Here is a 57671-nt window from a genome sequence, read left to right as displayed (position 1 = left end):
CCTGACGCCTGACGCCTGACCTGACGTCCGACGTGGGACTCCTGATGCCTGACGCCGGACGGATCAGGAGCCGGCGGCGGCCGGCCGGCCACAGCGGCGGGCCTTGGATGTCCCGAAGCGGCAGCGGCAGCCGGCGCCAGGCCCGCATCCCCCGGGACGCACATGCGCGGCCGGGCCGAGCGTTCCGGCAGGCGTGTCCCGTCGCTCCGTCGCTCCGCCGCTGCGGGGCCGCGCCCCCGACGGCGGCCGTCATCAGCGGCCCGCGACCTTCCCGCAGTCCGCCCGCGACGATCCCGCTCCACGCCTTCCCGCCCCCTGCCGGAGCGGGCGACCGCCCACCGCGCAGGACAGGTCCCCGTCCGCCCGGCCTGCACCGCGCGGGCCGGGCGTGCCGCAGGCACCGCGGGGGCCGTCCTCGAAACGGCTCGCCGCCGGCCGGCGCGTGGAGCAGCCGCGGTGAAGGACGCCGGGGCCGACCCGGCCGGCCCGCCGCGCGGAGGCGCGCATTCCGAGCATTCTCCACAAACGGAATTCGCTTGAACGGTGACCGGAAAGAGTCCCCTGTGATAAGCCGGACGCGCTTCGCTCCAGCCGCAGTTCACCCATTCTTGAGCCGCTCCAGCAGCCGTTCATCCCTTCTCGAGTGGATCGATTTACGGGCCACGGTATCCAGTTGAAACACCCTCAAACTCCGGTCGAGGAAAGCCGGGCGTGGCGTGATTCCCGCTAGTGTGCTTATGGCGATGAAATTCAGCCACGAGAGGAACTCGACGAGGTACGGAGGAACGCAGTGAAGATTCAGGTTCTGGGTCCGTTGAGTGCCGAGGTCAACGGGGGGTCGATTGTCCCGACGGCCGGTAAGCCGCGGCAGATTCTTTCTCTGCTCGCCCTCTATCCCGGACGGGTGATGCCGGTCCCCATGCTCATGGAGGAGATCTGGGGCACCGAGCCGCCGCAGAGCGCTCTCACCACTTTGCAGACCTACATCCTCCAGCTGCGCCGGCGCCTGGGCACCGCGATGGGGCCCGACGCCCCCGGCGCAGCCAAGGAAGTGCTCGCCACCCGGCACGGCGGCTATCTGCTGCAGATACCGCCCGAGAGCGTCGACGTGCACGAGTACGAAAGCATGGTCACGGAAGGGCGGGCTGCTTTCGAGGCCGGGGACGACGAGAGATCGGCCGACCGTTTCCGCCAGGCCCTGGACCTGTGGCGCGGCCCCGCGCTGGTCGACGTACGGGTCGGGCCGATCCTCGGGATCGAGGTCATGCGGCTGGAGGAGAGCCGGCTCGGCACCGTCGAGCGGCGCATCGACGCCGATCTGCGGCTCGGCCGGCACTCCGAACTCATCGCCGAGCTCGCCGAGCTGACGGCGCGCTACCCGCAGCACGAAGGGCTGCACTCGCAGGCCATGGTGGCGCTGTACCGGTCGGGGCGGCAGGCGTCGGCCCTGTCCATCTTCCGCAAGCTGCGCATCCGTCTGATCGAGGAACTGGGCGTCGAGCCCTCACCGCAGGTGCAGCGGTTGCACCAGGCCATGCTGGCCGTCGACCCGCAGCTGGATGTCGCCGCAGGACTGCGGCGCACCTCGACCTTCGACCTCTATGCCGCCTGAGACCGGCCGGAGCGGGGGCTCGAGTCGTCCTCAGAAGCGGTGCGCGGACCTTCGCTCGCGAAGCGCTTCAGCACTGTGACCGGACATGCCGGCCGGTGAGCCGGCCGGCGCGGCCCCCCGCGTGCGCACAGGGGCCTGCCCGGCCCCGCCGCACACGGGGGGCCGGGCAGCACACGGGTAGCACCGGCCCGCGGCCCGCGGCGCGGGGCGCGGGGCGCGGGGCGCGGGGGCAAGGTGACGACAGGCGAGGAAGCCTGCCTCCTTCCCCTGCCTTGCCTGCCTCCGGGCCGTCTTCCCGCCTCCGGGCCGCCGGCCGCGCCGAACGGGCGCTCGCGCTGTCCGGGACGAAGGCTCCCGGCGCCACCCCTGCCCGCGAAGCCGGCGCCGGGCGGGCCGGCGCGGCGGACGCCGGCCCGCAGGCCGCGGGGCATGCCGCCGCGATGCGGGCCGCGGTGCGGGCCGCGGTGCCGATTCGGCGAGCGCCGCGGCCCGCACCCCGCCACCAGTCCGGCGCTGTCCTTCGTCACGGACCGGCGCGGCGCACGGTCTCCCGGCCCGCCGGATCGGCGTCCGGCCCGCCGCCCTTTTTCCGGTCCGCCGGACCGACTGCCGGCCGGACGGCTGACGTTTGCGTCACTGCCGCTTCTTTGAATGACGGTATTCGTGGAGCAGGGGACGGAAAGCAGGCGGAAATACCCAATACCCAATGGCCAGTGCCCAATGGCCACTGGCCATTGGGCACTGGCCATTGGCTTCTGGTCATTTCCGCTGGCCTCTGGCCTCTTCGGATGTCTTACCGGGTGGGGCGGGCGATGGGGCCGGCCGTCGGTATTCGCATTCTTTTCTGCGAACCCCGTTCTGCGGGAACGGAAAGAATCTTCGCGTGACGTGCGGGAAGACCTCGCATGCCGTCCGGTGTCTCCGGGTGTCCCGGTCCTTTCGGCGTGATGGTCATCGGCGGCGGCTTTGCCGGTGCGACCACCGCGGGGCTTCTCGCGCGGTGCGGACGCCGTGTTCTCGTGCCCGGTGTCGAGTGATTCCCCCGGCGCCGTGCCGGGGAATCACCTGCCCCGGGTTCGTGACCGCCGTAGGAGAAGAACGGGCCCGGCGTGGGCTGCGTCAGCCGCCCTGCCGGTTGCCGGCGCTTCCTGCCAGGGCGGGGCCATGACGTGAGTGGGTCGACCGTGTCGACGGGGCTGGGACGAGGTGCTGGGCGTCGTGGACAGGGCCGATTGCGGTACGGCAATCAGGGCTGCACCGGGTGGCGGCCACGGTGTGCCGTGACGGGGCCGGGCGGATCCTGGTCCACCGCCGTCCCGATGACGTGTCGCGCTTCGGCGGGGCAGTGCAACCGGCCGCTGGGCGGGGCCGGGGGAGGCCGGCGAGCCGTACGGGGACGCCGCGGCGCGGGAGCTGTCGCCCGAGAACTCGGTGTCGGGGGGTGCGCCCGCGGTTCGGGCTCGGGTTCCGGTGCGCGGGCGTGATCAGCCCTTGCCGGCTCGCTCTGCACGAGTGTGCGGTGCGCCGTCCCGTGCATCCCGACCCCGCGGGGAGTCGCCTGGCACGCCTGGCTGACGCGGGACGAGCCGGCCGGCCCGATGCCTCACGAGGCGTTCGCCGCGGACGCTCGTGAGGCGTTCAGCCGCTACCGTGCCCTGTCCTGGCCGGCGGCGGGCCGGTGAGCGGCGCTGCCGCGTGCGCCGTTGCCCGCCGCAGCGGACGGCGGCGCGCTGAGGGCGCGCTGCCTGACGCGCTGGGGCGGGCAACCTGACGCGCTGTCCGGCGCGCTGGGGCGGGCTAGTTGACGGGCTCGGGCTCGGCCGTTTCCCGGCTCCCGGGCAAACCCGCCGGACCGGCCGGGGTCTTGACGGATTCGAGCAGGAGCTGGGAGACGTCGACGACCTGGACGGTGTCCTTGGCCTTGCCTTCGTTCTTCTTGCCGTTGACGGAGTCGGTGAGCATGACGAGGCAGAAGGGGCAGGCGGTGGAGACGATGTCGGGGTCGAGGGAGAGGGCTTCGTCGACGCGTTCGTTGTTGATGCGTTTGCCGATGCGCTCTTCCATCCACATGCGGGCGCCGCCGGCGCCGCAGCAGAAGCCGCGTTCCTTGTGGCGGTGCATCTCTTCGTTGCGCAGGCCGGGGACGCTGGCGATGATCTCGCGCGGGGGTGTGTAGATCTTGTTGTGGCGGCCGAGGTAGCAGGGGTCGTGGTAGGTGATGAGGCCCTCGACGGGGGTGACGGGGATGAGTCTGGCCTCGTCGATGAGGTGCTGGAGCAGCTGGGTGTGGTGGATGACTTCGTAGTCGCCGCCGAGCTGCGGGTATTCGTTGCCGAGGGTGTTGAGGCAGTGCGGGCAGGTCGCGACGATCTTCTTCGCGGACTGCGGCTTCTTCGATTCCTGGGTGGCCTTGCCGTCGTCGTCGAGTTCCTCGCCGAAGGCGGTGTTCAGGGCCATGACGTTGTCGGTGCCGAGTTCCTGGAAGAGGGGTTCGTTGCCCAGGCGGCGGGCGGAGTCGCCGGTGCACTTCTCGTCGCCGCCCATGATCGCGAACTTGACGCCGGCGATGTGCAGGAGTTCGGCGAAGGCCTTGGTGGTCTTCTTCGCGCGGTCCTCCAGGGCGCCGGCGCAGCCGACCCAGTACAGGTACTCGACGTCGGTGAGGTCGTCGATGTCGCGGCCGACGACGGGGATGTCGAAGTCGACTTCCTTCGTCCATTCCAGGCGCTGTTTCTTCGCCAGGCCCCAGGGGTTGCCCTTCTTCTCCAGGTTCTTGAGCATCGTGCCCGCCTCGGAGGGGAACGCGGACTCGATCATGACCTGGTAGCGGCGCATGTCGACGATGTGGTCGACGTGCTCGATGTCGACGGGGCACTGCTCGACGCAGGCGCCGCAGGTGGTGCACGACCACAGCACGTCCGGGTCGATGACGCCGCCTTCCTCGGCGGTGCCGACCAGCGGGCGTGCGGCCTCGGCGAGGGCGGGCGCGGGCACGTTCTCGAGCTGCTGCGCCGTCGCCTTCTCCTCGCCCTCGGCGGTCTTGCCGCCGCCGGCCAGGAGGTAGGGGGCCTTGGCGTGGGCGTGGTCGCGCAGCGACATGATCAGCAGCTTGGGGGAGAGCGGCTTGCCGGTGTTCCAGGCGGGGCACTGCGACTGGCAGCGGCCGCACTCGGTGCAGGTGGAGAAGTCCAGCAGGCCCTTCCAGGAGAACTGCTCGACCTGGGAGACGCCGAAGACGTCGTCGTCGCCGGGATCGGTGAAGTCGATCGGTCTGCCGCCCGACGTCATCGGCAGCAGGGCGCCCAGCGCGGTGGCGCCGTCGGCGTTGCGCTTGAACCAGATGTTGGGGAACGCCAGGAAGCGGTGCCAGGCCACACCCATGTTGGTGTTCAGCGAGACCACGATCATCCAGATGAACGAGACGCTGATCTTGATCATCGCGACCAGGTAGACCAGGTTCTCCAGCGTGGCGGCATCCAGCCCCCTGAACGCGGGGACCAGCGCATAGGAGACCAGGTACGCCGGTTCCCAGTGCCCGACGCCCGCCAGGGCGCCCTCCAGACCGCGCAGCGTCATGATCGCGAGGCCGATGGTGAGGATGACGGACTCGATGAAGTACGCCTGGCCGGACTTGGAGCCGGTGAAGCGGGACTTGCGGCCGGGGCGCGCGGGCAGGTTCAGCTGCCGGATCACGATGAGCACGGCGATGCCGGCCACCGTCAGGGTGCCGATCACCTCGACGAAGAGCTCGTAGGGCAGCCAGTGGCCGAGGAACGGAAGCGCCCAGTCCGCCTCGAAGAGCTGGCCGGTGGCGTTCACCAGCGTCACGATCAGGGTGTAGAAGCCGACCGCCACGAACCAGTGCGCCACACCGATGACGCCCCACCGGTTCATCCGCGTGTGGCCGAGGAACTCCTTCACCACCGTCACACTGCGCCGGTAGGGGTGGGCGGTCCGGCTGCCGGCGGGCACCGGCTGGCCCAGCCTGATGTGGCGGAACAACTCGCCGATGGCGCGGACGAACAGTGCGCTGCCGACGATGATGAGTGCCAGCGAAACGATGATCGCGGCGAGTTGCATGGGCGGGCTCCTCGAACCTGCGAGAGCGAATCTACTAAGCGGTAACTTATGGGTCCGGGTCTGAGACTACCCACTCGGGGCCCCGCAATGAAGCCGGGATCACCGTGAGCTGTGTCGCCGCGCCCGCCGTGCCCGCGGCCGCCCCGGCCCGCTACCGCCCGCCCCAACACCGCGCCGGGCAGGCCCGGTTGCCGCCGGCGCCGCCCGGCGGGCCGCCGCCCGGCACCAGGGCGCTCCAGCCGGAATCGAGCGCCGCTCGAGGAACCCCCGGCCGGGGGGCGACGCACCCCGCTCCTGTCACCCCGCCCGCACGCGGGCCGCTCTCAGCCCGCTCTCGAGCGGCACTTGAGGAGGTGCGGCCACTCTTGGATCCCACCCCGTGCGACCAGGGGCACAGGTACAGGAGGGCGCCATGTCGGACCAACAGCCAGTGCGGCTCTACTGTTTCGCGCACTCCACCGGGGGCGAGTCGCTCTTCGAGCGCTGGCCGGCGAGCGCCGGACCCGGCGTGGAGGTGGTCCCGGTCTCCCTGCCGGGCGGCGACCGGCGCCGGTCCGAACCCCGGGTGAGCACCCATGAGGCGCTGCTCGCCGATGTGCTGCCCCTCTTCACCGACCCCCACCCCGGCCCGTACGTCCTGTACGGGCACGGCCTGGGCGCGATGGTCGCCCTGAGCGTCACGCGCGCCCTGCACGAGGCCGGCCTGCCCGGCCCCGCGCTCCTCGCCGTCGGCGCCCACTCGCCGCCGCAGGCGTACGCCGGGCTGCCGGACGTGCGCGGGGCGACGGACGCCGAACTGCTGCGGGTGCTCGGCGGCAACGGCGCCGTGCCGCCCAGCAGCGACGAGGGGATCCTCCTGCGCGCCATGCTGCCGGTGCTGCGCGCCGAACTCGAACTCGCCCGGGCCCTGGACGAGGCGGCCCGCAGGCCCTCCTGCGCCGGTCCGCTCACCACCGCGCTCCTCGTCGTCGCCTCACAGGACAACCCGCTGGCACCGCCCACGGTCGCCGACGGCTGGCGCCAGTGGACCGTGGGACCCGCCTGGACCCGCACCGTCCCCGGCCGCCACTTCTTCGTACGCGGCGGCCGCGAACTGCCCCGGCTCCTGGGCCGCGCCTGCCGCGTCACCCGCCGCCTGGCCCAGCAGCCCGCGCCCGTCGGCTGATCCGCGTGACCCGCACGCCCGGGGCGGCCCACCGCGCCCGCACGCCACCGGACCCCCGGCCGGCCCGCGGCCCGCAGCCAGCGGTCCGCGGTCCGCTCATGATCCAGCGGTTCTCGTGCGGCCGTCTGAAACCTGTAGGTGTTCCGTCCCCGTCCCCGCCGGCGCAATGTGAAGAGAGGTGTTCGGATGTCTGGTGAGCGTGTCGACAGAGCGACGCACACGGTGCACGTGGCCGCGCCCGCCGGCGTGGTCTACGCCGTGCTGGCCGATGCGGCGAAACTGCCGCTCTGCTTCTCCCCGAGCGTCCATGTGGAGCGCCTGGAGAGCGACGGCGACCGAGAGCGCCTGCGGATGTGGTCCCTCCTGGACGGGCAGCTGAAGTCGTGGACCTCCTGGCGGCACCTGGACCCCGTGCAGCGCCGCATCGAGTTCCGCCAGGAACTGCCCGCCGCCCCGCTGAACTCGATGGGCGGCACCTTCCACGCCCGCTCCCAGGGCCCGCACCGCACCGAGCTCGAGCTGCTGTACGACTTCAGCGTCAGCAGCGACCTGCCCGAGACCGGGGCGTGGGCATGGCGCGTCGCCGACGCCAGCAGCCGCACCCAGCTCGCCGAGCTCAAGAGCTTCGCCGAACGGTGGACGCGCCTGGACGACCTGGTCCTGACCTTCGAGGACTCGGTGCGCGTCAACGGCCCGGCCGAACTGGTCTACGACTTCCTCTACCGGGCCGGGGACTGGCCCGACCTGGTCCCGCACGTCACCCGGGCCGACCTCACCGAGGACGCGCCCGGCGTGCAGCGCCTGACCACGCAGACACTGACCGAATACGGCTCGCACACCACCGGCTCGGTGCGGATCTGCTTCCCGCACGCCGGACGCATCGTCCACAAGCAGACCGCGCCCCACACCCTGCTGGAGGCCCACACCGGCGAATGGTCCGTCGTCCCGGACGAGTCCGGGGTGACCGTCATCGCCCAGCACAGCGTCGTGCTGCGCGAGGAGAACATCACCGCCGTGCTCGGCGAGCACGCGGGCCTGGCACAGGCGCGCCGGCACGTGCGCGAGGAACTCGGCCGGGACAGCCGGGCCCTGCTCGCCCACGCCAAGCGGCACGCGGAAAGCGCCGTGCGCATGCTGTGACACCGCCGCACGCACCCGCACGGCACCCTCCCGGCCCGCCGCGCGGACGCGCGGGGGCACGCGGGGGCACCGGCTGCCGAGCGAAGGTTTGCGCGGGCGCGCGCAGCGGACACCCGCTGCCGCGCCCTGCGCCGTGCCCGCGCCCGCACGGGCAGCCCGCGGGCTCGGGCACCGCTCGGGCACCGCTGCACACCCGCTCGGGAAAACGGACTTCGGGCGCTACCGCCACTAGCGTGGCCAACCCGACCGTTGTGGACTCCCGCGGACCAGGAGGCGCCCTGCAGGACCACCCGAACACCACGGCCCCGGCACACCCCGCACCGCGCCCGCCCCGCACCGCGCCCGCATCCCGCCGGACACGCACCGTCCGTCACGCTCCAGGACCGGACCCGGCAGGCCCAACCACCGGCACGGCGCCCGGCCCCGTCCTCACCGGGGCCGGGCGAGCGCCACCTCGCAGCCCGTACAGCGCCCAGAGAAAGGAGAGAGGGGAACGCGCCGGCCCCAGCGGGCCGCACCCCCCCGGACACGCATGACTGTTTCCCGCTCCTCGCGCGAGGCGATCTCCGTGGTCGTCGCCCCCGGGCCCGCCCCGTACGCGGCCCCGTGGGACCTCGAGCTGCGCGGGCCCCTCGACCCCGCCGCCCTGGAACACGTCCTGGGCGAACTCACCGCCCGCGAACCGGCCGGGACCGTGCCCAGGCACCGGCTGCTGCGCCACGGCCCCGACCATCACACGCTCCGGTTCACAGCGACGCGGGAGACTGCCGCCGCCACCGTGGTGGGCCGCATCGCCGACCTGCTCACCGAACCGCGCGCGGCCGACCACCCGCTCACCCCCGCCCAGTACGCACTCCTCACACCCGCCGCCGGACACGGCTACGAGGCGGTGTCCATCGAAACGGCCGCTCCGCTGGACGCGGCCGCGGTACGCGAGGCGCTGCACACGGTCCTGGCCGCCCACCCCCAGCTGCGCTCCCGCCTCGACCCTGCGGGCGACCGACTGACCGGGCAGCCCATGACCGCCGGCACGGCCGCCGACAGCCCCGCCGACGGGACTGTCGCCAGGGCCGGGGCCGAAACCCGGTCCGCACCTGCGGACGGGGTGGGAGCCGGGACTGCGGACGGGTACGGCGCCGAGGTCCGGGCCGAGGCTGCGGACGGGGCCAAGGCTGCGGCCGAGGCTGCGGACGGGGCCAAGGCTGTGGCTGGAGAGGGGGTCGAGGCCGGGGGCGTCCAGGATCCTTTGGCGGAGGGGGAGTTCAGCGACGAGGCCGGCTTCGCCGCAGCGGTCGCCTCGGTCGGCCGCACTCTCGACGCGTACCGGGGCGTCCAGCTGCGGGCCCTGCTCGCCAGGGACCACCGTCCGGCAGGGCCGCGTGCCGACCGGCTCGCCGTGGTCGTCCATGAACTCGCCGTGGACACCGCGTCCTGGCAGATCCTGCTCGACGACCTGACCGCCGCCCTCGGCGCGGCCGCGCCCGCGGTTCCGGCGCGGCCGAAGCGTGCCCCGGACGGCCTGGCCGACTGGGTCACCGGACTGCGGGAGCTGGCCCGCGACCCCGCCGAGGTCCGCCACTGGACCTCCGTCGCCGAGCGCAGGTCCCGGGCGCTCGGCTCCCGCCGATCCGCACGGGCATCCCGGCCCGGCGACAGGGCCGGCACCGTCTCCGCCGACACGCAGGACACCGCACCCGGCACGATCCTGCACACCGGCCCCGCCCATGACCCCGGCCAGGGCTTCACCCACGACCGCGTCCAGGGCCCCGGCGGCCAGGGCTTCGCCCAGGACCCCGGCCAGAACCCCGGCCAGGACCCCGGCCAGAACCCCGGCCAGAACCCCGGCCAGAACCCTGGCCAGGACCCCGGCCAGGGCTTCGCCCAGGGCCCCGGCCGGGACCGCGCCCAGAACCCCGGCCGGGACTGTGCTCTGCGTTTCGTTCTGGACGAGGACGGCACCGAGCGGATCACCCAGGGCCTGGCCCAGCGGCTCGCGCTGACTGCCGGGCAGCTCCTGACCGGGGTGTTCGCCCTGGCCCTCGCCCGCTGGCAGGGCGCCGACGACATCAGCCTCGACGTCCGCAGCGACCCCCGGCCCGGCCACCAGGGCCTGGAGCGGCACGTGGGCCGGCTCACCGACCTGCACCCGGTCCACCTCACCCTGGAACCCGGCCTCGACCCCCTCGGCCAACTGGCCGCACTGTCCGGCCCGCTGGCCGCCGCCGCGGGCCACGCCGCGGGCGGCGCGGGTTTCGGGGCCTGCCGTGAATGGAGCCCCGACCCGCTGCTGCGCAATGCCCTGCGCGAACTGACGCCCGCCCAGCTCTGCCTGCACCTGCACGCTCCGGGCGAGCTGCTGCCCGGCTCCGCGCACGGCAGCGCACCGCACCGGCCGGGCCGGCCCGCGCACCCCGTCGAGGCGCACGCCCGGATCGCCGGCGGCAGGCTGCACATCGGCCTCGAGCGGGTCCACGACCTCACCGAAGACATCACCGACACCTCTGTCGCCGCCCTCGCGGACCTGCTGCGCGACCTGCTGACGCAGCTGGCCGACGCCTGGGCCGCCCCCATCCCGTCCCTCTTCCCGGCCACCCCCCAGCAGGTGGCGCTGTTCGCCGGCGGCGACGCACAGCCCGGCACCGGCCGCCACGTCGAGCAGCTCGTCTGGGTCTGGCACGGCCCGCTCGACCCGGAACGCTTCACCACGGCCTGGCAGTCGGTCTTCGACTGCGAAGCGGTGCTGCGCACCGCGTTCACCGGCGGCCCCGAACCGCAGCTCATGGTGCACAGCAAGGTCACCGCCGACATCACCCACCGCATCCATCGCGGCGACGACTGGCAGCCTCTCCTGGAACGCGACCGGCTGCGCGGCTTCGACCTGCGCTGCCCCGGAGCGCTGCGCCTGACCCTGCTGGAGACGGAGCACACCGCGCCCGACGGCACCGCCCCGCCCACCCGGATCGTGCTCACCTACCACCGGGCGCTGCTCGACACCTGGAGCGCGCACATCCTGCTGCGCGAGTTCTACCGCGCCTATCTCGCCGGCGGCGTCCTGCCCGGTGGCGAGCGCCGCCCCGACCTGCGGGACTACACCGCCTGGATCGCGGCCCAGGACCTGGAGCCCGTACGGGTGTTCTGGGCGCGCTCCGCCCCGCCCGAGACCGCGGCCTCGCTCCCGGGCCGCTCCTCCGGCGGGGCCACGCGGCCGACCGGGGTCGGCCGCGCCCGGCTGCGCCTGGACCCCGCGGAAACCGTCCGCCTCGCGCGCTGGGCCGGCCTGTGGGGCATCGCGGAGAGCAGCGCACTGCAGGCCGTCTGGGCGATACTCATCCACCGCGCCTGCGACGCCGCCGGCCCGGCCCCGGTCTGCTTCGCGGTGAGCGTTCCGGGGCGCGGGATACCGTTCGACGGCGTGGCCCGGATGCCGGGGCCGCTGCGCAACGCGCTGCCCGTCACCGTCGAGGTGGACCCGGCGGGCACGCTGACGGACCTGATGCGGCGCCTGCGCGACCACGCCCTGGACATGGCCGCCTATGAATGGGTCCCCGCCGACCGGGTCCGTGCCCGGGCCCGGCACGGCGCGGGCACCGACCCCGCCGACACCGTCATCGTCTTCGAGGACCCGCCGCATCCGGTGGAAGGCCTGGAGGAGGAACTCGCCGCACAGGGGATACGGGCCGAGTTCTCGGGCACCGTGCCCGCCCGGTCGCTGCTGCCCATCGGGCTGCTCGCCCACCACGACGACGCCGGCGGCCTGGTCCTCACCGGGGTGCACGACCGTGACGTGCTCGACGAGGAGGGCGCTGCCGAGCTGCTGGTGCAAAGTGCCCTGCTGCTGCGTGAACTCCCCTTGTGGGCGGGCGAGTCCACCACCGTCGCGGAGGTCCTGAAGATTTTGCAGGGCAGGGCCGTCCCGCGCATGGCCGACGCTCTCGCCGCCGGCCCCGACACCGCGCTGGTCACCCTGCGCGCCGCGGGGCAGGAACAGGCGGGCACGATCTGCCTGATCCCGCCGCCGGGCGCGGACGCGACCTGCTACGACCTGCTGCCCCACACCTGGGCGGGCCCGCAGGAACTGCTGGTCCTCACCACCGGCGCCGAGGACGCCGGGCCCGCCCTGGCCGCCCGCGCAGCGGACCGTCCCCTGCTGCTCGCAGGGTTCTCCGGCGCGGGCGCCCTCGCCTGCGACATCGCCCGGCGTATCGCGGCCGACGGCGGCCGCCCGCCCCGCGTGGTGCTCACCGGCGCGTTCGCGGACGAGCGGGCGCGCGCCCTCGCACTCGCCCGTGCCCTCCGGGACGCCGCCGCACCGGACGACTGAGACGAACACGCCCTACAGGACGGGCTCCGCAACGCAACGGATCCGGAAGCAGGACGGACGCAGGACGGATCCGGTGCAGGACGGATCCGCAGCCAGGACGGATCCGGAGCCAGGACGGATCCGGTGCAGGACGGATCCGGAGCCAGGACGGATCCGGTGCAGGACGGATCCGCAGCCAGGACGGATCCGCAGCCAGGACGGATCCGGTGCAGGACGGATCCGGAAGCAGGACGGACGCAGGACGGATCCGGAACAGAACGGATCTCAGCCAGGCCCGATCCGGAACCGGACGGATCCGGAAGCAGGACGGACGCAGGACGGATCCGGAACAGAACGGATCTCAGCCAGGCCCGATCCGGAACCGGACGGATCGCAGGACCCGATCCGCAACAGGCCGGAGGCGCAGGCCGGATCCGCAACAGGCCGGAGGCGCAGGCCGGATCCGCAACGGGCCGGAAGAGAACGGATCGCAGGGCGGAACCGGGGCGCCGCGCCACCGGCGTGTCCGTGCCGCGCGGCAGCTTTGCCGCGCGGGCGCACGCGGCAGCTTTGCCGCGCGGCACGGCACAGCCGCTGGAGCGGTCCGCTCCGCTGCTGTTCCGTCGGCCTTCAAGTGCTCCTCGTTCGGGGTCGCACATCGTGGCAGTGACACGGGCGGCCCTCCGCCCGGCCTCGGACGCCCTTCGCTTGGGCCATCAACCATCTGGAGAGTCATGTCCCGTCGTCTTTTCACCTCGGAGTCCGTGACCGAAGGACATCCCGACAAGATCGCGGACCGGATCAGCGACACGATCCTGGACGCGCTGCTGGGTCAGGACCCCGCCTCGCGGGTCGCGGTGGAGACGCTGATCACCACCGGCCAGGTGCACATCGCCGGCGAGGTCACCACCTCGGCCTACGCCCCGATCGCCCAGCTGGTGCGCGACGCCATCCTCGACATCGGTTACGACTCGTCGGCCAAGGGCTTCGACGGGGCCTCGTGCGGGGTCTCGGTGTCCATCGGCGCGCAGTCGGCGGACATCGCCCAGGGCGTGGACACGGCGTACGAGTCACGGGTCGAGGGCGACGAGGACGAGCTGGACCGGCAGGGCGCCGGCGACCAGGGCCTGATGTTCGGCTACGCGACGGACGAGACGCCGAACCTGATGCCGCTGCCCATCGAGCTGGCGCACCGGCTGTCGCGCCGTCTGACCCAGGTCCGCAAGGACGGCACCGTCCCCTATCTGCGGCCCGACGGCAAGACGCAGGTCACCATCGAGTACGACGGCGACAAAGCGGTCCGCCTGGACACCGTGGTGGTCTCCTCGCAGCATGCCTGCGACATCGACCTGGAGTCCCTGCTCACCCCCGACATCCGCCAGGAGGTCGTCGAGCATGTGCTGGGCCAGCTCGCCGACGAGGGCATCAAGCTGGAGACGGACGGGTACCGCCTGCTCGTCAACCCGACGGGACGCTTCGAGATCGGCGGCCCGATGGGCGACGCCGGCCTGACCGGACGCAAGATCATCATCGACACGTACGGGGGCATGGCCCGCCACGGCGGCGGCGCCTTCTCCGGCAAGGACCCCTCCAAGGTGGACCGCAGCGCCGCCTACGCGATGCGCTGGGTCGCCAAGAACGTCGTCGCGGCCGGCCTGGCCTCACGGTGCGAGGTGCAGGTGGCGTACGCGATCGGCAAGGCCGAGCCGGTGGGGCTGTTCGTGGAGACCTTCGGCACCCACACCGTCGCGGTGGAGAAGATCCAGCAGGCCATCGGGGAGGTCTTCGACCTGCGCCCGGCCGCGATCATCCGCGACCTCGACCTGCTGCGCCCGATCTACGCCCAGACCGCCGCCTACGGCCACTTCGGCCGCGAACTGCCGGACTTCACCTGGGAACGCACCGACCGTGCCCAGCAGCTCAAGGCAGCCGCGGACAGCTGAGCTTGACCCCTTGGACGGCCGGGCCCGACGGTCGCGGCCGACGCCGCGCACCACCGGCGATCAGCGACCGAAGCGAGCGAAGGAGTACTTGTGCGCATCGCGGTGACAGGATCCATAGCCACCGACCATCTGATGGTTTTCCCCGGACGGTTCGCGGACCAGCTGCTGCCCGACCAGCTCGCCCATGTCTCGCTGTCCTTCCTCGTCGACCGCCTGGAGGTGCGCCGCGGCGGCGTCGCCGCCAACATCGCCTTCGGCCTCGGCGGCTTCGGACTGTCACCGCTCCTGGTCGGGGCGGTCGGCCCGGACTTCGCCGAGTACGAGGTGTGGCTGAAGGAACACGGCGTCGACACCGCGGCAGTGCGGGTCTGCCCCGACCGGCAGACCGCCCGCTTCCTGTGCATCACCGACGAGGACGCCAACCAGATCGCCGCGTTCTACGCCGGCGCGATGACCACGGCGCACGACATCGACCTGCACCCCCTGCTCACCGGCCCCGAACGGCCGGGCCTGGTCCTCGTCTCGCCCAACGATCCGGCGGCGATGCTGCGCCACACCGCCCAGTGCCGGGCCCTGGGCGTCCCCTTCGCCGCCGACCCCTCGCAGCAGCTGGCCCGCCTGGACGGCGACCAGGTCCGTGCCCTGGTGGACGGCGCCACCTGGCTGTTCACCAACGAGTACGAGGCCGCACTGCTCAAGGAGCGCACCGGCTTCACCCATGACGAGGTCCTCGCGGCCGCCGGCACCTGGGTGACCACCCTGGGCGAGAAGGGCGTACGGGTCGAACGCGCCGGACAGCCCCCGCTCGTCGTCCCCGCGGTCCCCGGCGCCCACACCAGCGACCCCACCGGCGTCGGCGACGCCTTCCGCGCCGGCTTCCTGGCCGCCGTCAGCCACGGCGCGCCGCTGGAGCCCGCGGCCCGGCTGGGAAACGCGCTGGCCGCCGTGGTCCTCGGCGCGGTCGGCTCACAGTCCTACGAGGTCGACCCGGCGCAGCTGTCCGCCCTCGTCGAGCGAACCTACGGCCCCCAGGCGAGCGGCCCGCTCGCATCCGTCCTCGGAGAACAGTCATGAGCGCTGAGCACAAGGCCCGCATCACCGCGCTCCGCGAGGCGCTCGCCACCCGTGTGGTGGTGGCCGACGGCGCGATGGGCACCATGCTCCAGGCCCAGGAGCCCACCCTGGAGGACTTCGAGCAGCTCGAGGGCTGCAACGAGATCCTCAACGTCACCCGCCCCGACATCGTGGCCTCGGTGCACCGCGCCTACTTCGACGCGGGCGTCGACTGCGTCGAGACGAACACCTTCGGCGCCAACCACGCCGCCCTCGGCGAGTACGACATCGCCGGACGCGTCCACGAACTGTCCCAGGCCGGCGCCCGCGTGGCCCGCGAGAGCGCCGACGCCTTCACCGCACGCGACGGCCGCACCCGCTGGGTGCTGGGCTCGATCGGCCCCGGCACCAAGCTGCCCACCCTGGGCCACGCCCCCTACACCGTCCTGCGCGACGCCTACCAGCAAAACGCCGAGGGCCTGGTCGCGGGCGGCGCCGACGCGCTGCTCGTGGAGACCACCCAGGACCTGCTGCAGACCAAGGCCTCCGTCCTCGGCGCCCGCCGCGCCCTGCAGGCGCTGGGCCTGGACGTGCCGCTCATCGTGTCCGTGACGGTGGAGACGACCGGCACCATGCTGCTCGGCTCCGAGATCGGCGCCGCGCTGACCGCGCTGGAACCCCTCGGCATCGACATGATCGGCCTGAACTGCGCGACCGGCCCCGCCGAGATGAGCGAGCACCTGCGCCACCTGGCCCGCCACTCCCGCATCCCGCTGTCCTGCATGCCCAACGCGGGCCTGCCGGTCCTGGGCACGAACGGCGCCCACTACCCGCTGAGCGCCTCCGAACTGGCCGACGCCCAGGAGAACTTCGTCCGCGAGTACGGCCTGTCGCTGGTCGGCGGCTGCTGCGGCACCACACCGGAGCATCTGCGCCAGGTCGCCGACCGGGTGCGCGCCATGACCCCGCCACCACGCGACCCGCGCCCCGAGCCCGGCGCCGCCTCGCTCTACCAGAGCGTCCCGTTCCGTCAGGACACCGCGTACCTGGCGATCGGTGAGCGGACGAACGCCAACGGTTCGAGGAAGTTCCGTGAGGCGATGCTGGAGGGCCGCTGGGACGACTGTGTGGAGATGGCCCGCGAGCAGATCCGTGAGGGCGCGCACATGCTCGACCTGTGCGTGGACTACGTGGGCCGTGACGGTGTCGCGGACATGGACGAGCTGGCGGGGCGTTTCGCGACCGCGTCGACGCTGCCGATCGTGCTGGACTCCACGGAGATCGACGTCCTGCGGGCGGGTCTGGAGCGGCTGGGCGGGCGGGCGGTCATCAACTCGGTGAACTACGAGGACGGTGACGGCCCCGAATCGCGCTTCGTGAAGGTGACGGAGCTGGCCCGCGAGCACGGGGCGGCGCTGATCGCGCTGACCATCGACGAGGAGGGCCAGGCCCGCACGGTCGAGACGAAGGTGGCCATCGCCGAGCGGCTCATCGAGGATCTGACCGGCAACTGGGGCATCCAGGAGTGCGACATCCTCATCGACACCCTGACCTTCACCATCTGCACCGGTCAGGAGGAGTCGCGGGGCGACGGTGTCGCCACGATCGAGGCGATCCGTGAACTCAAGCGCCGCCGCCCCGACGTGCAGACGACGCTGGGTCTGTCGAACATCTCCTTCGGTCTGAACCCGGCCGCGCGGGTGCTGCTGAACTCGGTCTTCCTCGACGAGTGCGTGAAGGCGGGTCTGGACTCGGCGATCGTGCACGCGTCGAAGATTCTGCCCATCGCCCGGTTCAGTGAGGAGGAGGTGGCCACCGCCCTCGATCTGATCTACGACCGCCGTGCCGAGGGCTACGACCCGCTGCAGAAGCTGATGGCGCTGTTCGAGGGGGCCACCACCAAGTCGCTGAAGGCGGGCAGGGCCGGGGAACTGGCCGCGCTGCCGCTGGACGAGCGCCTCAAGCGCCGGATCATCGACGGTGAGAAGAACGGCCTGGAGGCCGATCTCGACGAGGCCCTGCGGAGCCGGCCCGCTCTGGACATCGTCAACGAGACGCTCCTGGACGGCATGAAGGTGGTCGGTGAGCTGTTCGGTTCCGGGCAGATGCAGCTGCCGTTCGTGCTGCAGTCCGCCGAGGTGATGAAGACCGCGGTGGCTCATCTCGAGCCGCACATGGAGAAGACCGACGACGAGGGCAAGGGCACCATCGTGCTGGCGACCGTGCGCGGCGACGTCCACGACATCGGCAAGAACCTCGTCGACATCATCCTGTCCAACAACGGCTACACCGTCGTCAACCTCGGCATCAAACAGCCCGTCTCCGCGATCCTGGAAGCCGCGCAGGAGCACCGCGCCGACGTCATCGGCATGTCCGGCCTGCTGGTCAAATCCACGGTGATCATGAAGGAGAACCTGGAGGAGCTCAACCAGCGCAAGATGGCCGCCGACTACCCCGTCATCCTCGGCGGCGCCGCCCTCACCCGCGCCTACGTCGAGCAGGACCTGCACGAGATCTACCAGGGCGAGGTCCGCTACGCCCGCGACGCCTTCGAGGGCCTGCGCCTGATGGACGCCCTCATCGCCGTCAAACGGCAGGTACCCGGCGCGAAACTGCCCGAGCTGAAGCAGCGCCGGGTCAGGACCACCGCCAGTGCCCCCGTCATCCCCCAGGAGCGCCCCGAAGAAGGACGCTCCGACGTCGCCACCGACAACCCTGTGCCCACCCCGCCGTTCTGGGGCACCCGCGTCATCAAGGGCATCCCGCTCAGGGACTACGCCTCCTGGCTCGACGAGAACGCCCTGTTCAAGGGCCAGTGGGGCCTGAAGCAGACCCGCGCCGGCGGCGGCCCGACCTACGAGGAACTCCTCGAGACCGAGGGCCGGCCCCGCCTGCGCGGCTGGCTCGACCGGCTCCAGACCGACAACCTCCTCGAGGCGGCCGTCGTGCACGGCTACTTCCGTGCCGTCTCCAAGGGCGACGACCTGATCCTGCTGGACGACAACGGCTCCGAACTGACCCGCTTCTCCTTCCCCCGCCAGCGCCGCGGCCGCCGCCTGTGCCTGGCCGACTTCTTCCGCCCCCAGGAGTCGGGGGAGAGCGACGTCGTCGCCCTCCAGGTCGTCACCGTCGGCTCCCGCATCGGCGAGGAGACCGCGAAGCTCTTCGAGGCCGACGCCTACCGCGACTACCTCGAACTGCACGGCCTGTCCGTGCAATTGGCCGAGGCCCTCGCCGAGTACTGGCACGCACGCGTGCGCGCCGAACTCGGTATCGCCTCGGCCGACCCCACCTCACTGGACGCCATGTTCCGCACCGAGTACCAGGGCTGCCGCTACTCCCTGGGCTACCCGGCCTGCCCCGACCTGGAGGACCGCGCCAAGATCGCCGGCCTGCTGCGGCCCGAGCGCATCGGCGTCCACCTGTCCGAGGAGTTCCAGCTGCACCCCGAACAGTCCACGGACGCCATCGTCGTGCACCACCCCGAGGCCAGCTACTTCAACGCCGGAGGCCGCACATGACCACCCTGCGCGACACCCTCGGCCGGGCAGGCCCGTCGTTCTCCTTCGAGTTCTTCCCGCCCAAGACGGCCAAGGGCGAACGGACGCTGTGGGAGGCGATCCGCCGGATCGAACCCCTCGCGCCCACCTTCGTCTCGGTCACCTACGGCGCCGGCGGCTCCTCCCGGGACCGCACCGTCGAGGTGACCAAACGGATCGCCGCCCAGACGACCCTGCGCCCCGTCGCCCACCTGACCGCGGTCGGCCACTCGGTGGCGGAACTGCGCCACATCATCGGCCAGTACGCCGACGCCGGCGTGCGCGACGTCCTCGCCCTGCGCGGCGACCCGCCCGGCGACCCGAACGGCCCCTGGACAGCGCACCCCGACGGCTTCACCCACGCCCATGAACTGGTCGCCCTGGTCAAGGAGTCGGGGGACTTCAGCGTCGGCGTGGCGGCCTTCCCGGAGCGCCATCCGCGCTCATCGGACTGGGACAGCGAGATCCGCCACTTCGTCGCCAAGTGCAGGGCGGGCGCCGACTACGCCATCACCCAGATGTTCTTCCGCGTCGAGGACTATCTGCGGCTGCGCGACCGGGTGACCGCCGCGGGCTGCGACACCCCGATCATCCCGGAGATCATGCCGGCCACCGACGTACGCCAGATCGCCCGCTTCGCCGAACTCAGCGGCGCCGCCTTCCCCGAGGACCTGGCCCACCGCCTGGACGCCGTGCGCGACGACCCCGCCGACGGCCACCGCATCGGCGTCGAGCACGCCACCGCGATGGCCCAGCGGCTCCTCGCCGAAGGCGCCCCCGGACTGCACTACATCACCCTGAACCGCTCGACGGCGACGCTCGAAATCCACCGCAACGTAACGAACTCAAGGAGTACCCGGCATGTCCTCGCAGCCCAGCACTGACTTCACGGACTTCAAGGTCGCCGATCTCTCCCTGGCCGCGTTCGGCCGCAAGGAGATCACCCTGGCCGAGCACGAGATGCCCGGCCTGATGGCGATCCGCAAGGAGTACGCCGAGACGCAGCCGCTGGCCGGCGCCCGCATCACGGGCTCGCTGCACATGACGGTGCAGACCGCCGTCCTGATCGAGACCCTGGTCGCCCTCGGCGCCGAGGTCCGCTGGGTGTCCTGCAACATCTTCTCCACCCAGGACCACGCGGCCGCCGCCGTCGCCGTCGGCCCCCACGGCACCCCCGAGGACCCGCAGGGCGTCCCGGTCTTCGCCTGGAAGGGCGAGACCCTCCAGGAGTACTGGTGGTGCACCGAGCAGGCGCTGACCTGGCCCGGGCACGCCGGCCCGAACATGATCCTCGACGACGGCGGCGACGCCACCCTGCTGGTCCACAAGGGCGTCGAGTACGAGAAGGCCGGCAAGGTCCCCTCCGTCGACACCGCCGACAACGACGAGCACCGCGTCGTCCTCGAGCTCCTCAACCGCACCATCACCGAGGGCTCGCAGAAGTGGACGCAGCTCGCCTCGGAGATCCGCGGCGTGACCGAGGAGACCACGACCGGTGTCCACCGCCTGTACGAGATGCAGCGCGAGGGCGCCCTGCTGTTCCCGGCGATCAACGTCAACGACGCCGTCACCAAGTCCAAGTTCGACAACAAGTACGGCTGCCGCCACTCCCTGATCGACGGCATCAACCGCGCCACCGACGTCCTCATCGGCGGCAAGACCGCCGTCGTCTTCGGCTACGGCGATGTCGGCAAGGGGAGCGCGGAGTCGCTGCGCGGCCAGGGCGCCCGGGTGATCATCACCGAGATCGACCCGATCTGCGCGCTGCAGGCGGCGATGGACGGCTACCAGGTCACCACGCTCGACGAGGTCGTCGAGACGGCCGACATCTTCATCACCACCACCGGCAACAAGGACATCATCATGGCCGCCGACATGGCCCGGATGAAGCACCAGGCCATCGTCGGGAACATCGGCCACTTCGACAACGAGATCGACATGGCCGGCCTCGCCCGCATCCCCGGCATCGTCAAGGACGAGGTCAAGCCGCAGGTCCACACCTGGACCTTCGCGGACGGCAAGGTCCTCATCGTGCTGTCCGAGGGCCGCCTGCTCAACCTGGGCAACGCCACCGGCCACCCCTCCTTCGTGATGTCCAACTCCTTCGCCGACCAGACCCTGGCCCAGATCGAGCTGTTCACCAAGCCCGAGCAGTACCCGACCGGCGTCCACACCCTGCCCAAGCACCTCGACGAGAAGGTCGCCCGCCTCCACCTGGACGCACTCGGCGTCAAACTCACCACGCTGCGCCCCGACCAGGCCGCCTACATCGGCGTCGACGCCGCAGGCCCCTACAAGCCGGACCACTACCGCTACTGAGCCGACCGACCCAAGGAGGACCAGGTGCACGACCTTTCGAAGGAGGACCACAGGCAGCCCCAGGACGCCCCGGCCCCGCCGCTCCGGCTCGCCGGCATCGACGAGGACGACATGGGGGAGTCCCATCTCGTACGCGGTATCGACTGACCCCCGCCACCACACCGAGGCGCGCTGCACGCATCCGCTGCAGCGCGCCTCGTCGTCCTGCCCGCCCACCGCCGCGCCCGCCCACCGCCGCACCCGCGCCCTGCCGCGCCCGCGGTACGGCGCCGCCCGCACCGGAACAGGGCGCCCGGGGGCCGAAAAACAGCATCGCCGTGCGCCACGCCTCCTCGATCGGTCCACGAGTGAACCTTGCCAGTCTCTGTAGCAACGACGAGTGGAGGTGCGGAGGTGCAGACATGATTCTTCGGATACTGCGTGGCGCTCTGCGGCTGATCAACGGCCTGCTGCGGGCCGTGGGGCGGGCGCTGGCGTGCCTGGGAGCCCTCTATGTGGGGCCCGAGGCGGTGCAGGGCATGGACCCGTCCCGTTTCGCCGCACGCCCCAAGAGCCGCCTGGTGCGCTACGCCCGGGCACGGTTCATGGAACTGCCGCCGGGGGCCGGCGGGCCACCGCCCGCCCACCCCGAGCGGCTGCGGGAAGACATCCCGCTGTCCGAACAGGAGATGCTGCTCGCCCACGAACTGTGGCCGGCCTACGACCGCGTCCGTGACGGCAGCTGACCCCGCCCGGGGCCTGTCCGGCGGATCAGGGTGCGGACCCCGCGTCCGCGCCCCGCTCCGCCGGGCAGGCCCTCGGTGTTCGGCGCACGGCAGGCGCCGGCGGGCCTGCGCGCCGGCCCCCGCCGTCCGGGACACGGCCGGCCCGGCGGGGCCCGGCCAGCCGCGTCCGTAAGGGAGTTGGTGACCGCTGCGGGGCCCGCAGCCGCCGGCCGGACAGCCGCCGGCCGGACAGCCGCCGGCCGGACAGCCGCCGGCCGGACAGCCGCCGGCGCGCAGAGCACCGGCGTGCGGCCGCCTGACGGCGACCCGGGCGTGCCCCGCAGCGGTCACGACCCGGGCGTGCCCCCGCCGCCCCCGCAGCCCTGTGCCGGGACGACAGGTGCGCCTGCGCCCCGCACTGCGCAGCCCTGTGCCGGGATACGGGAGTGCGGGGTGCGGGGTGCGGGGTGTGGGGTGTGGTCACCAGCTGCCGGCGGGGCGGGGCTCGGACGGTGGTGACGACCTCGTCGATGTCCAGGCGGGGCAGCCGCGGGCGCCAGGCGCCGGGGCCGGGCCGGCCGATGGTGCCGGCCATCAGCGCGGTGAACCCCTCGGCCCGGGCCGGGGCTGAGGGGTTCGAGGGGGTCAGTGGTGCCGGGGCGGGCGGGCGCGGCACGGGGTGGTCCCGGCACGTTCGCGGGCGGTCCTCACCACTGGACCAGCGCGAAACTCGCGGCCATGCCGCCGCCGAATCCGGCCATCAGGATCAGCTCGCCCGGGCGGAAGGCGCCCTCGCGGACGGCCGCGTCCAAGGTGATCGGGATGGAGGCGGCCCCGGTGTTGCCGTAGTGCGTCACCGTCTTGTGCATGGTGGCGCGGGGCAGGGACAGGTCCGCGAAGACCTCGTCGAGCATGATGCCGTTGGCCTGGTGCGGGATGAAGTGGCTGATGTCCTCCGCTCCGACGCCGGCCTCGTGGAGGAATCCCTTGACCAGCTGCGGCAGTTCCTCCACCACGAAGCGGCGCACCTCGCGCCCGTCCATCGCGAAGTACTGCAGCCCGGCGTCGAGGGCGCCCTGGTCGGCGGGCAGCCGGCTGCCGCCCGCGGGCACCTGGATCAGGTCCGCGAGCGCGCCGAACGTGTGCAGGGCGACATGGCGCACCAGCGGGCCCCGGTCGGCCGGGCCCAGGACCATCGCGCCGGCGCCGTCGCCGAACAGGATGACCGTCTTGCGGTCGGCCGGGTTCAGGATGCGCGAGTACACGTCGGCGCCGATGACCAGCGCACAGCCGCCCCGCCGCAGGATGACGCTGCCGACCGCGGAGAGCGCGAACACGGTGCCCGAACACACCGCGTTGACGTCGAACGCCGCGGTGCCGGACGCGCCGAGATTGCGCTGGACGTAGGCGGCCGTCGGCGGCTGGGGCCGGTCCGGGGTGGACGTGGCGACCGCGATCACCGACAGCTGCTCGGCCGTGATGCCGGCCGATTCCATCGCGGCCCGCGCCGCGGCCGTGGCCAGGTCCGACGTGGCCTGCTCCGGGGCGGCCCAGCGCCGCTCGCGGATCGCGGTCTTGCGGGTGATCCATGCGTCGTCGACCCCGGCCGGCGCACCGACCTCGTCGTTGGAGACGATCCGGTCCGGCACACAGGCACCCGTACCGAGGATCCTGACGTCCTTCATGGGGCTGCCCGTACCGAGGATCGTCACGTCTTGCATGCGGCTGCCCTCCCCTCAGGTGGTGTTGGAAAACGGTGCGAACAGGGCGCCGGGCAGGCGGGGCGGCCCCGGTGAAGGCCGCCCCGTCTGCCTGTGCGCGCCCGGGCGGCGCGCTAGCGCCGCTGGTAGAGGCGCTTGTGGCCGCTGATCCCGGCCAGCCGGAACGGCCCCGTCGTCTGCTCGGGGGTGGCGTGGTCGCCGCCGTCGGCGGGGAACTTGAACTCGTGCAGTGCGCGGTAGCCGGCGTAGTCGACCGGTGTGCGCCGGCTGATCGCCTCCTGGTTCTCCTCGGTCCGCAGGTGCTCGCGGTAGCCGGCGACCACGGTCCCGGCGAAGAACTCCGCGACGCTGCCGGAGCCGTAGCTGAGGAAGGCGACGGGCCGGCCGCTCAGGTCGTCCGCCTGGTCCAGCAGCGCGGCCAGGCCCAGGTACACCGACGCGGTGTAGCTGTTGCCGATCACGGTGTTGTAGGCGGTGGTCTGCCCCAGATCGCGGGCGATGACGTCCTTGTCGGTGTCGTAGCCGCAGTAGTTCAGCAGGTGACGGTGGGCCTTGTAGGCCATCTTCGTGAACGGCTGGTGGTAGCAGAACGCGGCGAACTCCTCGAGCGAGCGGCCGCCCTGCTCCGTGTAGTCCTTCCAGGTGCCCTCCGCCGCCTGCAGGTAGGCGCCGATGGACTCCTGCCCGTCGACCAGGGCCGCATCGCGGTAGTTCGGCCGCCAGAAGTCCATGACGTCGGCGGTGAACAGGCCGGAGGGGTCCTCGATGCGCACCAGGGCGGGGTCGACCGAGACCAGCATGGCCACCGCGGCCGCGCCCTGGGTGGCCTCACCGGGGCTGTCCAGCTCGTATTTGGAGACGTCGCTGGCGATCACCAGGACCTGCTGGGCGGGGTCGCGCTGCACCAGGCCGATGGCGAACTGCAGGGCCGCCGTCGCCCCGTAGCAGGCCTGCTTCAGTTCGACGACGCGGGTCGCCGACTGCAGCCCGAGCAGCGAATGGACGTACACCCCGGCGGCCTTCGCCTGGTCGATCGAGGACTCGGTGGCGAAGACGACCGTGCGGATGCGGTCCTTGCCGTGCCGGGCGATGATCGGTGCGGCCGCCGCCGCACCCATCGTCACGATGTCCTCGTCAGCGGCGGGAACACTCATCGACTCCTGGCCGATGCCCACGTGGTACTTGCCGATGTCGGTGCCGTTGTAGGCGGCGAGCGCCGTGTGCGGCAGGACGAACTCGGCCGTCGCGATCGACAGATCGTGGATTCCGATGGATATGGACATACCTCATACACCAACCTTCGCGGTCGTGTTGTCGCGTTCCAACTGGACGTGCGCGCGCATGAGTTCACCCGGATTGGTCTGCGCCGCGAGCAGCGAGAGCTCACCGCACAGCACCGTGGCCGCCGCCAGGACGGCGAGCCGGCGGGCGTTGGCGCCGGGCTCGCGGTCGGCCTTGCAGCCCAGCCGGGTCAGGTTCGTCTCCACGAACCCCAGGCCCTTGCCGTTGCCCACGGTGCCCACGATCAGGTTCGGCAGGGTGCAGGAGAAGTAGAGGTCGCCGTCGCGGTCCTCGGCCATGACGACGCCCTGCGAGCCCTCGACGATGTTGGCCGCGTCCTGGCCGGTCGCCAGGTAGAACGCGAGCAGCATGTTCGCGTAGTGGGCGTTCGCCGAGCGGACACCGCCGGCGAGCAGGGTCCCGAGCAGGTTCTTGCGGATGTTCAGCTCGACGATCTTCGCGGCCGTCGTGTGCAGGACCCCGGCCACCACCTCACGCGGCACCAGCAGCTCGGTGACCACGTTCTTGCCGCGGCCCAGGATGCCGTTGATGGCGGTGGCCTTCTTGTCCGTGCAGTAGTTCGCCGAGATCGATCCGTAGGAGATGCCCTCGACGCTCTGCAGCAGGTGCCCCAGCAGCGCGTCGGAGGCCAGGGTGGCCATGTTGTGCCCGGAGGCGTCACCGGTGGAGAACTCGAACCGGATGAACAGCAGGTTGGCCGTGATCTCGTGCCGGACGCCGATCAGCTGGGCGAACCGGCTGCAGCCGCGCACCACTTCGCGCAGCTCGTCGATGCGGGCCTCGATGGTCCGCGCGGCCGTGAGCGCGGTCTGCGCGTCGGTCGCCTCGACGAGGACCGAGCGGGTCATCCGCTCGTCGACGAGGGTGGCGACGATCCCCTTCTCGGCCAGCCGGGAGACCTTCGCGCCGCGCCCCACGGAGGGCCACAGCGGCGACTCGTAGGTGGCGAGCGGTACCTGGATCTCGGTGTCGGCGACGTTCCCCGAGATGCGCAGGGGGCCCACCCACCTCATCGGGATGCCGGCGATCGCGTGGGCATCAGTCATCGTGTGCTTCCCGTCATCTCGTGGAGGGCGTCGATGGAGCTGGAACGCTGGGCGAGGCGCCGCGTGTCGACGCCCCGGTCGCTGCAGAAGGACCTCAGATCGCCGTGGATCAGCAGATCGCAGCGTGCGAGGTCGGCCGGTGTGCGGGCGCCGAGCATGGTCTGCAGGGCCGCCAGCTGCTCGAGCCACGCCGCGAGCCGCGCGATCAGCGCCGGCACGCCGCCGTCGAGCAGCACGCGCAGGAACCCGCCGGACGATCCGACGGCGCCGGCGCCCAGGGCGAGGGCGCGCGCGACGTCGAGCGGGTTGCGGACACCGCCCGAGGCCAGCAGGGGCAGGCCGCTGTCCTGCGCGTCCAGCAGGCAGGCGGCGGTGGACTGCCCCCAGTCGTGCAGGTAGGCGTAGTCGGCGAGTTCACGCCGGCCGTTCTCGATCCGGGCGAAGTCCGTGCCGCCCCGGCCGCTGACGTCGGCCGCCGCGACGCCCAGGTTCACCAGCGCCAGGATCGTCTGACGGCTCAGCCCGTTGCCGACCTCCTTGACGATGACGGGGACGTCGACGGCCGCCGCGATCCGCTCGATCTGCGCCGCCCAGGACCCGAAGGAGCGGTCCCCCTCCGGCATGGGCGTCTCCTGCGCCGTGTTGAGGTGGATCTGCAGGGCGTCGGCCCGGATCAGGTCGATGGCGCGCCGCGCGTTGTCCGTCGACGCCGTCGCGTTGACGTTCGCCATGACGAACCCGTCCGGGTTCTCCTCGCGCAGCACCCGGAAGGTGTCCGCGCACGAGGGGTCCTTGAAGTAGGCGTGCATGGAGCCCGAGGCGATGGCCACCCCGCTCTCCCGGGCGGCGATGGCCAGGTCCCGGTTGATGGCACCGGTCTTGACGCTGCCGCCGGTCATCGCGTTGATGTAGAGCGGCGCCCGCCAGGTGATGCCGGCGAACGTCGTGGCCAAGGACACGTCCGGCCGGTCGATGCCGGCCAGGGCATGGTGGACGAAGGACACCTCGTCGAACTGGTTGCGTCCGCTGTGCGTGTGCTGCTGCTCCAGGGCGAGCCGGACGTGGTCGTCCTTGCGCTGAGCGCTGGTCATTCCTCGTTCCTTTCCATGGCGGGACGAACCGGCAGGGGCAGCACCCCGGCCGCGGCCCACCGTTGCCGTAACAGCGACAGATCGTGCGCGGCCTCGGCGTCCAGCAGGGCGATGCCGCAGTCGCCTCCCCCCGCCCCCGAGGGCTTGGCCGCGCCGCCGGCGTTCTCCGCGGCGGCGCACAGTGCCCTCAGCTGGGGCGTGAAGATGCCCAGGCCGACTTCGTCGTCGAGACGGGCCAGCTCCTGCCGGGCGCGCCGGATCTGGCGCAGCAGGCCGGGGCCGTCGCCGGTCTCGAGCGCGTCGACCGAGGCCCGGACGACGTCGTGTGTGCGGTCCACGAACGCGCGGTGCGAGGCGCTGCCCCGCCAGGCCCGCCGGTGCAGACCGGACACCAGGGAGGTGGTGGAGGCCGGGCTGCCCGTCCAGCCGACCTCCAGCCGCAGCCCGCTGGGCGGCGGCAGCCGGCGCACCGAGAACCCCGGCCAGCAGGCGGCGAGCGCCGCCTCGACGCCCCGGCTGCGCGCCAGGGCGAGCACCTCGCCGCGGTCGGGCGCCCGGTAGGCGATCCAGCCGCCGAAGGCGGCGGCGGCGAGATCACCGCCGGAGCCCGTGGGATCGACGCGGGCGCCGGCGAGCAGCGCGAGACGCAACCGCGCCTCACGGGAGAGCTCGAGCCCGCAGTACGACGCCACGGCGGCGACCGTCGCCACCGTCACCGCGCCGCTGGAGCCCAGGCCGTACTTGCGGCCCGCCTCGTGCAGCGTGCTGGTGACCGACACGCTCAGCGCGGGCACCGCCAGGCCGCGTTCGGCCAGCAGCTCGCCCACGGTCTCGATCGCGGCCACCACATGGGCCGCCTCCTCGCCGCCTGTGCTCAGCCGGCCGTCCCGCCACTGCCTGCGCACCGGCTGCGCGAACAGGTCGGAGGAGATCACGACACCGGCGAAGTCCGTGTGGGACACGGTGACGGTGATGTACCGGTCGACCGCCACCAGGATCGCCGTGTTGCCGGGGTCCACCACCGCGTACTCGCCCGCGACGAACAGCTTGCCCGGCGCGCGCCGCACGACCGTGCCCCGGGAGGTCATCGCCCGTCCTCGCTCAGCAGACGGGCGCCCGGGCCCGGCCCGGCGATGTGCACCGCGCGGCCCGGGACGGCACTGCGCACGGCCGCGGCCACCCGCTGCGCGTCCGCGCGCCGGCACAGCACCTTCACGTTCGGCCCGGCGTCCATGGTCGCGTAGGCCGCCGTGCCCTCGCGCCGCAGCTGCAGCACGCTGTCCAGCACGGTGAGCGAGGCCGGCGACATGTACCGCACCGCGGGACGCGCCGCCAGCATCGTGGCGTGCATGCCGAGCGCGTTGCGTTCCGCGATCTCTCCCACCGCCTCCAGGTCGCCGCGGCCCAGCGCCGCCCGCATGTCGGCCAGGTCGGCCCCGCTGGAGTGCGCCCACGGCTCGTACAGCGGCGAGGTGCCGACGGTGCGGCGCATCGCCTCACGGCTGGAGACCGCCTTGGGGCCCGCGTCGACGACCGCGATGACCAGCGCCGGATCGAGCGGCGCGGCGTGCACCGGTTCGGCGTACGAACTCAGATCCGCCTGCTCGGCCGTGCCGGCGCTCACACCGGCGTGCCAGACGGCGAAATCGCCGAACAGCGACCGCGAGGCCGACCCGGATCCGCGCCGGGCCAGCCGCGACAGCGCGGTGGCGTCCAGCGCCAGCCCGTACGCGGCGGCGGCGGCGACGGCCAGCGCCGCGAATCCGCTGGCCGAGGACGCCAGACCCGCCCCGGTGGGGACGGTGTTGACGGTGTCGACGACGGCCCGGTGGCCCAGTGCGGCCCGCTCCCGCACGAGGTCCAGGAACGCCGCGATCCGCCGGCGGGCCTCTCCCGTCGCGGGTGCGCCGTTGAAGGTGAGCGTGTCGTGCTCCGCCCCGGGGGCGAGCCGCACCCGGGTGGTCGTCGGGAAGATGTCCAGGGTCATCGACAGGCTGTCGGTGCGGGGCAGGAACAGCCGCTCGTCGCGCTTGCCCCAGTACTTCACCAGCGCGATGTTGGGATGCGCGACGGCGGTGGCGGTCCCCGCCCCGCTGCCGCGGCCCGCGGGCACCGGCACGGTCCGCTGTTCAGAGCGCATGATCGGCGAGCCTCCTCAGCGGCACGACCCACGTCTGCACGGCGCCGGCCTCGTGCAGCTGCCCGGCGACCTGCCGCGCCCGCTCCGGCTGGGTGAGGGCCAGCACGCAGCCGCCCAGACCACCACCGGTGATCTTCGCGCCGAGGCTGCCCGCCCCCAGCGCGGCCTCGACCATCGTGTCGATCCTGCTCGTGCTCAGCCCGGCCGCGGCCAGCAGCCGGTGATAGTCGCTCATCCGCTCGCCCAGCGCGCCCGGGTCGCCCTCGGCGAGGGCCTGCTGGGCCTCGCCGACGAGCTGCGCGGCACGGCGCAGGAACCGCCCCTGCGCCGCGGCCTCCCGCCCGAACCCCTCCCGCAGCAGCTCCACGGCTTCCCTGGTGCTGCCGGCGGTGCCGCTGTCGGCGATGATGAACAAGCCCTCGCAGCCGACGCTCAGTTCCTGCGACCGGCCCTCGTGGAACAGCAGCGGCGCCGACGCGCCGACGGTCACCGCGTCGACGCCGCTGGCCCGGCCGTGCGTCACGTTCTCCGCCGTCTGCACCAGGTCGAACGCCGTCTGCTCGCTCAGGTCGCGGCCGAAGAGGTCGGCCAGCGCCAGGACGATCGCCCGCGAGTTCGCCGCACTGGAGCCCAGCCCCCGCCCGGGCGGGATGGCGCCGTCGAGAATCACGTCCAGGTGCGGCCGCCCCGGCACGCCCATCCGCGCCCTGAAGGCCGCCGCCAGCCGCCGCAGACCGTCGGAGGCCTGGGTCACCACCGCCCGGGAGGCGGAACCGGTCATGGTGAAGGACAAGTCGCCCTGGGCGTCACCGGCGCCCGAAGACCAACCCGCGCTGGCCGTGACCGTCAGCTGCGGAATCGGCAGAGCGAGCGCAGGGGTCCCGTAGACGACCGCGTGCTCGCCCAGCAAAATGGCCTTGGCGTGGGCGCGGCCGATGCCGACCGAGCGAACCCGGTGGTCTTTGGAGACCCCCTCCACTGAGGTCGGTAGCGTCAACGCACTCAGCTCCCCTTGTCGTTTCTGCATAGAGATCGCATCGTCCAGATCGATTGGAAGAAATGAGACCGGGCGCCGGGCCGGCTCCGATGTGCTGCATGCCGTGCGGGGCCGGGACCGGCGCCCCGCCCCGAGCGGGCAACCCGCCGGCTGCCGCGGTCCGGCGCCGACAACGGCGCGGCGCGCGCTGCGGGAAAGGTCACCGGCCCGCGTGCCGGCCGGGTGGGGGACCGGACCGGCGCTGCAGGGCGATCTCCGTGAGCTCGTCGATGTCGAACTCCGAGCGGCAGTTCGGCGCGCCGTAGCGGGTGATCTTCCCGCGGCTCACCCACTTGCGGATGGTCGCCTCGGACACCCCGGCGGCGAGCGCGGCCACATTCGTGGGAACAAGCCTGTGGCGTGGCGGTTTCATCATGCGTCGACACCCTTTCGCTGCCGCTCCATGAGCTGCCTCAGGCGCAGCCATTCGTGCGTTTCCCATGAATGCCCGGCGGAGCACTCAATGCTTCTGCTCCCCGTGTTCTGACTGTTCTTCAAAGAGGCGCTGATCGTCCCCGCGCAGTCGTCCATGACACACGTGCGGATCAGTGTGTGAAGGCTCCCGGGCTCGGGGTCTATCGTGCTGCGCATTTCACCGACGAGACTTTCGATCTCGTCCGCGAAATCGGCAGCCGGGGGCTGGGACACGATCCACTCCAGGTGCCGTCCCAGAAACTCGGCCAGCCGGGGAACCGAACGGGCCGGAAAGACGGCGCCGAGCTCCTCCACGACGATTTCCGACCAGGACTCGAGCGTGGCAAGGATGTGGTAACGGGCGTCGAGAACCGCGATGTTCAGGTGATCTCGCCTGCGGCTTCCCGACACCCTGGTGGGATTGCTGCGCCGGGACGCCGGCGCCACCTGGTGCAAAGACTCCTGGTGGAGGCCGGGAAGCGCCCGCAGATTGCGTGCCGTCTGGCTGACGCAGGCGGCACAAAGGACGGACCCGCCGGCCGCGCGGCTCTCTCGGGCGTGCTGTCTGGGGCACGGGTCGGTCGTCATCGAATCTCCTCCATGAGGCGGCTCGCCCTCCGCAACCGTCATGAACCGCATGGGAGTTCCCCATGACTGCCGGTGATTTCGGAGCGTGAAAATTTTGCACGCGTCATCGACCGCTGCCATGGAGGGAACTCCGCGTTCCCTTTCCATATCCCGGCCCTGTCGGCGTGGCTCCCGGCCCCGGGGAAGGTCCGGTACTGCTTTTCGACGAACGTACCGACCGTTGCTGGAGTCCCGATACAGCCCCGTTCGGGGCCCGCCGGAGATGACCGCCCGCCCCGCCCGGACACGCCGGCCCCTTTCCCGCCCCCGCTTCTCGAGCCGGGTTCCATCCAGGTCCAAGCACTGATTGAGCGCCTGCACCGAACGTGGCGGAGGAAGGAGGCACTTGTGGACGGTACGCATGGAGGCGAACGCGCAGTAAGCGCCGTACGCACCGCAGGGCCGCCCGTGACGGCGGCCGTTCGATATGTTCTGGACGACCCGATCGCACGCAGCTCCGCGGACATCGGGGAATCCGCCGCGTCCCACGGCGGCGAAGCGTCGACGCACTTGGAGGTGTGCCTCGTCGGCGCAGGACCGCGGGGCCTGTCCGTACTGGAACGGCTCAGCGCACAGGAACGGAAGTCGCCCCGCTGGGACACCGTCACCGTGCACGTCGTCGACCCCGACCCGCCGGGCTCGGGACGGGTATGGCGCCCCACACAGTCCCGGCACCTGCTGATGAACACCGTGTCCTGCCAGGTCACGGTCTACACCGACGCCAGCGTCCGCATCGACGGACCGCTGGACGAGGGCCCCAGCCTGTACCAGTGGGCCAAAGCCCTCGTCTCGCACACCCTCGAGGCCGCCCCGCACGCCGGCTACGACGACCAGATCCTCGCCGAAGCACGCCGCCTGGGCCCCGACACCTACCCCACCCGCGCCCTGTACGGCTCCTATCTCACCTGGGCCTTCCAGCGGGTCGTCGCAGGCGCCGCCGCCCACGTCACGGTACGCACGCACCCCCTGCGCGCCGTCGCCCTCGAAGACGACGGCGCCCCGGCCGGGCAGCCCGCACCGCAGACCGTCGTCCTGGAGGACGGCACCCGCCTGACCGGCCTGTCCGCGGTCGTCCTGGCCCAGGGCCACGTACCGGCACAGCCCACACGAACCGAACGGGAACTGGCCCGGTACGCCGAACACCACCAGCTCACCTACCTGCCCCCCGCCAACCCGGCCGACGTGGACCTGTCGGGCATCCGGCCCGGCGAGCACGTACTGCTGCGCGGACTGGGACTCAACTTCTTCGACTACCTGGCCCTGTTCACCCACGGCAGGGGCGGCGTCTTCACCCGCGTCGACGGCCGGCTGCGCTACCGGCCCTCGGGCCGCGAACCGCGCCTGTACGCCGGCTCGCGCCGCGGCGTGCCCTACCAGGCGCGCGGCGAGAACGAGAAGGGCCCCCACGGCCGCTACCACCCCCGCCTCCTGACGGCCGGGTACATCGCCGGCCTGCGCGCCCGCACACCCCGCCGCGGCGCCATCGACTTCGCCGCCGACCTGTGGCCGCTGATCTCCAAGGAGGTGTGCGGCGTCTACTACGCGGCCCTGCTCACGGCCCGCGGCGAACTCCCCGGCCTCGTCGAGGGGTTCGTCGAGGCCTACCTGGAAGCCGAACCGGGCGCGGCCGAGGACGAACTCCTCGACGCCGGCGGCATCACCCCCGCCGAGCGCTGGGACTGGCAGCGCGTCGCACGCCCCTACGGCGACCGCGTCTTCGCCGACCAGGCCGCCTTCCGCGGCTGGCTGCGCGCCCACCTCGACGACGACGTCCGCCTGGCCCGCCAGGGCAACGTCAGCGGACCGGTCAAGGCCGCCCTCGACGTCCTGCGCGACCTGCGCAACGAGCTGCGGCTCGCCGTCGACCACGCCGGCCTGACCGCCGCCTCCCACCGCAACGACCTCGACGGCTGGTACACCCCGCTCAACGCCTACCTGTCCATCGGCCCCCCCGCCTCCCGCATCGAGGAGATGGCCGCGCTCATCGACGCGGGCATCCTCGACGTCACCGGCCCCGGACTGCAGGTCGGCGCCGACCCGCACGACCCGCTCGGCCCCTGCTTCACCGCCACCTCCAGCGAGATAGCGGACGTGCGGGTGCGGGCCACCGTCCTCATCGAGGCCCGCCTGCCCGAGATCGACCTGCGGCGCACCGCCGACCCGCTGATGAGCCGGCTGCTGCGCACCGGAGGATGCCGTCCGTACCGCATTCCCGGCGACGACGGCAGCGGCGGCCCGCACTACGAGACCGGCGGCCTCGCCGTGTCCGAACGGCCCTACCACCTGATCGACGGCCAGGGCGTACCGCATCCGCGGCGCTTCGCCTACGGGGTGCCCACCGAGTCCGTGCACTGGGTGACCGCCGCCGGCATCCGGCCCGGCGTCGGCTCGGTCACCCTCGAGGACTCCGACGCCATCGCGGCGGCGGTCCTCGCCCTGCCCGGCCTTCCCACCGCCGTGACGCAGCGGGACACCGTCAGCCAGAAGGCACGCATATGACTACCGCGCACGCGTTCTCGCAGGCCGAAACGGTGTCCGCCCACCTGGACGCGGGGCTGCTCTCCCCGGTCCGGGCGGGCACCCCCGTCGAGGCCGCCGTCGGCGACAGCGCCTGGCTGCAGGCCATGCTCGACGCGGAGGCGGCCCTGGCCCGCGCCCAGGCCCGCTGCGGCACGGTCCCCGCCCAGGCGGCCGCCGCCATCACCGCCGCCGCCCGCGCGGACCTGCTCGACCTGCGCGAACTGGCCCTGGCCGCCCGGGAGACCGCGAACCCGGTCGTGGGCCTGGTCAAGGCGCTGACCGCGGTGGTCGCGCAACGCTGCCCGCAGGCCGCCGAGTACGTACACCGCGGCTCGACCAGCCAGGACGTCTTCGACACCGGCGCCATGCTGGTGGCCCAGCGCGCCCTGCGCCTGATCACCGCCGATCTGCGCACCGTCGCCCAGGCGCTGGCCGCCCTCGCGGCCGCACACCGCGACACCGTGATGGCGGGCCGCACCCTCGCCCTGCACGCCGTGCCCACCACCTTCGGACTCAAGGCGGCCGGATGGCGGCAACTGGTCCTGGACGCCGCCGAACGCCTCGAACGGGTCGCCGGCACGCTCCCGGTCGCGCTCGGCGGCGCGGCCGGAACCCTGGCCGGCTACCTGCAGTACGCCGGCCACGACGCGGACCCCGCGGCCCTGCCCGGCGAACTCGGCGCCGCGTTCGCCGACGAGACGGGCCTGAGCGCCCCCGTACTGCCCTGGCACGCCCTGCGCACCCCCGTCGCCGACCTGGGAGCCGCCCTCGCCCACACCACCGGCGCCCTCGGCAAGATCGCCGCGGACGTACTGGTGCTCACCCGGACCGAGATCGGCGAGGTCGCCGAAGGCGCCGTCGCCGGACGGGGCGCCTCGTCGGCGATGCCGCACAAACGCAACCCCGTGCTCGCCACCCTGATCCGCTCCGCCGCCCTGCAGGTGCCCGCCCTGGCCACCGTACTGATGCAGTGTCTGCCCACCGAGGACGAACGCTCGGCCGGCATGTGGCACGCGGAGTGGCAGCCGCTGCGCGAGGCCCTGCGGCTCACCGGCGGCGCCGCGCACACGGCGGCCGAACTCACCCGCGGACTCACCGTCCACCCCCAGCGCATGCGCGCCAACCTCAAGGCGACCGGCGGACAGCTCCTCACCGAACGGGTCTCGGCCGTCCTGGCGCCCCGCATCGGCAAGACGGCCGCCAGGGAACTGCTGACCCAGGCCTCACTGCTGGCCTCCCGCACCGGTCTGCCCCTGGCCGACGTACTGGGCCAGACCCCCCAACTGGCAGGCGTGCTCAGCCCGGAGGAGGTGGCCACACTGCTCGACCCGGCCGGCTACACGGGCGCCGCCGGCCCGCTGGTGGACCGAGCCCTCACCGAAACCGGCCCCCCACACCCCCCGGCACCCTGACGGCCCCCCACACCCCCCGGCACCTTGCCGGCCCCCCACACCCCCCGGCACCTTGGCGGACCCCGGCGGCCCCGGCACCTTGGCGGACCCCGACGGCCTGACGGGTCCCCACGGCCTCGGCGGCCTGACGGGCATGCCGGGTGCGCAGGCCGGCCGGCGTCGCCCGCACCCGCCCGGGTTGCATCCGGGCGGGCCGCGGAGCGCCGACCGGCACGGGCCGGGTACGCCGTCCCGGCCGGGCGTACGTCGTTCCGTGCGGCATCCGCCGTCCCGATCGTGCGTACGCCGCCGTCCCGGCCGGGCACGCCCTTCCGGCCCGGCAGCCGCCATCCCTTACGGGCACGTGCCGTTCCCACCAGACATCCGCCGGCCGGGCGCCGCCGCTCGCGGGGGTTCTCCCGGCCGGGGGAGAGCCGGCCGCGGCGTGGTCGAAGGGGCCCTGCGCCGGTCATGTGCCGGACGCTGCCGGGGCCGGGTTCGCGCCGTGCCGTCCCCGGTGGCGTCCGTGACGTCTCCCGCTTTGGGCCGGGCGCATCGGTCCCGGCGCGGGGAGGCGCCGGGGACGGGTGGCAGCCGCCCTTCCGGCCGCGCAAGACGGCCGCGCAAGACGGCCGCGCAAGACGGCCCGGTCTGGACGGGGGGACGGCGTCTGCCGCCCAGGTCCTGCCGCCCCTGGCGCGGCGCCCGCCCGGGATCCCCGCTCGAGTCCTCCTCGGGTCTGCCTCGAAGGCCGCTCGAGGCGCCGCACAACCTGGCCGCGCAGACGGCCCCGCACCGCATGATGCAACCACAACGCACAGGGGAGGCGGCCCAGTTGAGTATGGACGCACGTGTTGTCGACGGGGGCGGCGGCCACGGCCACGCCGTGGTGATCGGTTCGAGCATCGCCGGGCTCACCGCGGCGCGGGCCCTGGCCAACTTCATGGACCACGTCACCGTGATCGAGCGCGACCGGCTGCCCCGCGGACCCGGCCGCCGCCGAGGAGTACCCCAGGCACGGCACACCCACAGCCTCATGACCGCCGCCCACCAGGGCCTGGAGCGGCTGTTCCCCGGCATCGGCCAGGACCTCGCCCGTGCCGGAGCGGTCCATGTCCGCCTCCCCGAGGACGTACTGCTGCTCGGCCCGGCCGGCTGGCTGCCCCGCTTCGACTCGGGCCTGTCGATGCTCAGTGCCGGCCGTGACCTCCTCGACTCGGCGATACGCGACCGGCTGCGTGCCGACCCCAGGGTGTCCTTCCTGCCGGAACACGAGGTCGTCGCCCTGCAGCCGGGCCCCCAGGACACCGTCACCGGCGTCTGGGCACGCGGCCGGGACCGCAAGGCGCCCGACGGCTGGACCCCCCGCCGGCTGATCCCGGCCGAGTTCGTCGTGGACGCCTCCGGACGCGGCTCGCGCGCCCCGAAGTGGCTCGCCGAACTCGGCTACGAACCACCCGCCGAATCCGTGGCCGACGCCCGGACCGCGTACGCCACCACCCTGTACGCGCCGCCCGTCGGCCATGTCGCCGACTGGAAGAGCCTGATGCTCATGGCCTCTGCCGGCGACCCGCGCCAGGGCATGCTCCACCCCGTCGAGGGCGGCCGCTGGTCGGTGTCGCTCAGCACCGGCGACGGCACACCGCCGCCCACCGACCACGAGGAACTGCTGCGAGCCGCCGGCGCCCTGCGCAGCCCGCTGCTGCGCGACCTCATCGAGACGGCCACCCCGCTCGGCCCCGTCTACAGTTGCAGCCGCACCGAGAGCCGCTGGCGCCACTACGACAGACTGCGCCGCTGGCCCGACCAGTTCCTCGTCGTCGGCGACGCCCTCGCCGCCCTCGACCCGGCCCACGGCCACGGCATGACACTCGCCGTGCAGTGCGCCCTCGTCCTGGACGACATGCTCGCCGCCCACGGCACCGCCATCGGCATCAGCCACCGCCTGCGCCGGGCCCTCGCCCACCGCATCGCCCCCGCCTGGCGGCTGAGCACCCGCACCCCGCACCCGGCGGACCCGGGCCAGGACCCGCCGGCCGGGCTGCGCGCCCGGCTCGGCAGGCGCTACGCCTCCCGGATCGCCGCCGCCGCGACCACCGACCGGCACGCGGCGACCCTGCTGCTCCACCTGCACCAGTGCTTCGAGACGCCCGCCGCGGCGCTGCGCACGCACGCGCTGCGGGCCGCACTGCGCCCCCGGCGCGACCCGGCCCCCGCGACGCCGCCCAGCCTCACCCACGGCCTCCACGCCCGCCGGCGCCGCCCCCTCGCACCGACGCCGCCGGCCATCGGGGTCTCCGCCGGCTCCGCCGGGCCGCGGCCCGGCGGCTCCTCGGCCCACTGGCCGGCCGCAGCACCGGCCGGCGAGCGAAAGAGACCGTGAACACCCCGCTTTCCGGCCACCTGGCGCGTTGCACACCGTCGCGGGCCGAAAAACGCTGCCCTACGCTCCGGACATGACGGCAGTGGAGCAAGTACCGCAAAAAGATGCCTACTTGGCCGACACGCCACGGCCGCACACCGCCAACCGGCCGGAAAGACAAGGCCGGTTGCCCGCGCAGGGGAGCGGCCTGCACCGAGGCCGCTCACAACTCGCTCAAGAATCACTTGAGTTCACACTTGAGTCTCGCTTGAGCGCGGTTGTTCTGTTTGGCCGCGCGTGGATAGCGTTTCATCCGCTCCAGGGCACGGGCCCGCTTGCGCCGCGGCAGGCCGCCCTCACCACCGACCGCTCACCGGCCGGACCGGGTGTGCCTGTGACAGCCGAGCGGCGAGGGGAGGGTGCGCGGGTATGAGCACGACCGAGGAGAGGGTGCCGCACAGCGCGCGCACCACGGCGCCAAAAGGCGAGCGCGTCGCCGACTGGGCCGACGAGCGGCTCGGGATCTACAACTTCCGGTTCCTGATCCGCAAGGTCTTTCCCGACCACTGGACGTTCATGTTCGGTGAGATAGCGCTCTACAGCTTCATCGTGCTGCTGCTCACCGGTGTCTGGCTCACCATGTTCTTCGACCCGAGCATGACGGAGACCGTCTACCAGGGATCACACGTCCCGCTGCAGGGCATCCCGATGTCCCAGGCCTACTCCTCCACCCTCGACATCACCTTCGACGTACGCGGCGGCCTGCTCATCCGCCAGCTGCACCACTGGTCGGCCCTGGTCATGATCGCCGCGCTCTGCATCCACACGCTGCGCCACTTCCTCACCGGATCGTTCCGCAGGCCGCGCGAGGTCAACTGGCTGATCGGCTTCACCCTGCTCGTCCTGGTCACCCTGGAAGGCTTCGTCGGCTACTCACTCCCCGACGACCTGCTCTCCGGCACCGGCCTGCGCATCGCCGAAGGCGTCACGCTCGCCATCCCGGTGGTCGGCACCTACCTGACGATGTTCCTGTTCGGCGGCGAATACCCCAGCCACGACATCATCCCCCGGTTCTACAGCATCCACATCCTGCTGCTCCCGGGCATCATCCTGGCCCTGGTCACCATCCACCTGATCTACGTCTTCTACCACAAGCACACCCAGTTCCCGGGCCCCGGCCGCACCGAGAACAACGTCGTCGGCCAGCCCCTGATGCCGGTGTACACGGCCAAGGCCGGCGGGTTCTTCTTCCTCGTCTCCGGCCTGCTCGCGCTGCTGGCCGGCATCGCCCAGATCAACCCCGTGTGGACCTACGGCCCCTACCGCGCCGACCAGATCTCCCAGGGCTCCCAGCCCGACTGGTACATGGGCTTCCTCGAAGGCGCCCTGCGCGCCATGCCCGCCTGGGAGTTCGTCCTGCCCGGCGGCTACACCGTCAACATGGGCGTCCTGCTCCCGGCCGTCATCCTGCCCACCGTGATGATGGCGGTGATCGCCCTGTGGCCGTTCCTGGAAGCCTGGGTCACCGGCGACAAACGCGAACACCACCTCCTGGACCGCCCCCGCGACCACCCCACCCGCACCTCGTTCGGCATCGCCTTCGTCTCGCTGTACCTGGTGCTGTTCTTCGGCGGCGCCAACGACGTCCTGGCCGAACGCTTCCATCTGTCCCTGAACCAGATCACCTGGGCGGTACGGATCGGAATCTTCCTCGTCCCGGCGCTGACGTACATCGTCACCAGGCGGATCTGCCTCGGCCTGCAACTGCGCGACCGCGACAAGCTCCTCCACGGCCGCGAGACCGGAAAGATCAAGCGCCTGCCGCACGGCGAGTTCGTCGAGGTGCACGCACGCCTCGACCGCGACCAGGAGTACACCCTTCTGTCCAGGCCGATACGCGAGGTACTGCCGGCCCCCGCGGCGGGACAGGACGGCGTGCCCAACCCGCGGCTGCGCAAGGAGGTGCTGCGCCACCGGCTCAGCCGCTGGCTGTACGGCGGGCAGGTCGCCAAGCCGACGCCGCAGGAGATGCGGCAGGCCCTGGAACACCTCGGGCACGCCCCGTCCAACGGGCACGCCTCCCTCAACGGGCACGCCTCGTCCAACGGGCACGCCTCGTCCAACGGGCACGCCCCGTCCAACGGGCACCTGGAATCCGGCGAGCGGCCCGCCGCCGGGGAGCGGGAACCGGACCAGGAACTGCACTGACCCGAAGGCCCGGCAGGCGCCACGCACAGGACCGGGCCGGCTGCGGCGGCGCGGGTGATCAGGGGACGGTCACCCGCGCCGCCGTCGTCGCACCGGTCACCGGGCCGCCGGTCACCGCCGCGCCGCGCACCGTCCGGCGGGAGCCGTCGGTGATCCGGCCCTGCGGCACGGACGAGCCGCCACGCAGCGGGCGCGCCCGCAGCACCGGCGGACACCCGCACAGCGCACGATGCCCGCCCGACCGGGCGGGCCCCCTTTCCGGCGCCGACGCCGGAGCGTCGACGGAGGCCCCCTATGAGCCGCACCCCCTGGCGCCGGGCCGGACCCCGGACCGAGTCCATCACCCGGGCGCGCACCGGCCTGTCGGAGGATCTGCGCGGGCGCCAGCGCCGCTACATCGTGGCCATGCTGGTGCGCAGCGCCTGTGTGGTCCTGATGGCCGTCACCTGGAGCCGCTGGCCCGCCGTCGCCGTCTGCGCCCTCGTCGCCGGGGTGGTCATCCCCTACGTCGCGGTGGTCGCCGCGCAGGCGGGGTGGCGCCAGCAGCGCGGAACCCGGATCGCGCTGGTCGAGGTCCGTGACGAGCCCGTCACCCGCGTGCCCCTCGAACCCACCCTCATCCTGCCGCCGGAACGCAACAACGCGGCCTGAGCGGGCCCCTGCTCCGCTCCTGCTCCGCCCTGCCCGGTTCCCGCCCGGCGCTGCCGCCGCCCGCCTCCCGCACGCGCCGCCTGCCCTGCAGACGGCCCTGCCGCCCGGGCCCCGCCCGCCGACGGCGCGACACGAGCCGGCCGCAAGCCGGCGCTCCCGGCGGGTAGGTGGACCGTGTCGCATCCGCGACCACGCCCGCCCGTTCCCTCCCACCGGCATCAAGGGCCCGCCCCCCTACGGGTACCGCAGCACCGTCTACGGGTACCGCAGGCCTCGTCGGCCCGGGTCCCCACGGCCACCGCCGCCGGCGGCGGGGGCGCAAACCGGCGGCTGACGGGCGACGTCGGCCGCATCCGATGGCCGGCCGGTGCGGCGCGAGTCGTCCCGCATCCCGGAACAGCGTCCCGGGTCTCTCTTTTTCCGCAGGTCGACGGGGGTGGGACGGTCCCGCTGTCCCGGGTATGGGGGCAGCTGTTGCCGGGGGTCCCCGGCGTCCTGGAATCTGTGGATGTCGCACCGGCCGAGGCGGCACGACCGCCCCGGCCGGCAGCACGACAACCACCACCCCGCGCTTGTGCACCGGGACACCTGTGCGCCCGGGCGGCGTTCGGCGCCCCGCACCACCTGCCGTCCCACGACGCAGAGAACACCCGCGTTCCGAGCAGAGAAGGAAGCCACCACATGAACACGAACACCTCCGCACGCCGTCGTCCGGGCCGCCGCGTGGCCGTCGCCGCCGGCCTCGTCCTGGCCCTCGGGCTCGGTGCGGCGGCGCAGGCCTCCGCCGCCGCACCGCGGACCGCCGGCGGCAAGACCGGTGCTTCGGCCCCGTCCACCGCGGTCTCCGACCCGGGCGGTCCGCTGTCCGGACGTCAGATGATCCGGGTGCTGAAGTCCCTGCTGCCCAGGGGCGGCAAGATCTCCGGCGAGCAGAGCCAGGAAGGCTACGCCGCGCTGGTCTGGGACGACGGCCACGGGCAGAGCATGATCGGGGTGAACGCCCAGCACGACATGGGCGACGTCCTCGAGGGGCGCATGGGCTGCGAGGGAGAGTACATCGAGTGCCAGGCGCTGACCCTGGCCGACGGCACCCAGGTGAAGCGGGCCAAGCGGGCATCGGAGAAAGGCGGTTCCGCCGTGGTGTGGCTGGTCGACACCCTCCACCCCGACGGCCGCCGGGTCATCGTCCAGGAAGTGAACTCCTCCGCGGAGGGCGGCCCGGTGACGCGGCCGAAGCCCCCGCTCACGCTCGACCGCCTGCAGACCATCGCGCTCGACTCCCGGTGGGCGGGCTGACCGGAGCACCGCTCGGACGCGGGCGTGCTCACACGACGTCATCGGATGAACGGACGGTGCCGCACCCTCATCAGCCACACCAGGGGCGTCGTCAGCGGCCAGCAGGCGAAGAGCGAGGGCTGAAGACGTGCGGCCCCCACACCGGCAGCCGCACGCGGTCCGTCCTCCCTCCCGGCTTCGCCGCACGCGCCCGCGCCCGTGCCGGGATCGGCGCCACCGCCAAGTGCGGTACGCGGTACGCGGACTGACGCGTCCCGGCCGCGGGGCACCGAAGCGGTGCCCCGCCGTGTGACCGCATCGCGCAAGGCCGCCGCCCGTTCCCCGTGGGACGGGCGGCGGCCTTGCGCGCCGTGTCGCAGCGTTCGTGACGAGCGGGTCCTCCGCCGTGACCGGCCGGCCGGACCTTGAGCAGGTCCCGTCGGCCTCCGGGTTCCGGTGGGCCACGCCCGTGGGCGAGGCGGAGCGTGAGCGCGTCCGGTCCCCCTGCCGCGCGGCGGCATGTCCTCCTGGCCGGGCCGGGGGAGTGGCCGCCCCGAACCGGGAAGCCGTCGGCGTCGCCGGTGAGCCGGCAGACAACCCTCGGGCACGCCCCCCGTGGCTTGTGGCTTGTGGCTTGCGGCTTGTGGCTTGTGGCGCATGGCCCGTGGCCTGTGGCGCGTGGCGCTGGCCCGTGTTGCGTGGCGATGGCCTGTGTCGCGTGACCGGGGGCCCATGGGCTGTGGCTTCTGGCGGGGCGCGTGGCCCGTGGCCCGGGGTCTGTGGCGCCGGGCCCGCCCGGGCGGTGTGTGCCGCACCTGCCGGACGGCGGTCACCCCGGCCGGCCGGGCGGCGGTGACCGCCGGCGGGAGGGGTGCGGCCGTGGTGGGGGGCTCAGTGCCCGGTCTTCTCCGCCGTCCGGTTCTGCCAGGGACGGCACACCCCCAGGAAGGAGGCGATCGCGGCCAGCGCGCTGCCGAGCTGGATCGCGGCCATCGGCACCGCCGTCTCCTTGCCCGCGATGCTCACGAGTGAGGAGGCGATCGCCCCCATGACGAAGCAGGACGTGCCGACCAGCGCGGAGGCGGAACCCGCGGCGTGCGGGGTGCGCATCAAGGTGAGCGCGTTGGTGTTGGGCAGGATCAGACCGAGCGCGGAGATCATGACGAACAGACAGGCCGCGAGCGGCACCGTGCCCACCTCGCCGAAGACGCCTGCCGTCACCATCAGCAGCGCCGCTCCGGCCAGGGCGAGCACGCCCAGTCCGCAGCCGAGGGCCTTGTCCAGGCGGACCCGGCCGACCAGGATCTTGCCGTTGATCTGGCCGACGATCATCAGTCCCAGCGAGTTGACGCCGAAGAGCAGCGAGAACGTCTGCGGGGACGCCCCGTAGATGTCCTGGATCACGAACGGCGAGGCGGCGATGTAGGAGAACAGCGCGCCGTAGGTGAAGCCGTTGGTCATCAGGTATCCGGTGAAGACCCGGTCGGCGAAGAGCCCGCGCATGATCCACAGAGCGCCGCGTACTCCGCCGCTCTGGCGCCGCTCGGGCGGCAGCGTCTCGGGCAGCCGGCGCCACACCAGCACGGTGAGCGCGACGCCGATCGCGGCGAGGAGCAGGAAGATGCCCCGCCAGTCGGTGACATGCAGGATCTGCCCGCCGATGACGGGCGCGACGATCGGGGCGATGCTGGAGATCAGCAGCAGGGTGGAGAAGAACCGGGCCATGGCCAGACCGTCGTAGAGGTCGCGCACGACGGCCCGGGCGATGACGATCCCGGCCGACCCGGCCAGGCCCTGCAGCAGCCGGAAGCCGATCAGCACCTCGGCGCTCTGGGCGAAGGCGCACATCACGGCGGCCACGATGTAGGTGAGCAGCCCGGCCATCAGCGGTCTGCGCCGCCCCCACCGGTCGCTCATCGGGCCCACCACGAGCTGCCCGAGCGCCATCCCGGCCAGGCACGCCGTGAGCGTGAGCTGCACGGTCGTCGCGGTCGAGTTCAGGGTGCGGGTGACCTCCGGCAGGGCCGGGAGGTACATGTCCATCGACATCGGCGGCACCGCGGCGAGGGCGCCGAGGAGGAAGGTGACCAAAAGCCCCGTCCGCCGCACCGACTTGTCCGTGCCGGCCGTGTCTCCTCTGCCCTTCGCCGGGGACCGCCCCCTGGGGAACCGCCGGCCTCCGGCGGTGGCTTCCTCGGCTTTCTGAGACATGCGCCCTCCGCGTCAAGTCGTTACGTGGCCAACGCCGATGCTCGCAGCCAACCGCTACAGAACCGGCAGCGCGCGGGTTGCGCCCGAGGCCAGGTGACACTCCGGCCAGGGCGTTCCCCGGCGGAAGTCGAGACTCGTCAGTGCGCTGCTCGAGTCTTGCTCGGAATGGCTCGGATCGCGTCAAAACGGCCTTGGCGCGGAGAGTTCGGCCGTGTCACTATTTCTGCACGCCTTCCCTGCCCGAAAATATTTACGGGGCGGGGGATTGAGCATCTGTACACCGGTTCTGTACTGGTGAGACCGCGTCCGTTCCCGGTACGGCTCAGGTTTCCTCTCGCATCGAATCCCCGCGCGCCGCGGTGTTTTCCCGTGTGCTGCGCTCTCTTCGGAAGCTGTGCGCAGATTCGTCACGTACAGAAGGCAGACTCTAGAGAAAGTAGAGCCCAGATATGCCCAGGTTGTGCAAGCCCGCGGTGAGCGCGCCGGAACACGTCATCACGATCGAAGAGACTCTCGAGTTCGCAGCGAAAGCCCATGCAGGAAAGCCGCAGCTTCCCCTGGCGCTCCGGCTGATCCGCAACACCGGAGTGCTGAAGCGGCATATCGTCCAGCCCATCGAGCAGACTCTCAAGCACCCGGGCCTGACGGAACGCAACCGCATCTACGAGGCGGAGTCCAGGAAGCTGACCCCGCCGGTCATCGAAGAGGCCCTGCAGAACGCCGGCCTGGCGGCCCGTGACATCGACGCGATCATCTACGTGTCGTGCACCGGCTTCAGCATGCCGTCGCTGACCGCGTGGCTGATCAACACGCTCGGCTTCCGCTCCGACACCCGCCAGATACCCATCGCCCAGCTCGGCTGCGCGGCGGGCGGCGCGGCGGTCAACCGGGCCCACGACTTCTGCCTGGCCCACCCCGGCACCAACGTCCTGATCGTCTCCTGCGAGCTGTGCTCGCTGTGCTACCAGCCCGACGCCGACGACATCGGCTCGCTGCTGTCGGACGGCCTGTTCGGCGACGCGGTCGCGGCCGCCGTGGTGCGCGGCAACGGCGGTGTCGGCATCGAGCTGGAGCGCAACGCCTCCTACCTCATCCCCAACACCGAGGACTGGATCTCCTACGCCGTCAAGGACACCGGCTTCCACTTCCAGCTGGACCGCCGCGTGCCCGGCACGATGGAGCCGCTCGCCCCGGTGCTGCGCGAGTTCGCCAAGGACCACAGCTGGGACGCCGGCAGTCTCGACTTCTACATCGTCCACGCCGGCGGTCCGCGCATCCTGGACGACCTCGCCAAGTTCCTCGAGGTCGACCGCGCGGTGTTCCGCCACAGCTGGTCGACGCTGACCGAGTACGGCAACATCGCCAGCGCCGTCGTCTTCGACGCGGCCCGCCGCCTGTTCGAGGAGGACACCCCTCTCCAGGACGCCACCGGTCTGATCGCGGGCTTCGGCCCCGGCATCACCGCCGAGATGGCGCTGGGCCGCTGGAGCGTCGACGGTCCCCGAGAGCTGGACTGAGTCCGACGCACCCCACCGCCACCCTCACTCGAGTGAAACTCTGCGCGGACAAAGGAAGCTGACCACATGACTGGCCTCATCCTCCCGCCCGGTCAGGGGCGAAAGCTGATCACCAAGGCGCAGGAAGTGACCTTCAAGGCCACACAGGAGCACGGCTCCTCCATATCCATCTTCGAGGTGGTCGTACCGCCCGGATTCGATGTCGGGGCGCACGTCCACAGCGATGCCCAGGAGTTCTTCTACGTCCTGGAGGGGGAGCTGCAGCTCCTGGCTTTCGAGCCGGCCCGGCGCACCGCACAGGACTGGCACGAGTGGGAGTCGCCCGGCGGGGACAAGGCCGTCCGCGCCACCGAGGGTGCCTCCATGTTCGTGCCGCCCGGAACTCCGCATGCCTTCAGGAACGCCTCCGACAAACCGGCGCGGATGCTCTTCCAGTGCTATCCCTCGCCCGTTCACGAGCGGTACTTCGAGGAGATCGCGGAGATCTGGGCGGCCGGCGGGATCAACCCCGACGCCATCGACGAGATGCGCAAGCGCTACGACGTCAGCCAGATCACGCCGCAGCGCTACGAACCGCCTGTCCTTCTCGATCCCCAGTCCTCCGAACAGCGCGGAGCGTAAACAGAGATGAGTGACATCGACAAGATCCCCCTCGTTTTCGCAAGCCTGGGGGACAAGGAACTGGCCGCCGTCGCCGAGGTGTTCGCCTCGGGATGGCCGGCCGGCCAGGGACCGAAGGGCAAGGCCCTCGAGGCCCAGCTCAAGCAGCGCTACGCAGCCGGTGACGCGGTCGCGGTGAGCAACTGCGGCGCCGCCCTGCACCTGGCGATGCTCGCGTTCGGCGTGCAGCCGGGCGACGAGGTCATCGTCGCCGACTACACCTTCCCCGCACCCGCCCACGCGGTGCGCTACGTCGGCGGCACGCCCGTCTTCGCCGACGTGCGCGCCGACACCGGCACCGTGGACCCGCAGTCGGTGGCGGACCTCGTCACCCCCCGCACCGTCGGCATCATCGCCGTCGACACCGTCGGCCTGCCCGCCGACTACACGCCACTGCAGGCCATCGCCGACCGCCACGGGCTGTTCCTCGTCGAGGACGCCGCCTGCGCGGTCGGCGCGACCTACCAGGGACGCGAGGCGGGCGCACTGGCCGAGGTGGCCTGTCTGTCCTTCCACGGACGCAAGGGCGCCACCAGCGGCGAGGGCGGCGCCCTCATCGCCACCGACGCGGCCATCGGCGCGAAGGCACGCCAGCTGTCGTCGTTCGGCATCGGCAGCATCTTCGACATGGGCCAGGTCATCGGCCTGCCGATCCCCGAATTCACCGAGATCGGCTACAACTTCAAACTGTCCGACATCGCCGCGGCGATCCTGCAGGTCCAGCTCGGCCGTATCGAGGAGCTCATGCAGCGCCGGCGCGCCGTCGCCGCCCGCTACGCCGAACTCTTCGCCGACGAGGAACTGCTGACGGTGCCGCACGTGCCGGCGGACCGCACCCACGCCTGGCAGTCCTACCTGGTGACCCTGGACGCGAGCGTCGACCGCGGGGCCGTCGCCACCGAACTGCGCGCCCAGGGCATCGGCACCCTGCACGGCACCTGGGCCAGCCACGTGCAGCCCGCCTTCGACGCCAAGCAGGTGTGCCCGGTCTCGGCGGACCTCTTCCAGCGCAACCTCGGCATACCCATGCACGCCGAGCTGACCATGAGCCAGGTCGAGCGGGTCTCGGAGGTCCTGCGCAGCGCGCTGCGCACCCACACCAAGCCCGCCCAGGCCCTGAAGGGAGCGGCATGACGAACAACCAGCCTGCACCGGACGGTGTGATGAGGCTGATCAACGGCTACTGGAACACCGGCGTCATCGGCGCCGCGGCCACCCACGCCGTCTTCACCCACCTCGACAACGGCGCGGGCACGGCCGCCGAGGTGGCCGCCCGCGCCCAGATATCCGAGCGCGGCGCGCAGGGCCTGCTCGACGGACTGGTCAGCGTGGAACTGGTCGTCCTCCAGGACGGGCGCTACCGCAACACGCCCGAGGCGGCCGCCTTCCTCGTCGAGGGCAAGCCCGCCTCCCTGGCCGGCTTCGCCAAGCTGAAGCTGCAGCACACCGGCAGCCTGATCGACCTGCCGGAGGTCGTGCGCATCGGCGGTCCGCTCGCGGGCGGCGAGACCGAGGTGGCCGACAACCCGCACTGGGAGGGCATCGTCCCGGCCATCGCCGCGGTGTCGGTCCCGGCCGCGGACGCCGGAGTCGAGGCGCTCGGCATCGCGGACGCCGGCGAGATCTCCATCCTCGACGTGGGCGGCGGCTCGGGCATCTACTCGTCGATCTGGCTGAAGGCCAACCCGGCCGCCCGCGCCGTCCAGCTCGACTGGGAGCCGATCAACGCCATCGCCCGCCGCCTGGTGGCCGAGCACGGTGTGGGGGACCGCTTCACCACCCTCAACGGCGACTTCCACACCACCGACTTCGGCACCGGCGAGTACGACATCGCGGTGTACTCCCACATCGCCCACCAGGAGAACGCCGAGAGCAACATCGAGGTCTTCACCCGGCTGCGCAAGGCCCTCAAGCCCGGCGGCGCCCTGGTGGTCGCCGACTACATCGTCGACGACGACCGCAGCGCCCCGGCGTTCCCGCTGCTGTTCGCCCTGGAGATGCTCCTCAAGAGCCAGGAGGGCGGCACCTGGCGCCGCTCCGACTACCACGACTGGCTCACCAAGGCAGGCTTCGAGGACGTCTCCTTCCACGCCGCCCCGCCCGCGACGATGGTCATCGCCCGCTAGCGGGCCGCCGTCCCGCGCCCGCCTGCGGCCGGCCCCGACGGGATCCGCGCCGGCAGCCGGACGGCGCGGACCGTGCGGAACGGCACCGGCCCACCGGATCTCCCGGCCGTCGAGGAGGCCGCCCGGCCGGGGGAGCGCCCTGCCCGTCGAAAGACGGCCACGGCGCTCCCCGGGCGCGTACCCGCGACGTGCTCGCACCGGCCGCGGCCGCCCCTCCAGGCGGCGACGGGGGAGCGCGGCGGCGGGAATCCCGGCGTCCCCCCCCACGGCGTGGCGGAGAAGGCGCACCCCACCGGCACCGGCACCACCGGGCCCCGCACCGGCGCCACCTGCACCACCGGCACAGGCACCACCGGGCCCCGCACCGGCGCCACCGGAGCGGCGACCGGGGTGAAGGCGGCCCTGCCCGCCGTCACCGCCCCGTCACCGCCCACCGGGGGCCGCATCCGGGCCCCACCCCGATGCGAACCCGGAAGCGACACAAGGTTTCTGACGGAACGTCGGCGACCTGCCGGCCGCCTGTCCTGCCCCGTAACCGCATCCCGCCGCATCCCGCATCCCGCATCCCGCATCCGCGCACGCCGCATCCCGCACCGAGCCGTCGACCGCCCGAATGTCCCACCGCCCACCGCAAAGGAGACAGCCCACATGAAGGGCTCCGTTGCCTACCGATCGATTCAGAAGCGCGGTCTTCACATCGGCCTGCTGCCGGAGATGGCGGCCGCCGTCAACCCCTCGACCCCGATCAGCCTCGACCACGACCTGGGCGTCCTGCCCGAGGCGGGACGTCGCCTGACGGTGGCCCAGTACGCCGACCACGTCGACGACCTCGCGGCCCGCCTGTGGGCGGCCGGTGTCCGCCCCGACGAGCGGGTCGTCATCTACAAGACGGCCAACGCCGACCACTGGATGCTCGCCGCGGCGATCTCCCGCATCGGCGGGGTCGTCGTGAACCTCTCACCGGCCCTGGACGCCACGACCGTGGGCGTCCTGCTGGAGCGGGTCGACCAGCCGACCCTGCTCACCGACGGCGCCAAGCTCGACGTCCTGGCCGACGTGCCGCTGGCGGACCTCACCCGGCGGGTCATCACCTCGGCCGGCGAGCGGCCCGGCGCCATCCCGCTCGCCGGACTCGCCGGCTCGCCGCGCGTCAAGCCGGTCGTGCGGCCCATCGACGAGGCCGCCGTCATCACCCACACCTCCGGCACCACCGGCATTCCCAAGCTCGTCGTGCACACGCCCCGCACCCAGGGCATCCGCCTCGTACCGCAGTGGCGGCTGCTGTCGCTGATGCGGAAGAAGGAGACCGTCGCGATCAACGTGCCCTTCGTGCACTCGCGGATGGTCGCGGCGATGTCCCTGGCGCTGCTCAAGGAGTACCCGGTCCTGCTCATGCGGGAGACGGGCCCCGCCGAGGTCGCCGAGCAGTTCGTCAAGCACCGGCCGGCCTTCGTCGAGGCGCTGCCCAACTCGCTGATGGAGTGGGAGGAGCTCGCCGATGACCCGCGGGCGCCGTTCGGGTCGGTGAAGGTCTTCAGCAGCACCTTCGACGCCATCCACCCCGGCACGATGAGCAAGCTCCTGCACGCCTCCGACCGGCGCGGCGCGCTGTTCTTCCAGATCTACGGGCAGAGCGAGGTCGGCCCGGCCGTCGGCCGCGCCTACTTCCGCCACTCCGCCCACAAGGCCAACGGCCGCTGCGTCGGCTGGGCCATGCCGAAGGGCGCCGCGAAGATCCGCGTGGTCAGCCGGGACGGCAACCCGCCCTCCGAGACGAACCCCGGTGCCATCGAGGTCGCCTGGGACGGCATCGCGAAGACCTACTTCGGCGAGCAGGAGCGCTACGACAGCAACCGCAAGGGCCAGTGGTGGGGCACCGGCGACGTCGGCTACCGCACCAGGTTCGGCTGCCTGCACATGCTCGACCGGGAGATCGACATGATCCCCGGCGTGAGGAGCTCCCTGGAGATCGAGGACGTCGTGCTGAGCCGGCTGCACGAGCTGACCGAACTGGTCGTGGTGCAGGGCCCCAACTCCGAACCGGTGCCGGTGATCTGCACCGTCGACGACAAGCCCCTGGACCTCGACCGCTGGCGGGCGGCCGTCACCGCGTTCCCCCAGCTCGCCGACCCCGTGCAGATCCCGCAGGCCGAGCTGCCCAGGACCGCCACGCTGAAGGTGCAGCGCCTGGCGCTGGCCCGGCGATTCGAGGAGCAGCTCCAGCAGCAGGCGTAAGGCGGTAGCGGGGATCAGCACACCGCCGCGGCGGTGACATCCCCTCACCCTCCAGAGGGGCCCCGCCAGCCGCGCTCGCCCGGTCCCGCCAGCCCCTGGCGGGACCGTCGCGGTCCACGACCGCGCTGTCCGCCTGCGAGCCGGGCGCCGTCGACACGCTGCGCGCGACCCCGGCCCGACGGCGACCCCGGCCCGACGGCGACCCCGGCCGGTGGCTACCGCTGCTGCCACTGGTCCCAGGTGATCTCGTACCGCCGGCATACCCCCTGCCCCAGGCCGCCTGCCGCGGCCGGTAGCCGAGTTCGGCCTCGTCCAGCGGGCCCTGCGGCTCGGGACGCAGGCAGAACCGGCCGATGAACGCGCCGCCGTCCTTCTCGTGCGCGGCGAACAGGCCGGGATCGCCGCGCCGCCTCTCGTAGCCGGCGATGCTGCTCGGCAGCCGGCGCTCGCGGGCCGTCTCCGGGGCGGTCGGACCCCCGCTCGGATGGCGCATCACCGCGGCGTCGCTGTCCGGCTCGATCAGCAGGTCCGCGTGGTCGGCAGTGAAGCGGCGCAGGGCCAGGCGCTCGGTCCCGGACACGTGGCCACACGGAGTTGATCACGCCGGGAGCACGGCGGGCAGTTCAACGGCTGCACTCGGGGTGCGGCCGGCGCACCGCACGACGGCACTGTTCATTCCGCGCGCGGGCCGGCATCGCGGGAGGGCGCTCGCGGACCTCGGCCCGGGTGGGACGCCGGCCCGTCCTGTCTGCCCCCGGGGCCCGGCCCGCACCCCGCTTTTCGCCGAACCCGGGCAGGACAGCGGCCGCTCGCAGCCCTGCACCAGGCGTGCGACGCAGCCTTGCGCGAGGACGCCTGGTGCGCACGCAGCGGTACCGCGTCCCGTGCCATGGCCGCCTCGCGCAACCTGACCCCCGGGCTCGTCCGCCAGGCCGGCCGGACGACCATCGCCGCCGCGACGGCGACCCCTGCCGGTCAGGCCCGCAGCACGCACCGCACGTGCGGATATCGCGGTTCGAGGAGGCGTCAGCCCGGCCGCCCCCGCTGCTTCCGCCCTCCATCATCCGCCATATGCCTTGAAGTTGGCTTGAGGTTCGATTGGCGCCGGCTAGGCGCGCCGGCCCTCGACGCCCGAAGTCGCGCACAATGGCCGAGGAATTGCCTGCCCAGAATCCACGACAGGTGAAATGCGCCCGTGGAAATGGAGAGTTCACGGATGGCTGACGAGAAGGTAGATGCCGGTATCGCGAGCCCCGGCACTCCGGATGCGTGGCGCATCGCGGAGTTGGAACGCGAGGTCCGAGAACTTCGCCGCACCAACAAGGCACTGCGGATATGCGTGGCCAGGCAGTTCGAACTCGATTCCGACGTCACGGCGGCCGAGAGGGCCGCCGCCGGAACCGGCGTCACGAACGGCGTCACCAACGGTGTTCCGAACGGCGTCTTAAAGGGCCCCGCGAACGCGGGGAACAATGCGGCCGCGGCGCACGGGCGAGCGGAGGACGCCCAGTGGGCCACGCAGCGGTCGCCGCACAGCCCCGCGCCACGCCCCACGGTCGCCTTCCGCGCCCTGGGCCCGATCGAGGCCGCCGTCGGCGGCCGCCTCGTCGACCTCGGCGCGCCCAAGCAACGCGCCCTGCTGGCCCTGCTGGTCAGCAAGGTGGGCCGGCCGACGGCCTTCGACGTGATCGTCGAGGAGCTGTGGACCGGGCACCCGCCGCCCGCCGCCGTCTCGTCACTCCACGCCTATGTCGCCAATCTGCGCCGGGTGCTGGAGCCCGGCCGCGCGCCCCGTACACAGCCGACGGTGCTGCGCACCTACGGACGCGGCTACCTCCTCGACAGCCGGGCCGTCGAGGTCGACGTACACCGGTTCAGCGAACGGGCCGTCGCCGGCTGGCAGGCCCTGGACCGGGGCGACCCGCACAGCGCGGTGAACGAGTTCGAGGGAGCGCTGGCGCTGTGGCGCGGGCCGGCCTACGCCGAGGTGGCGGACACCGACTACGTGCGGCCGGACGTGGCACGGCTGGAGGAGCTGCGGCTGTCGGTGGTCGAGGGACGCTGCGCGGCCCTGCTCGCGGCCGGCGCCCACGAGATCGCGGCGGCCGAACTGGAGGCCTTCGTCCAGGACCACCCCTTGCGTGAATACGGCTGCGAACTGCTGAGCCTGGCCCTGTACCGGGCGGGCCGGCAGGTCGACGCGCTGGCGGTGCTGCGTACCAACCAGCGGTGGCTGGCGGAGGAGCTGGGGATCGATCCGCGGCCGGCGCTGCAACTGCTCGAGGAGCAGATACTCAACCACGCCCCGTCCCTGGACTGGCGACCCCATCCCCGGCCGGACACCAAGCCGGCCCGGCGCCCCGCAACGCTGCCGGATCAGCGCGCACCGCACTGGAGCGCCCGCCGCCAGCCGGCCCCTCACGGGCTGCTGCCCCGCGGCGACGTCCGGCGCTCACCCCTGCCGGCGGAGCTGTAGCCGTCACGTGGGAGCGGGTGTTCACCGCTGTGCCGGGCCGAGCGGACGCCGGGACGAACCTGCGGCGGCGCCCCACGGCCCCGGCGACCGGGGTCAGTCGAAGAGGGCGACGAGTCCGTTCACCCAGATCGCGAGGAACACAAGGGCCGCCGCCAGGCAGCCGACGCCCGCCAGCACACCGCCGGCCGTCCACGGCCCGCCGGGCGCCTCGTCCTCGCCTGCCAGGTCCTCCCGGTAGGAGGCGGGGTCGTCCCAGTCGACGGGGCGCCCCGACTCCTCGGCGCGGGCGGTCCGCACCGCGACCAGCTGTCCCTGCGCGAAGGCGGTGGCGGCCTTCGCCTCGGGGCCGCGCCAGGCCAGGGCCTTCATCCGCCACCCGGGAGAGCCGTACCGCGCCTCGAAGGCGGCGGTCTCGTCGGCGTCGCGGTCCTCTTCGAGGTACATCCAGCGTCCGGCCTCGGCGGCGTCGCCGTAGAGCCGGTACACCTCGGCCAGACGACGGCGCAGCGTCAGATCGTGCGGGAAGGACGAGATGAGACCGCGCAGGCGCTGGCGGGCGACGGGAACCCGGCCGGCGGCCAGGTCTGCGTCGATGCGGTCGAGGGTCGCTCTCAGGGGCATGAACGCATGATCGGCTACCGCTGCGATCCGCGTCGACACGGTTTCCTCTCACCTGCCCTGCCTGCCTGCCTGCCTGCCCGCCTGCCCGCCTGCCGGCGACGGTGACGGTGATGGCGTCGGCGTCGGCGTCGGCGTCGGCTGAACCTCACGCAGACGGGACGCCGGCAGCCGTCACGCGGATGCCGCGCCGCGGTGCGCGGGCGGCCGGGGCGGCTCGCCCGAGCGCGCGTGGGACAGCGCAACGCACCACCCCCGGAGCGGGGATGGTGCGTCGACGTGCTGCGGGGGTCAGGCCCCGGTCATGCCTTGGCGGCCTCGGGGGAGGACGCCTGAGCGGCCCCGGCAGAGGTCGCTGTGGCGGGGGCGGGCGCTTCGGCCAGCACCTCGGCGGCCTCCGCGTGCGCGTCCCGCTTCTCGGCGCTCACCTTCCCGAGCAGGAACAGCGCGATCACACCGGCGGCGGCCAGTACGCCCGCGGCGAAGTACAGCGCCAGTGCGTATCCGTCGGAGGCGACCGCCGCGAGGTTGCCCTCCCCCGCGTGGTCGGTGACGTAGCGCAGGGCGATGGGCACCAGGATGGCGAGGCCGAGGGCCGCGCCGATCTGCTGCATCGAGGTCTGCACACCGGAGGCCAGACCCGCTTCCTGCCCGCTGACCTCGTGCAGTCCGCCGTTGATCAGCAGGGGGAAGCCCATGCCGTTGAAGAACGCGAAGAAGACCAGCCCGGGCATGACCCCGCCGGTGTAGGTGGCGTCGGGGCCGAAGCCGTTGGCGGCGATGACCTGACCCACGGCGGCACCGAAGAAGGCGATGATCACGAGGGGCTTGACGCCGACGCGGGGCGCCAGCGCGGTGGACAGGCCCATGCCGACACCCGTCGCGACGGTGAGCGGAATGTAGGCCAGGCCCGTCTCCATCGGCGAGTAGTCCAGCACGTGCTGGAGGTACAGGGTGGCGACGAAGGCATAGGTGTAGAACGACGCGAACGACATCATGCTGATGACGTTGCTCGTCACGCGCGTGCGGTTCTTGAAGAACTTCAGCGGGATCATCGGGTCGGGTACGCGCGCCTCCCACACGATGGTGAAGGCCAGCGCGGCGATTCCGCCCAGCAGCGGCAGCAGCACCGTCGAGGAGCCCCACGCGTGGTCGGTCGCCTTCAGCAGCCCGTAGACGACACCCACCAGGCCGACGGTGGTCCCGAACGCGCCGACCGCGTCCAGCCGCTGACCCTCGCGGCGGGCCATCCGGCTCTCCGGCATCAGGCGCGGAATCGCGAGCAGCGCGAGCACCACGACCGGGATGTTGATGTAGAAGACCCAGCGCCAGTCGATGAAGTCGGTCACCAGACCGCCGGCGACCGAGCCGACGGCCCCGCCGAGGGCGGACAGCCCGCCCCAGATGCCCAGCGCCTTCGCCCGCTCCTTGCCGTCGGTGAACAGCACGGCGATGAGGCCGAGCGCGGCCGGTGCCGCGAGCGCCTCACCGAAGCCCTGGAGGAACCGGCCGGCGACGAGCAGACCGGGGGTGTTCGCGGCGCCGCACATGACCGAGGAAACGCCGAAGAGCAGGACGCCCGCCACGAAGATCTTGCGGCGGCCGAGCAGGTCGGCCACCCGCCCGCCCAGCAGCAGGAATCCGGCGGCCATCAGCAGATAACCGTTGACCACCCAGGCCAGACCCTCGGTGGTGAAACCGAGGTCGTCCTGGATGTTGGGGAGCGCGATGTTCACGACGGTGACGTCCAGCATGAGCATGAACTGCACCGCGGTGAGTACAGCCAGCGCTTTCCAGCGCAGGGGACTGCCGCCGCTGTGGCCGCCCGCCTGCTCCTGTGAATTCGTGCTTACGGTACTCATGACGTTAGTTGTCTCCCATTATCCGGGGCCGGACGGTGTCCGCCGCTGGCCGGTGTTTCCGCTGGCCGATGATGTGGCGCTCGACGCTGGGCATCAGCGGCTCGACGATCTCGTCCGCCGATGCCGACGCGGTCGGCTCCCCGCGCAGGACGTAAGGCCACAGCGATACGCCCCACAGCTGCGAGGCCGACGCGTTGTTGTCGATGTGGGCCGGGAACGAGCACAACGTCGCCGTCCTGTTCCGGGAAGTCACCGCACGCGGCTTTCCCGGCAGCGAGGCCGCCGTCCGATTCCATGTGTCTTTTCACTGCGAAGCCCTGGATGCCGGCCTGCCCCTGCCGGCGGAGGGCGGGCAGGACCAGCATCCGGTGGCTCACGCGGGCACAGGTGTGTAGTAGCGCTGGATCGTGGGGCCGAAGAGGCTCAGGAGCTCCTCGTGCGATGCCGACGCGACCGGCTCTATCTTCAGGATGTACCGCAGGATGATCAGACCCCAGACCTGCGCCGCCGCCGCGTTGGCGTGCAGCGGCGGCACCTGGATCAGTGCCGTCGTCGCCTCGCTCAGGTCCGTCACCGACTTCCCGAGCGCCTCCCCGCCCAGGCGCGGGAGCTCGGACGACATCCACTGACGCATCTGTGCCGCTCCCGCATCGCTGCTGACGGCGACCCGGAAGGCCTCGAGGACCTGCGGCCCTGTCTCGGGGTCCTCGAAGGTCTTCAGGAGCGTACCGACGAGGCGCTCGCCCAACTCCTCACGCGGCCCGGAGAGCGCAGCCGCCCCGGCCTGCGCGATGGCGCGCCCGTACGCGGCCAGGGCGGCCGCGCCTTCTACCTCAACGACTTCAGTCATGCTTCCTCTTTCCTCCAGATATGCGACGGCGGCCACGAGCCGGGCGTGGCCGGCCGGACAGGCGCCCATACGGTCGCTCACCCTGCTCGGCCTGCGCTTGATATCCACTTGATGGGCCGACTCGGAACCTGATCACTGCTGCCCGGGGCGCGCGGGGCCCCGGCCGCCTGCGCGGCGGCGGTGACCCCGCCGGGCCCGGCCGCCGCGACCGGCTAGGACGCGCTGTCGTCCCGGTCGGCCGCGAAAGCGGCGTTCGAGGCCCCGCGCGCCTTCTGGTAGTAGGCGGCGAGCTTGTAGTACGCCTCGCCGGACGGTGCCAGCGCGACGGCGGAAACGAACTCACGACCGCCTTCGTACGCGTGGGGCACGCCGCTCGCGAACTCCTCGATCTCCGGGTGGAAGGGAGCGGGGAGCTCCCCCGGGTTCTGCGTCTTCACGGAGAAGCAGATGCGCTCGACCGCCGAGGAGTCCCAGTTGAACGTGGGGTACACGGAGAACGACCGCTTGATGAACTCCGTGACGCGTGCGTCCGGCTCCGGGAACCCGAACGCGCGCAGCAGCGCGAGCTTGGTCTCCGTCTCCACCGCCGTCACGGCGAAGTACACGTTCAGCGTGCGCTTGGGGTAGTTGATGCCGATGGTCGACACCGTGTCGTCCAGGCCGAGACGCGTCAGCATGCCCACATGCTCGGCAAGACCGGGCGGCATGGACGGAATGCCGGCGAACTTCGCCAGCGGCGGGAAGTCGTCGAGCGGGAAGAACGCATAGGACTTCTTGAAGCCGCCGACGATGCCGTACTCGACGCCGTAACTCGCGATGGCGCAGCGCGCCTGGATCTCCGCCAGCAGCGAGCCGACGGGATGGTCCGTCCCCTCGATGAGACCGTTCGCCAGCGCGGTGGCATACGGGTCGGCGCCGTCGGGAGACAGCGAGAAGTCGAAGTCGACTTCCCCGCGGTGACGTTCACCGGCCGCCATGCTGAAAACGATGTGGGAATCGGGCAGTTCGTCCCCGAACACATTCAGCGCCGGGGACACCTGGTCGGGAGAACAAGGCACACCCAGCAGCCGGGCCGTTTCCTCAACCGCCGAATAGACCTTATCCAATCCAGCGGGTCCTGGCATGAGCTCCTCCAAGGGTCAGCCTATGTATGCGGCATGCACCACAACCGTCGCTCACCCCGCTTGGCGGTGACTTGGTGTGTGAGGCGCGTACGACCACCGCACAGGCGGTGCCGCGGTCCGCGCCCGGCCGGGAACCGCCGGCCGCGCCGTTTCGTACCGGGCCCGCCCCACGCCACGGCCGGCGCAGCCCGCCCTGAGCGGCGCGGCAGGGCACCGGCGAACCCGACCGCGGGAGCACCCCGCCCGCCCTTCTTTGCCCTCACCCGCCCCCGGTACCTGCTGCCTGTCGCGCCGCTCGCGTTCCGCTCCAAGCAGGCTCCACCTGCGCTGCAGCCGCACCGCGCACGCTGACG

Annotated in this window: 40 protein-coding genes and 1 pseudogene; 23 read left to right on the top strand and 18 right to left on the bottom strand. The window is 72.5% G+C overall.

The features are described 5' to 3' along the window. The first annotated feature begins 790 nt into the window (after positions 1-790). Positions 791-1612 (top strand): AfsR/SARP family transcriptional regulator, encoded by an 822-nt coding sequence (locus tag QF030_RS40320; protein WP_307167952.1) that lies wholly within the window; start codon positions 791-793, stop codon positions 1610-1612. Positions 1613-3409: 1797 nt separating this feature from the next. Here QF030_RS40320 and QF030_RS40315 read toward each other — a convergent pair. After that, the gene (locus tag QF030_RS40315; RefSeq protein ID WP_307167951.1) at positions 3410-5692 is read right to left on the bottom strand and encodes a (Fe-S)-binding protein; all 2283 of its coding nucleotides are present in this window, start codon (positions 5690-5692) and stop codon (positions 3410-3412) included. Between the two features lie 412 nt (positions 5693-6104). On the opposite strand from QF030_RS40315, the gene QF030_RS40310 reads away from it, so the two are divergent. From QF030_RS40310 to QF030_RS40265, 10 genes are all read left to right on the top strand, one after another. Continuing rightward, a complete protein-coding gene (locus QF030_RS40310; RefSeq protein WP_307167950.1) occupies positions 6105-6857 on the top strand; it encodes a thioesterase II family protein in 753 nt (250 codons plus the stop codon). Between the two features lie 186 nt (positions 6858-7043). Next, positions 7044-7997, top strand: coding sequence for an aromatase/cyclase (locus QF030_RS40305; RefSeq protein ID WP_307167949.1), 954 nt, complete (start codon positions 7044-7046; stop codon positions 7995-7997). A 532-nt stretch (positions 7998-8529) separates the two neighbouring features. After that, positions 8530-12318 (top strand): condensation domain-containing protein, encoded by a 3789-nt coding sequence (locus QF030_RS40300; protein WP_307167948.1) that lies wholly within the window; start codon positions 8530-8532, stop codon positions 12316-12318. Positions 12319-13031: 713 nt separating this feature from the next. Further along, the gene (gene metK, locus QF030_RS40295; protein WP_307167947.1) at positions 13032-14240 is read left to right on the top strand and encodes a methionine adenosyltransferase; all 1209 of its coding nucleotides are present in this window, start codon (positions 13032-13034) and stop codon (positions 14238-14240) included. 90 nt (positions 14241-14330) lie between these two features. Next, entirely contained in the window at positions 14331-15314 is a 984-nt protein-coding gene (locus tag QF030_RS40290) for a carbohydrate kinase family protein (protein ID WP_307167946.1), read from the top strand. Further along, positions 15311-18814 carry a methionine synthase gene (gene metH, locus QF030_RS40285; protein WP_307167945.1) on the top strand — a complete coding sequence of 1168 codons (3504 nt, stop codon included), beginning with the start codon at positions 15311-15313 and terminating at the stop codon, positions 18812-18814. The genes QF030_RS40290 and metH overlap by 4 nt, the downstream gene beginning before the upstream one ends. Next, entirely contained in the window at positions 18811-19716 is a 906-nt protein-coding gene (metF, locus tag QF030_RS40280) for a methylenetetrahydrofolate reductase [NAD(P)H] (RefSeq protein WP_307167944.1), read from the top strand. Before metH ends, metF begins: the two co-directional genes overlap by 4 nt. Then, positions 19694-21151 carry an adenosylhomocysteinase gene (gene ahcY, locus QF030_RS40275; RefSeq protein ID WP_307167943.1) on the top strand — a complete coding sequence of 486 codons (1458 nt, stop codon included), beginning with the start codon at positions 19694-19696 and terminating at the stop codon, positions 21149-21151. Before metF ends, ahcY begins: the two co-directional genes overlap by 23 nt. Positions 21152-21175: 24 nt before the next feature. Continuing rightward, the gene (locus tag QF030_RS40270; protein ID WP_307167942.1) at positions 21176-21298 is read left to right on the top strand and encodes a hypothetical protein; all 123 of its coding nucleotides are present in this window, start codon (positions 21176-21178) and stop codon (positions 21296-21298) included. A 254-nt stretch (positions 21299-21552) separates the two neighbouring features. Beyond that, positions 21553-21876 carry a DUF6059 family protein gene (locus QF030_RS40265; protein WP_307167940.1) on the top strand — a complete coding sequence of 108 codons (324 nt, stop codon included), beginning with the start codon at positions 21553-21555 and terminating at the stop codon, positions 21874-21876. Positions 21877-22562: 686 nt separating this feature from the next. Here QF030_RS40265 and QF030_RS40260 read toward each other — a convergent pair. The 9 genes from QF030_RS40260 to QF030_RS40220 form a co-directional block, all read right to left on the bottom strand. Beyond that, the gene (locus QF030_RS40260) at positions 22563-23540 is read right to left on the bottom strand and encodes a 3-oxoacyl-ACP synthase III family protein (RefSeq protein ID WP_307167966.1); all 978 of its coding nucleotides are present in this window, start codon (positions 23538-23540) and stop codon (positions 22563-22565) included. Positions 23541-23689: 149 nt separating this feature from the next. Continuing rightward, positions 23690-24859 (bottom strand): hydroxymethylglutaryl-CoA synthase, encoded by a 1170-nt coding sequence (locus tag QF030_RS40255; protein WP_307167939.1) that lies wholly within the window; start codon positions 24857-24859, stop codon positions 23690-23692. A gap of 3 nt (positions 24860-24862) precedes the next feature. Continuing rightward, the gene (locus QF030_RS40250) at positions 24863-25924 is read right to left on the bottom strand and encodes a hydroxymethylglutaryl-CoA reductase (protein WP_307167938.1); all 1062 of its coding nucleotides are present in this window, start codon (positions 25922-25924) and stop codon (positions 24863-24865) included. Then, positions 25921-27015: a type 2 isopentenyl-diphosphate Delta-isomerase gene (fni, locus tag QF030_RS40245; protein ID WP_307167937.1), complete on the bottom strand. Its 1095-nt coding sequence runs from the start codon at positions 27013-27015 to the stop codon at positions 25921-25923. Before fni ends, QF030_RS40250 begins: the two co-directional genes overlap by 4 nt. Then, the gene (locus QF030_RS40240) at positions 27012-28103 is read right to left on the bottom strand and encodes a phosphomevalonate kinase (RefSeq protein ID WP_307167936.1); all 1092 of its coding nucleotides are present in this window, start codon (positions 28101-28103) and stop codon (positions 27012-27014) included. Before QF030_RS40240 ends, fni begins: the two co-directional genes overlap by 4 nt. Further along, the gene (gene mvaD / locus QF030_RS40235) at positions 28100-29155 is read right to left on the bottom strand and encodes a diphosphomevalonate decarboxylase (protein WP_307167935.1); all 1056 of its coding nucleotides are present in this window, start codon (positions 29153-29155) and stop codon (positions 28100-28102) included. The genes QF030_RS40240 and mvaD overlap by 4 nt, the downstream gene beginning before the upstream one ends. Next, positions 29145-30152, bottom strand: coding sequence for a mevalonate kinase (gene mvk, locus QF030_RS40230; RefSeq protein ID WP_307167934.1), 1008 nt, complete (start codon positions 30150-30152; stop codon positions 29145-29147). Before mvk ends, mvaD begins: the two co-directional genes overlap by 11 nt. Positions 30153-30351: 199 nt before the next feature. Further along, positions 30352-30567, bottom strand: a complete 216-nt coding sequence (locus QF030_RS40225; RefSeq protein ID WP_307167933.1) for a hypothetical protein — start codon at positions 30565-30567, stop codon at positions 30352-30354. Then, a complete protein-coding gene (locus QF030_RS40220; protein ID WP_307167932.1) occupies positions 30564-31193 on the bottom strand; it encodes a hypothetical protein in 630 nt (209 codons plus the stop codon). The genes QF030_RS40225 and QF030_RS40220 overlap by 4 nt, the downstream gene beginning before the upstream one ends. 504 nt (positions 31194-31697) lie before the next feature. On the opposite strand from QF030_RS40220, the gene QF030_RS40215 reads away from it, so the two are divergent. From QF030_RS40215 to qcrB, 4 genes are all read left to right on the top strand, one after another. Continuing rightward, positions 31698-33731 (top strand): FAD/NAD(P)-binding protein, encoded by a 2034-nt coding sequence (locus QF030_RS40215; RefSeq protein WP_307167965.1) that lies wholly within the window; start codon positions 31698-31700, stop codon positions 33729-33731. Further along, positions 33728-35164 carry a 3-carboxy-cis,cis-muconate cycloisomerase gene (gene pcaB, locus QF030_RS40210; RefSeq protein ID WP_307167931.1) on the top strand — a complete coding sequence of 479 codons (1437 nt, stop codon included), beginning with the start codon at positions 33728-33730 and terminating at the stop codon, positions 35162-35164. Before QF030_RS40215 ends, pcaB begins: the two co-directional genes overlap by 4 nt. Positions 35165-35984: 820 nt before the next feature. Next, a complete protein-coding gene (locus QF030_RS40205) occupies positions 35985-37526 on the top strand; it encodes an FAD-dependent oxidoreductase (RefSeq protein ID WP_307167930.1) in 1542 nt (513 codons plus the stop codon). A gap of 408 nt (positions 37527-37934) precedes the next feature. Continuing rightward, positions 37935-39713, top strand: coding sequence for a cytochrome bc1 complex cytochrome b subunit (gene qcrB, locus QF030_RS40200; RefSeq protein ID WP_307167929.1), 1779 nt, complete (start codon positions 37935-37937; stop codon positions 39711-39713). 58 nt (positions 39714-39771) lie between these two features. On the opposite strand, the gene QF030_RS40195 is transcribed toward qcrB, so the two are convergent. Continuing rightward, positions 39772-39918, bottom strand: coding sequence for a hypothetical protein (locus tag QF030_RS40195; protein ID WP_307167928.1), 147 nt, complete (start codon positions 39916-39918; stop codon positions 39772-39774). 89 nt (positions 39919-40007) lie between these two features. Between QF030_RS40195 and QF030_RS40190 the strand changes: the two genes are divergently transcribed. Next, positions 40008-40364 carry a DUF3099 domain-containing protein gene (locus QF030_RS40190; protein ID WP_307167927.1) on the top strand — a complete coding sequence of 119 codons (357 nt, stop codon included), beginning with the start codon at positions 40008-40010 and terminating at the stop codon, positions 40362-40364. 681 nt (positions 40365-41045) lie between these two features. Further along, on the top strand, positions 41046-41660 hold the full coding sequence (locus QF030_RS40185; protein ID WP_307167926.1) for a hypothetical protein: 615 nt from the start codon (positions 41046-41048) through the stop codon (positions 41658-41660). Positions 41661-42530: 870 nt separating this feature from the next. On the opposite strand, the gene QF030_RS40180 is transcribed toward QF030_RS40185, so the two are convergent. After that, positions 42531-43850: a multidrug effflux MFS transporter gene (locus tag QF030_RS40180; protein ID WP_307167925.1), complete on the bottom strand. Its 1320-nt coding sequence runs from the start codon at positions 43848-43850 to the stop codon at positions 42531-42533. A gap of 449 nt (positions 43851-44299) precedes the next feature. Between QF030_RS40180 and QF030_RS40175 the strand changes: the two genes are divergently transcribed. From QF030_RS40175 to QF030_RS40155, 5 genes are all read left to right on the top strand, one after another. Beyond that, positions 44300-45367 (top strand): type III polyketide synthase, encoded by a 1068-nt coding sequence (locus tag QF030_RS40175; RefSeq protein ID WP_307167924.1) that lies wholly within the window; start codon positions 44300-44302, stop codon positions 45365-45367. 66 nt (positions 45368-45433) lie between these two features. After that, positions 45434-45988 carry a cupin domain-containing protein gene (locus QF030_RS40170; RefSeq protein WP_307167923.1) on the top strand — a complete coding sequence of 185 codons (555 nt, stop codon included), beginning with the start codon at positions 45434-45436 and terminating at the stop codon, positions 45986-45988. A 15-nt stretch (positions 45989-46003) separates the two neighbouring features. Next, the gene (locus tag QF030_RS40165) at positions 46004-47161 is read left to right on the top strand and encodes a DegT/DnrJ/EryC1/StrS family aminotransferase (RefSeq protein ID WP_307167964.1); all 1158 of its coding nucleotides are present in this window, start codon (positions 46004-46006) and stop codon (positions 47159-47161) included. Next, a complete protein-coding gene (locus QF030_RS40160; RefSeq protein ID WP_307167922.1) occupies positions 47158-48153 on the top strand; it encodes a class I SAM-dependent methyltransferase in 996 nt (331 codons plus the stop codon). Before QF030_RS40165 ends, QF030_RS40160 begins: the two co-directional genes overlap by 4 nt. A gap of 648 nt (positions 48154-48801) precedes the next feature. Further along, on the top strand, positions 48802-50388 hold the full coding sequence (locus tag QF030_RS40155) for a class I adenylate-forming enzyme family protein (RefSeq protein ID WP_307167921.1): 1587 nt from the start codon (positions 48802-48804) through the stop codon (positions 50386-50388). A 268-nt stretch (positions 50389-50656) separates the two neighbouring features. On the opposite strand, the pseudogene QF030_RS40150 reads toward QF030_RS40155, so the two are convergent. Beyond that, positions 50657-50968, bottom strand: a pseudogene (locus tag QF030_RS40150) (GNAT family N-acetyltransferase); the annotation flags it as partial. A 636-nt stretch (positions 50969-51604) separates the two neighbouring features. Here QF030_RS40150 and QF030_RS40145 point away from each other — a divergent pair. Continuing rightward, on the top strand, positions 51605-52864 hold the full coding sequence (locus tag QF030_RS40145; protein ID WP_307167920.1) for an AfsR/SARP family transcriptional regulator: 1260 nt from the start codon (positions 51605-51607) through the stop codon (positions 52862-52864). A gap of 93 nt (positions 52865-52957) precedes the next feature. Here QF030_RS40145 and QF030_RS40140 read toward each other — a convergent pair whose 3' ends face one another. The 5 genes from QF030_RS40140 to QF030_RS40120 all read right to left on the bottom strand — a co-directional run bounded on the left by QF030_RS40140 (position 52958) and on the right by QF030_RS40120 (position 57318). Further along, on the bottom strand, positions 52958-53485 hold the full coding sequence (locus tag QF030_RS40140) for a DUF6584 family protein (protein ID WP_307167919.1): 528 nt from the start codon (positions 53483-53485) through the stop codon (positions 52958-52960). Between the two features lie 299 nt (positions 53486-53784). Then, positions 53785-55344 carry a DHA2 family efflux MFS transporter permease subunit gene (locus QF030_RS40135; RefSeq protein WP_307167918.1) on the bottom strand — a complete coding sequence of 520 codons (1560 nt, stop codon included), beginning with the start codon at positions 55342-55344 and terminating at the stop codon, positions 53785-53787. Positions 55345-55348: 4 nt separating this feature from the next. Then, on the bottom strand, positions 55349-55597 hold the full coding sequence (locus QF030_RS40130) for a hypothetical protein (RefSeq protein WP_307167917.1): 249 nt from the start codon (positions 55595-55597) through the stop codon (positions 55349-55351). A gap of 120 nt (positions 55598-55717) precedes the next feature. Beyond that, on the bottom strand, positions 55718-56194 hold the full coding sequence (locus QF030_RS40125) for a TetR/AcrR family transcriptional regulator (RefSeq protein WP_307167916.1): 477 nt from the start codon (positions 56192-56194) through the stop codon (positions 55718-55720). 212 nt (positions 56195-56406) lie between these two features. Further along, a complete protein-coding gene (locus QF030_RS40120) occupies positions 56407-57318 on the bottom strand; it encodes an aromatic prenyltransferase (protein WP_307167915.1) in 912 nt (303 codons plus the stop codon). Positions 57319-57671 lie beyond the last annotated feature (353 nt).

Source organism: Streptomyces rishiriensis (assembly GCF_030815485.1).
GTDB lineage: Bacteria > Actinomycetota > Actinomycetes > Streptomycetales > Streptomycetaceae > Streptomyces > Streptomyces rishiriensis_A.
Note: the sequence above shows the minus strand (reverse complement) of the source record. Positions and strands in the feature narration are given on the sequence as shown.

Excerpts from the sequence above, each read along its gene's own strand:
- QF030_RS40305 (WP_307167949.1), top strand. The coding sequence starts at position 7,044 with ATGTCTGGTGAGCGTGTCGACAGAGCGACGCACACGGTGCACGTGGCC.
- QF030_RS40255 (WP_307167939.1), bottom strand. The coding sequence starts at position 24,859 with ATGTCCATATCCATCGGAATCCACGATCTGTCGATCGCGACGGCCGAG.
- QF030_RS40220 (WP_307167932.1), bottom strand. The coding sequence starts at position 31,193 with ATGACGACCGACCCGTGCCCCAGACAGCACGCCCGAGAGAGCCGCGCG.
- mvaD (WP_307167935.1), bottom strand. The coding sequence starts at position 29,155 with ATGCGCTCTGAACAGCGGACCGTGCCGGTGCCCGCGGGCCGCGGCAGC.
- QF030_RS40160 (WP_307167922.1), top strand. The coding sequence starts at position 47,158 with ATGACGAACAACCAGCCTGCACCGGACGGTGTGATGAGGCTGATCAAC.
- QF030_RS40120 (WP_307167915.1), bottom strand. The coding sequence starts at position 57,318 with ATGCCAGGACCCGCTGGATTGGATAAGGTCTATTCGGCGGTTGAGGAA.
- metH (WP_307167945.1), top strand. The coding sequence starts at position 15,311 with ATGAGCGCTGAGCACAAGGCCCGCATCACCGCGCTCCGCGAGGCGCTC.
- fni (WP_307167937.1), bottom strand. The coding sequence starts at position 27,015 with ATGACCAGCGCTCAGCGCAAGGACGACCACGTCCGGCTCGCCCTGGAG.
- QF030_RS40260 (WP_307167966.1), bottom strand. The coding sequence starts at position 23,540 with ATGAAGGACGTCAGGATCCTCGGTACGGGTGCCTGTGTGCCGGACCGG.
- QF030_RS40265 (WP_307167940.1), top strand. The coding sequence starts at position 21,553 with ATGATTCTTCGGATACTGCGTGGCGCTCTGCGGCTGATCAACGGCCTG.
- pcaB (WP_307167931.1), top strand. The coding sequence starts at position 33,728 with ATGACTACCGCGCACGCGTTCTCGCAGGCCGAAACGGTGTCCGCCCAC.
- QF030_RS40180 (WP_307167925.1), bottom strand. The coding sequence starts at position 43,850 with ATGTCTCAGAAAGCCGAGGAAGCCACCGCCGGAGGCCGGCGGTTCCCC.
- QF030_RS40140 (WP_307167919.1), bottom strand. The coding sequence starts at position 53,485 with ATGCCCCTGAGAGCGACCCTCGACCGCATCGACGCAGACCTGGCCGCC.
- ahcY (WP_307167943.1), top strand. The coding sequence starts at position 19,694 with ATGTCCTCGCAGCCCAGCACTGACTTCACGGACTTCAAGGTCGCCGAT.
- qcrB (WP_307167929.1), top strand. The coding sequence starts at position 37,935 with ATGAGCACGACCGAGGAGAGGGTGCCGCACAGCGCGCGCACCACGGCG.
- QF030_RS40145 (WP_307167920.1), top strand. The coding sequence starts at position 51,605 with ATGGCTGACGAGAAGGTAGATGCCGGTATCGCGAGCCCCGGCACTCCG.
- QF030_RS40190 (WP_307167927.1), top strand. The coding sequence starts at position 40,008 with ATGAGCCGCACCCCCTGGCGCCGGGCCGGACCCCGGACCGAGTCCATC.
- QF030_RS40250 (WP_307167938.1), bottom strand. The coding sequence starts at position 25,924 with ATGACTGATGCCCACGCGATCGCCGGCATCCCGATGAGGTGGGTGGGC.
- QF030_RS40185 (WP_307167926.1), top strand. The coding sequence starts at position 41,046 with ATGAACACGAACACCTCCGCACGCCGTCGTCCGGGCCGCCGCGTGGCC.
- QF030_RS40310 (WP_307167950.1), top strand. The coding sequence starts at position 6,105 with ATGTCGGACCAACAGCCAGTGCGGCTCTACTGTTTCGCGCACTCCACC.
- metF (WP_307167944.1), top strand. The coding sequence starts at position 18,811 with ATGACCACCCTGCGCGACACCCTCGGCCGGGCAGGCCCGTCGTTCTCC.
- QF030_RS40315 (WP_307167951.1), bottom strand. The coding sequence starts at position 5,692 with ATGCAACTCGCCGCGATCATCGTTTCGCTGGCACTCATCATCGTCGGC.
- QF030_RS40155 (WP_307167921.1), top strand. The coding sequence starts at position 48,802 with ATGAAGGGCTCCGTTGCCTACCGATCGATTCAGAAGCGCGGTCTTCAC.
- QF030_RS40225 (WP_307167933.1), bottom strand. The coding sequence starts at position 30,567 with ATGATGAAACCGCCACGCCACAGGCTTGTTCCCACGAATGTGGCCGCG.
- QF030_RS40135 (WP_307167918.1), bottom strand. The coding sequence starts at position 55,344 with ATGAGTACCGTAAGCACGAATTCACAGGAGCAGGCGGGCGGCCACAGC.
- QF030_RS40170 (WP_307167923.1), top strand. The coding sequence starts at position 45,434 with ATGACTGGCCTCATCCTCCCGCCCGGTCAGGGGCGAAAGCTGATCACC.
- QF030_RS40125 (WP_307167916.1), bottom strand. The coding sequence starts at position 56,194 with ATGACTGAAGTCGTTGAGGTAGAAGGCGCGGCCGCCCTGGCCGCGTAC.
- QF030_RS40240 (WP_307167936.1), bottom strand. The coding sequence starts at position 28,103 with ATGACCTCCCGGGGCACGGTCGTGCGGCGCGCGCCGGGCAAGCTGTTC.
- QF030_RS40175 (WP_307167924.1), top strand. The coding sequence starts at position 44,300 with ATGCCCAGGTTGTGCAAGCCCGCGGTGAGCGCGCCGGAACACGTCATC.
- metK (WP_307167947.1), top strand. The coding sequence starts at position 13,032 with ATGTCCCGTCGTCTTTTCACCTCGGAGTCCGTGACCGAAGGACATCCC.
- QF030_RS40205 (WP_307167930.1), top strand. The coding sequence starts at position 35,985 with ATGGACGCACGTGTTGTCGACGGGGGCGGCGGCCACGGCCACGCCGTG.
- QF030_RS40300 (WP_307167948.1), top strand. The coding sequence starts at position 8,530 with ATGACTGTTTCCCGCTCCTCGCGCGAGGCGATCTCCGTGGTCGTCGCC.